The 56,365-nt window shown below is 70.2% G+C and carries 56 protein-coding genes (2 of these 56 cut by a window edge); 17 read left to right on the plus strand and 39 right to left on the minus strand.

The genetic code is table 11. From position 1 onward, the window contains the following. On the minus strand, window positions 1–163 hold the 5' portion of the coding sequence (locus MA875_RS05520; RefSeq protein WP_248240854.1) for a histidinol-phosphate transaminase. Its footprint begins 932 nt before the window's first position; 163 of the gene's 1,095 nt are visible here — the first part of the coding sequence; the start codon lies at window positions 161–163; the stop codon falls past the left edge of the window. A 29-nt stretch (window positions 164–192) separates the two neighbouring features. Further along, complete coding sequence (locus tag MA875_RS05525; protein ID WP_248240855.1) at window positions 193–558, minus strand: LysM peptidoglycan-binding domain-containing protein; 366 nt, start codon at window positions 556–558, stop codon at window positions 193–195. 299 nt (window positions 559–857) lie between these two features. Between MA875_RS05525 and lexA the strand changes: the two genes are divergently transcribed. Then, window positions 858–1,532, plus strand: a complete 675-nt coding sequence (gene lexA / locus MA875_RS05530) for a transcriptional repressor LexA (protein WP_248240857.1) — start codon at window positions 858–860, stop codon at window positions 1,530–1,532. Between the two features lie 67 nt (window positions 1,533–1,599). Further along, entirely contained in the window at window positions 1,600–3,579 is a 1,980-nt protein-coding gene (locus MA875_RS05535) for a dipeptidyl-peptidase 5 (protein ID WP_248240860.1), read from the plus strand. Window positions 3,580–3,606: 27 nt separating this feature from the next. Here MA875_RS05535 and hflX read toward each other — a convergent pair whose 3' ends face one another. After that, a complete protein-coding gene (gene hflX, locus MA875_RS05540) occupies window positions 3,607–5,142 on the minus strand; it encodes a GTPase HflX (RefSeq protein ID WP_248240861.1) in 1,536 nt (511 codons plus the stop codon). 121 nt (window positions 5,143–5,263) lie between these two features. Between hflX and MA875_RS05545 the strand changes: the two genes are divergently transcribed. Beyond that, window positions 5,264–5,905, plus strand: coding sequence for a class I SAM-dependent methyltransferase (locus MA875_RS05545; protein ID WP_248240862.1), 642 nt, complete (start codon window positions 5,264–5,266; stop codon window positions 5,903–5,905). Between the two features lie 100 nt (window positions 5,906–6,005). Here MA875_RS05545 and dapF read toward each other — a convergent pair whose 3' ends face one another. From dapF to thyX, 16 genes are all read right to left on the minus strand, one after another. Then, window positions 6,006–6,857 (minus strand): diaminopimelate epimerase, encoded by an 852-nt coding sequence (gene dapF / locus MA875_RS05550; protein ID WP_248240864.1) that lies wholly within the window; start codon window positions 6,855–6,857, stop codon window positions 6,006–6,008. A gap of 43 nt (window positions 6,858–6,900) precedes the next feature. After that, window positions 6,901–7,326 carry a GNAT family acetyltransferase gene (locus tag MA875_RS05555; protein ID WP_248240866.1) on the minus strand — a complete coding sequence of 142 codons (426 nt, stop codon included), beginning with the start codon at window positions 7,324–7,326 and terminating at the stop codon, window positions 6,901–6,903. Next, window positions 7,323–8,282, minus strand: a complete 960-nt coding sequence (gene miaA, locus MA875_RS05560) for a tRNA (adenosine(37)-N6)-dimethylallyltransferase MiaA (protein ID WP_248240868.1) — start codon at window positions 8,280–8,282, stop codon at window positions 7,323–7,325. Before miaA ends, MA875_RS05555 begins: the two co-directional genes overlap by 4 nt. Further along, complete coding sequence (gene miaB, locus MA875_RS05565) at window positions 8,279–9,835, minus strand: tRNA (N6-isopentenyl adenosine(37)-C2)-methylthiotransferase MiaB (protein WP_248240870.1); 1,557 nt, start codon at window positions 9,833–9,835, stop codon at window positions 8,279–8,281. The genes miaA and miaB overlap by 4 nt, the downstream gene beginning before the upstream one ends. A 57-nt stretch (window positions 9,836–9,892) precedes the next feature. Further along, window positions 9,893–10,570 carry a regulatory protein RecX gene (locus MA875_RS05570; RefSeq protein ID WP_248240872.1) on the minus strand — a complete coding sequence of 226 codons (678 nt, stop codon included), beginning with the start codon at window positions 10,568–10,570 and terminating at the stop codon, window positions 9,893–9,895. Beyond that, on the minus strand, window positions 10,570–11,616 hold the full coding sequence (gene recA / locus MA875_RS05575; protein WP_248240874.1) for a recombinase RecA: 1,047 nt from the start codon (window positions 11,614–11,616) through the stop codon (window positions 10,570–10,572). The genes MA875_RS05570 and recA overlap by 1 nt, the downstream gene beginning before the upstream one ends. A 229-nt stretch (window positions 11,617–11,845) precedes the next feature. Beyond that, window positions 11,846–12,070 (minus strand): DUF3046 domain-containing protein, encoded by a 225-nt coding sequence (locus tag MA875_RS05580; protein ID WP_248240876.1) that lies wholly within the window; start codon window positions 12,068–12,070, stop codon window positions 11,846–11,848. A gap of 13 nt (window positions 12,071–12,083) precedes the next feature. Next, window positions 12,084–12,392, minus strand: a complete 309-nt coding sequence (locus MA875_RS05585) for a helix-turn-helix domain-containing protein (RefSeq protein ID WP_248240878.1) — start codon at window positions 12,390–12,392, stop codon at window positions 12,084–12,086. Between the two features lie 150 nt (window positions 12,393–12,542). Beyond that, window positions 12,543–13,055 carry a CinA family protein gene (locus MA875_RS05590; protein WP_248240879.1) on the minus strand — a complete coding sequence of 171 codons (513 nt, stop codon included), beginning with the start codon at window positions 13,053–13,055 and terminating at the stop codon, window positions 12,543–12,545. Continuing rightward, window positions 13,052–13,624, minus strand: coding sequence for a CDP-diacylglycerol--glycerol-3-phosphate 3-phosphatidyltransferase (gene pgsA / locus MA875_RS05595; protein ID WP_248240883.1), 573 nt, complete (start codon window positions 13,622–13,624; stop codon window positions 13,052–13,054). The genes MA875_RS05590 and pgsA overlap by 4 nt, the downstream gene beginning before the upstream one ends. Then, window positions 13,624–16,266, minus strand: a complete 2,643-nt coding sequence (locus MA875_RS05600; RefSeq protein WP_248240885.1) for an FtsK/SpoIIIE family DNA translocase — start codon at window positions 16,264–16,266, stop codon at window positions 13,624–13,626. The genes pgsA and MA875_RS05600 overlap by 1 nt, the downstream gene beginning before the upstream one ends. A gap of 76 nt (window positions 16,267–16,342) precedes the next feature. Then, window positions 16,343–16,837 carry a GNAT family N-acetyltransferase gene (locus MA875_RS05605; RefSeq protein ID WP_248240886.1) on the minus strand — a complete coding sequence of 165 codons (495 nt, stop codon included), beginning with the start codon at window positions 16,835–16,837 and terminating at the stop codon, window positions 16,343–16,345. 39 nt (window positions 16,838–16,876) lie between these two features. Then, entirely contained in the window at window positions 16,877–18,553 is a 1,677-nt protein-coding gene (locus MA875_RS05610) for a ribonuclease J (RefSeq protein WP_248240888.1), read from the minus strand. A 59-nt stretch (window positions 18,554–18,612) separates the two neighbouring features. Then, window positions 18,613–19,590, minus strand: coding sequence for a 4-hydroxy-tetrahydrodipicolinate synthase (gene dapA, locus MA875_RS05615; RefSeq protein WP_248240890.1), 978 nt, complete (start codon window positions 19,588–19,590; stop codon window positions 18,613–18,615). A 198-nt stretch (window positions 19,591–19,788) separates the two neighbouring features. After that, a complete protein-coding gene (locus MA875_RS05620) occupies window positions 19,789–20,550 on the minus strand; it encodes an SDR family NAD(P)-dependent oxidoreductase (protein WP_248240892.1) in 762 nt (253 codons plus the stop codon). Window position 20,551: 1 nt separating this feature from the next. After that, a complete protein-coding gene (thyX, locus tag MA875_RS05625; RefSeq protein WP_248240894.1) occupies window positions 20,552–21,295 on the minus strand; it encodes an FAD-dependent thymidylate synthase in 744 nt (247 codons plus the stop codon). A 75-nt stretch (window positions 21,296–21,370) separates the two neighbouring features. Between thyX and MA875_RS05630 the strand changes: the two genes are divergently transcribed. The 4 genes from MA875_RS05630 (at window position 21,371) to MA875_RS05645 (ending at window position 23,782) form a co-directional block, all read left to right on the plus strand. Next, complete coding sequence (locus tag MA875_RS05630; protein ID WP_248240896.1) at window positions 21,371–21,835, plus strand: TlpA family protein disulfide reductase; 465 nt, start codon at window positions 21,371–21,373, stop codon at window positions 21,833–21,835. Next, complete coding sequence (locus MA875_RS05635; RefSeq protein WP_248240898.1) at window positions 21,828–22,322, plus strand: DUF4395 domain-containing protein; 495 nt, start codon at window positions 21,828–21,830, stop codon at window positions 22,320–22,322. The genes MA875_RS05630 and MA875_RS05635 overlap by 8 nt, the downstream gene beginning before the upstream one ends. Window positions 22,323–22,413: 91 nt before the next feature. Continuing rightward, entirely contained in the window at window positions 22,414–22,839 is a 426-nt protein-coding gene (locus tag MA875_RS05640) for an OsmC family peroxiredoxin (protein WP_124292906.1), read from the plus strand. After that, on the plus strand, window positions 22,832–23,782 hold the full coding sequence (locus MA875_RS05645) for a TIGR01777 family oxidoreductase (RefSeq protein ID WP_248240900.1): 951 nt from the start codon (window positions 22,832–22,834) through the stop codon (window positions 23,780–23,782). The genes MA875_RS05640 and MA875_RS05645 overlap by 8 nt, the downstream gene beginning before the upstream one ends. A gap of 36 nt (window positions 23,783–23,818) precedes the next feature. On the opposite strand, the gene MA875_RS05650 is transcribed toward MA875_RS05645, so the two are convergent. Together MA875_RS05650 and dapB are read right to left on the minus strand one after the other, a co-directional pair. Then, on the minus strand, window positions 23,819–24,271 hold the full coding sequence (locus MA875_RS05650) for a tetratricopeptide repeat protein (RefSeq protein ID WP_248240903.1): 453 nt from the start codon (window positions 24,269–24,271) through the stop codon (window positions 23,819–23,821). Beyond that, window positions 24,268–25,080, minus strand: coding sequence for a 4-hydroxy-tetrahydrodipicolinate reductase (gene dapB / locus MA875_RS05655; RefSeq protein WP_248240904.1), 813 nt, complete (start codon window positions 25,078–25,080; stop codon window positions 24,268–24,270). The genes MA875_RS05650 and dapB overlap by 4 nt, the downstream gene beginning before the upstream one ends. A gap of 37 nt (window positions 25,081–25,117) precedes the next feature. On the opposite strand from dapB, the gene MA875_RS05660 reads away from it, so the two are divergent. Further along, a complete protein-coding gene (locus MA875_RS05660; protein ID WP_248240907.1) occupies window positions 25,118–25,633 on the plus strand; it encodes a GNAT family N-acetyltransferase in 516 nt (171 codons plus the stop codon). On the opposite strand, the gene MA875_RS05665 is transcribed toward MA875_RS05660, so the two are convergent. The 3 genes from MA875_RS05665 to MA875_RS05675 form a co-directional block, all read right to left on the minus strand. Next, window positions 25,621–26,223, minus strand: a complete 603-nt coding sequence (locus MA875_RS05665; RefSeq protein ID WP_179559518.1) for a histidine phosphatase family protein — start codon at window positions 26,221–26,223, stop codon at window positions 25,621–25,623. The two genes, MA875_RS05660 and MA875_RS05665, sit on opposite strands and share 13 nt — an antisense overlap. Window positions 26,224–26,335: 112 nt before the next feature. Next, entirely contained in the window at window positions 26,336–27,376 is a 1,041-nt protein-coding gene (locus tag MA875_RS05670) for an aldo/keto reductase (RefSeq protein WP_248240909.1), read from the minus strand. Between the two features lie 197 nt (window positions 27,377–27,573). After that, entirely contained in the window at window positions 27,574–29,835 is a 2,262-nt protein-coding gene (locus tag MA875_RS05675) for a polyribonucleotide nucleotidyltransferase (RefSeq protein ID WP_248240912.1), read from the minus strand. A 332-nt stretch (window positions 29,836–30,167) separates the two neighbouring features. Here MA875_RS05675 and MA875_RS05680 point away from each other — a divergent pair, with 332 nt between their 5' ends. Then, on the plus strand, window positions 30,168–30,362 hold the full coding sequence (locus tag MA875_RS05680; RefSeq protein ID WP_248240915.1) for a hypothetical protein: 195 nt from the start codon (window positions 30,168–30,170) through the stop codon (window positions 30,360–30,362). 62 nt (window positions 30,363–30,424) lie between these two features. Here MA875_RS05680 and MA875_RS05685 read toward each other — a convergent pair whose 3' ends face one another. Further along, entirely contained in the window at window positions 30,425–31,867 is a 1,443-nt protein-coding gene (locus tag MA875_RS05685; protein WP_248240916.1) for a cation:dicarboxylate symporter family transporter, read from the minus strand. 168 nt (window positions 31,868–32,035) lie between these two features. Here MA875_RS05685 and MA875_RS05690 point away from each other — a divergent pair, with 168 nt between their 5' ends. Continuing rightward, on the plus strand, window positions 32,036–33,295 hold the full coding sequence (locus tag MA875_RS05690) for a sensor histidine kinase (RefSeq protein ID WP_248240919.1): 1,260 nt from the start codon (window positions 32,036–32,038) through the stop codon (window positions 33,293–33,295). Continuing rightward, entirely contained in the window at window positions 33,292–33,972 is a 681-nt protein-coding gene (locus MA875_RS05695; protein WP_248240921.1) for a response regulator, read from the plus strand. Before MA875_RS05690 ends, MA875_RS05695 begins: the two co-directional genes overlap by 4 nt. On the opposite strand, the gene MA875_RS05700 is transcribed toward MA875_RS05695, so the two are convergent. Then, on the minus strand, window positions 33,973–35,970 hold the full coding sequence (locus tag MA875_RS05700; RefSeq protein WP_248240923.1) for a glycosyltransferase: 1,998 nt from the start codon (window positions 35,968–35,970) through the stop codon (window positions 33,973–33,975). 141 nt (window positions 35,971–36,111) lie between these two features. Here MA875_RS05700 and MA875_RS05705 point away from each other — a divergent pair, with 141 nt between their 5' ends. Continuing rightward, window positions 36,112–36,729, plus strand: coding sequence for a DedA family protein (locus tag MA875_RS05705; RefSeq protein WP_248240925.1), 618 nt, complete (start codon window positions 36,112–36,114; stop codon window positions 36,727–36,729). Window positions 36,730–36,738: 9 nt separating this feature from the next. Here the strand turns inward: MA875_RS05705 and MA875_RS05710 are convergent, their stop codons facing one another. The 3 genes from MA875_RS05710 to MA875_RS05720 are packed head-to-tail and all read right to left on the minus strand — an operon-like array spanning window position 36,739 to window position 39,348. Next, entirely contained in the window at window positions 36,739–37,515 is a 777-nt protein-coding gene (locus MA875_RS05710; RefSeq protein ID WP_248240928.1) for a fructosamine kinase family protein, read from the minus strand. Continuing rightward, complete coding sequence (locus tag MA875_RS05715) at window positions 37,512–38,156, minus strand: CE1759 family FMN reductase (protein WP_248240930.1); 645 nt, start codon at window positions 38,154–38,156, stop codon at window positions 37,512–37,514. The genes MA875_RS05710 and MA875_RS05715 overlap by 4 nt, the downstream gene beginning before the upstream one ends. A 1-nt stretch (window position 38,157) precedes the next feature. Further along, window positions 38,158–39,348: an LLM class flavin-dependent oxidoreductase gene (locus MA875_RS05720; protein WP_248241351.1), complete on the minus strand. Its 1,191-nt coding sequence runs from the start codon at window positions 39,346–39,348 to the stop codon at window positions 38,158–38,160. Window positions 39,349–39,571: 223 nt separating this feature from the next. Between MA875_RS05720 and MA875_RS05725 the strand changes: the two genes are divergently transcribed. Both MA875_RS05725 and MA875_RS05730 read left to right on the plus strand, forming a co-directional pair. Next, window positions 39,572–40,759: an acyltransferase family protein gene (locus MA875_RS05725; RefSeq protein ID WP_248240932.1), complete on the plus strand. Its 1,188-nt coding sequence runs from the start codon at window positions 39,572–39,574 to the stop codon at window positions 40,757–40,759. 140 nt (window positions 40,760–40,899) lie between these two features. Then, the gene (locus MA875_RS05730; RefSeq protein ID WP_248240933.1) at window positions 40,900–41,916 is read left to right on the plus strand and encodes an isopenicillin N synthase family dioxygenase; all 1,017 of its coding nucleotides are present in this window, start codon (window positions 40,900–40,902) and stop codon (window positions 41,914–41,916) included. A gap of 223 nt (window positions 41,917–42,139) precedes the next feature. Here the strand turns inward: MA875_RS05730 and rpsO are convergent, their stop codons facing one another. After that, window positions 42,140–42,409: a 30S ribosomal protein S15 gene (gene rpsO / locus MA875_RS05735; RefSeq protein WP_005048780.1), complete on the minus strand. Its 270-nt coding sequence runs from the start codon at window positions 42,407–42,409 to the stop codon at window positions 42,140–42,142. Between the two features lie 228 nt (window positions 42,410–42,637). Here rpsO and MA875_RS05740 point away from each other — a divergent pair, with 228 nt between their 5' ends. Continuing rightward, window positions 42,638–43,576, plus strand: a complete 939-nt coding sequence (locus MA875_RS05740; protein ID WP_248241353.1) for a DMT family transporter — start codon at window positions 42,638–42,640, stop codon at window positions 43,574–43,576. Here MA875_RS05740 and MA875_RS05745 read toward each other — a convergent pair. Beyond that, on the minus strand, window positions 43,560–43,928 hold the full coding sequence (locus MA875_RS05745) for an FKBP-type peptidyl-prolyl cis-trans isomerase (RefSeq protein WP_248240936.1): 369 nt from the start codon (window positions 43,926–43,928) through the stop codon (window positions 43,560–43,562). The two genes, MA875_RS05740 and MA875_RS05745, sit on opposite strands and share 17 nt — an antisense overlap. A gap of 183 nt (window positions 43,929–44,111) precedes the next feature. Next, the gene (locus tag MA875_RS05750) at window positions 44,112–45,347 is read right to left on the minus strand and encodes a PrsW family intramembrane metalloprotease (protein ID WP_248240937.1); all 1,236 of its coding nucleotides are present in this window, start codon (window positions 45,345–45,347) and stop codon (window positions 44,112–44,114) included. 68 nt (window positions 45,348–45,415) lie between these two features. On the opposite strand from MA875_RS05750, the gene MA875_RS05755 reads away from it, so the two are divergent. Beyond that, the gene (locus MA875_RS05755) at window positions 45,416–46,282 is read left to right on the plus strand and encodes a fumarylacetoacetate hydrolase family protein (RefSeq protein WP_248240939.1); all 867 of its coding nucleotides are present in this window, start codon (window positions 45,416–45,418) and stop codon (window positions 46,280–46,282) included. A gap of 50 nt (window positions 46,283–46,332) precedes the next feature. On the opposite strand, the gene MA875_RS05760 is transcribed toward MA875_RS05755, so the two are convergent. The 5 genes from MA875_RS05760 to MA875_RS05780 form a co-directional block, all read right to left on the minus strand. Continuing rightward, on the minus strand, window positions 46,333–46,755 hold the full coding sequence (locus MA875_RS05760; RefSeq protein WP_248240942.1) for a DUF4190 domain-containing protein: 423 nt from the start codon (window positions 46,753–46,755) through the stop codon (window positions 46,333–46,335). A 98-nt stretch (window positions 46,756–46,853) separates the two neighbouring features. Next, window positions 46,854–48,326, minus strand: coding sequence for an aspartate ammonia-lyase (locus tag MA875_RS05765; protein ID WP_248240944.1), 1,473 nt, complete (start codon window positions 48,324–48,326; stop codon window positions 46,854–46,856). 118 nt (window positions 48,327–48,444) lie between these two features. Next, the gene (locus MA875_RS05770; protein ID WP_248240945.1) at window positions 48,445–49,353 is read right to left on the minus strand and encodes a phosphodiesterase; all 909 of its coding nucleotides are present in this window, start codon (window positions 49,351–49,353) and stop codon (window positions 48,445–48,447) included. 44 nt (window positions 49,354–49,397) lie between these two features. Next, complete coding sequence (locus MA875_RS05775; protein WP_248240947.1) at window positions 49,398–49,730, minus strand: peptidase; 333 nt, start codon at window positions 49,728–49,730, stop codon at window positions 49,398–49,400. Further along, window positions 49,727–51,001: an inorganic phosphate transporter gene (locus MA875_RS05780; protein ID WP_248240950.1), complete on the minus strand. Its 1,275-nt coding sequence runs from the start codon at window positions 50,999–51,001 to the stop codon at window positions 49,727–49,729. The genes MA875_RS05775 and MA875_RS05780 overlap by 4 nt, the downstream gene beginning before the upstream one ends. Window positions 51,002–51,156: 155 nt before the next feature. On the opposite strand from MA875_RS05780, the gene MA875_RS05785 reads away from it, so the two are divergent. Next, window positions 51,157–53,265 (plus strand): S9 family peptidase, encoded by a 2,109-nt coding sequence (locus MA875_RS05785; RefSeq protein WP_248240952.1) that lies wholly within the window; start codon window positions 51,157–51,159, stop codon window positions 53,263–53,265. A 159-nt stretch (window positions 53,266–53,424) separates the two neighbouring features. On the opposite strand, the gene MA875_RS05790 is transcribed toward MA875_RS05785, so the two are convergent. Both MA875_RS05790 and MA875_RS05795 read right to left on the minus strand, forming a co-directional pair. Then, on the minus strand, window positions 53,425–54,453 hold the full coding sequence (locus tag MA875_RS05790) for an ATP-dependent 6-phosphofructokinase (protein WP_141937916.1): 1,029 nt from the start codon (window positions 54,451–54,453) through the stop codon (window positions 53,425–53,427). A gap of 104 nt (window positions 54,454–54,557) precedes the next feature. Continuing rightward, on the minus strand, window positions 54,558–56,365 hold the 3' portion of the coding sequence (locus tag MA875_RS05795) for a DEAD/DEAH box helicase (protein ID WP_248240954.1). Its footprint extends 376 nt past the window's final position; 1,808 of the gene's 2,184 nt are visible here — the last part of the coding sequence; its start codon lies beyond the right edge, outside the window; it ends in the stop codon at window positions 54,558–54,560.

Here is a 56,365-nt window from a genome sequence, read left to right on the forward strand (position 1 = left end):
CCGCGTCGAGGATGTCGTCGGCGACCTCAGCCGGGACAGGATGGGTGTTCTCGTTGACGTTCAGCGCAACCGGCAGGGGAGCTTGCGGCGCACCGTAGGGTATCTGACCCCTCAGGTCGTCGCGGATGGGTAGGTCATCGAGCGTCGCACTCACCCTTCCCATCGTACGGCGCCCGACCCGCCGGGCCGCGGTCAGTCCGCGTACTCCGCGGGCACGGCCAGCTCCTGGCCTGCGGAAACCAGACCTGCGTCGAGACCGTTCAGACGGCTGAAGGCTGCGACCACATCACGGGGATCGGCCGAGGGCGCCACCCGCTCCGCGATCGCCCACAGGGAGTCACCCGCCTGCACCGTGACGGTCTCGAAGGTCGTCGCGGTCGCGCCGTCCTCACGAGAGGCCAGCGCCGACCCGCCGCTGATCATCGCCACACTCAGGGCGACGACCGCGGGCAGCGCGGCGAGCGCTGCAAGGACGCGGCGCCCGCGTGGCGTCAGCCGCAAGCGGGTCTCCCGCGACGCTCCCGCGATGCTGCTCGTCGAAATCGTGATGGCGCTCATTGGTGTGCTCCCGTCCCGGCTGAACCGGTCTCGTCTCGGGTTCGAAGTTCGCATCCGCCCGTCGGCCGGGACCGGCGGATGCGAACCTCTCTTCCGAAGTTATCTTCGATGTGGAATGCTGTCAAGCAGGTCGGGAGTCGTCGGATGATCGAACGCGACACGCGTGCGATCTCCGGTGGACACCCGTCGCAACCGGATACGGTTTCGACGAGGACACCTCATCACCGACCTCCGACATTCGAAGAAGCGACGACCAGACCACGGGGGCCCGGGAGGATTCCGGGGAGACAGGAGCAGACATGAGCGAGCCGAACGCCAAGCCGCAGACCCGGCGACGCAAGAGCCTGAGCGACAAGCAGATGGCGATCCTCGAGGTGATCCAGCGCTCGATCGCACGACACGGCTACCCGCCGAGCATGCGCGAGATCGGCGACGCCGTCGGGCTGAAGTCGCTGTCCAGCGTCACCCATCAGCTCAACCAACTTGAGCTCAGCGGGTACCTCCGCCGTGACCCCGGCAAGACCCGGGCCATGGAGGTCCTCATCGATCTGCCGGGCACCGCCGCCGAGAATCCGGCCGATCGCGCTCCCGCCGTCGGCGATGCCGCTCTCGTGCCGCTGGTGGGACGCATCGCCGCCGGCGTGCCGATCACAGCCGATCAGCAGGTGGAAGAGGTCTTCCCGCTCCCCCGCCAACTCGTCGGCAAGGGCGAGCTGTTCATGCTGAAGGTCGCCGGCGACTCCATGATCGACGCGGCGATCTGCGACGGGGACTGGGTGGTCGTGCGGTCGCAGGGAACGGCCGAGAACGGCGAGATCGTCGCGGCCATGCTCGACGGCGAAGCGACGGTCAAGACGTTCCGGCAACGGGACGGCCACACGTGGCTGCTCCCCCGCAACACCGCCTTCGAGCCCATTCTCGGAGACGAGGCCGTGATTCTGGGGAAGGTGGTCGCGATCCTCCGCGCCGTCTGAGCGCCCGGGCGGTATCGCACAGGCGCCCCGGGATCCGGTGACGGGCCGCGGGCCCTAGCGTGGGTGCATGGTCGAGCTCTCTCCCCGTCGTTCCGCACCTCCCGCGCCGCTCACGCTCCCCTTCGGCTCGTGGCCCTCGCGGATCACCGCAGAGGCGGTCGCCGCTGCGTCGCCTCGCCTCGACGGCGCCCGCTTCGTGGGTGACGACATCTGGTGGGCGGAGACGGTCCCGGAAGAGCAGGGCCGTACCACCGTGCGGCGGACACCGCGGGAGCGCGCGACCGGCTCGGCGCCGCACCTGCTCCTCCCCACGCCCTGGAATGCTCGGTCGCGGGTCCACGAATACGGCGGCGGGGCGTGGGGCGCCACGGTCTCGGGCGGGCTGGTCTTCGTGGAGAAGTCCGACCAGCGGGTGTGGTTCCTCCGCCCGGGCTCGGACCCCGTGCCGTTGACACCGGCCACCGCCGAACAGTCCCTCGGCGGACTTCGGGTTTCGCAGGGGCGCCTCCTCGCGGTCCGCGAGCTCGCGGGCGAGGTCACCGTCCACGACATCGTGGAGATACCCCTCGACGGGTCAGCGGCTGAGGACGCCGGGGCGCTCACCCCCCTCACCGCGGGGAGCGACTTCGTCGCGCAACCCGCGCTCTCGCCCGACGGCTCGATGCTCGCGTGGCTCGCCTGGGATCACCCGCACATGCCCTGGGACCGAGCCGAGATCCGGGTGCGCCGCCTCGACGACGAGAACGCCTCGGGCCGTCGCGTCGCCGGCGGCACCTCCGCCGCACTGCAACCGGAGTGGACCGCCGACGGCGATCTGCTCTACCTCGACGACGTGGGCGGATTCTGGAACCTGTATCGCCTGGATCCCGAGGGCGGCGGTGTCGAGGCGATCGCGCCCGAGGACCGCGACACCGGCGGCCCGCTGTGGGTGCTCGGGTCGCGGTGGTTCGCGCCGGTCTCGAACGGCGTCGTGGCCGTGCGCACCCACGGCCGCGACGAGCTTGTGCACCTCTCACCCGCCGGCGAGGTCACCCGCCTCCCGATTCCCGCCGTGGGAAACGTCCTGGTGGAGGATGCACGAGGAAGCGAGGTCCTGGTGTCAGGGAGCCCCGCCGACGCCCCGGCCGGCCTGTGGCACATCGATGTGAGCGATCCCGCGCATCCCGACATCCGTCTCGTCACGGGAGGACGGTGGGAGGACGATGAACTGTCGCCCTGGCTGCCCCGACCGCGGTCCTTCTCCATCGACGGACGCCATGGCGTGGTCCACGCTGTCGACTTCCCGCCGACCCATCCTCAGGTGACGGGCCCCTCCGATGCCCTCCCGCCCTACGTCGTCCTCGTGCACGGCGGACCGACCGCCCACGCACCCGGTGTCGTGAGCCCGAAGACGCTCTTCCTCACCTCGCGCGGTGTGGGGGTGGTGGAGGTGAACTACGGCGGCTCGAGCGGTTTCGGGCGGGACTATCGCGAGAGGCTCCGCGGCCAGTGGGGCATCGTCGACGTCGACGACGTGGTGGATGTCGCCCGCGCCCTCGCCGCGGACGGTGTCGCCGATCCCGCACGGATCGCGATCGCCGGCGGCTCGGCGGGCGGCTGGACGGTTCTGGGTGCCCTGGTCGCGTCCGACGCGTTCCAGGCCGGCATCTCCCGGTACGGCGTCGCCGATGCTCGTCTGCTCGCCGCCGAGACGCACGACTTCGAAGCGCGCTATCTCGACGGTCTGATCGGACCGCTGCCCGACAGTGAAGCGGTCTATCTCGAGCGCTCCCCGCTGTCCCACGCCGATCGCATCCAGGCTCCGGTCCTGCTCCTCCAGGGTGCGGATGATGCGGTCGTCCCGCCCTCGCAGTCGGAGGCGATCCGCGACGCGCTGCGCGCCGGCGGTGTGCCGCACGCGTACGTGGTTTACCCGGGAGAGGGTCATGGGTTTCGTCGGAGCGAGACCGTCATCGACGTGGTGCGGACGGAACTTGCTTTCCTCGGAGCCGCCTTCGGGTTCACCCCTGCCGACGTTCCTCCGCTCGCGCTCGAGACGACCGGCTGAGCCGGTCGCCTCGAGGCACAGGTCTGGTCAGACCCGGTAAGGCGCGAGCTCTGCGGCCAAACGCTCGCCCACGTGGGCGTGAAGGTAAGTCCCGTCGGCCCGGTGCTCCTCGGTGAGGATGAGACCGGAATCGTGCGCAGCCGACACGAGGTCACCGCGATCGTAGGGAACCACCGCGTGCACCTCGACCGCGGGCAGCGGCAGGGCATTCTCGATCGCCGCCCGCAGCTGGTCGATGCCCTCACCGGTACGGGAGGACACGAAATACGCGTCGGGTGCGAGGCCCCGCAGCACCAGCCGGGTGTCGTCGTCGACGAGATCGGCCTTGTTGAACACGACGATCTCGCGGGTGTCGCGCGCACCGACGTCGCCGATGACGTCGCGAACGGTCTGCAGCTGCGCACCGGGATCGGGGTGGGCACCGTCGACGACGTGAACGATCACGTCGGCGTCGCCGACCTCCTCGAGGGTGGAGCGGAATGCCTCGACGAGCTGGTGCGGGAGATTGCGCACGAATCCGACGGTGTCAGACAGGGTGTACACGCGACCGTCGGATGTCTCGGAACGGCGCACCGTCGCATCCAGTGTCGCGAACAGCGCATTCTCGACCAGAACTCCGGCACGCGTCAGCCGATTGAGCAGGCTCGACTTGCCGGCGTTGGTGTACCCGGCGATGGCGACCGACGGAATCGTGTTGCGCTTGCGCTCGGCGCGCTTGGCGTCGCGCGCCGGCGCGAACTGACGGATCTGGCGGCGAAGGTGCGCCATCCGTGTGCGGATCCGTCGTCGGTCGAGCTCGATCTTGGTCTCACCCGGACCACGCGATCCCATTCCGGCGCCTGCGGCGCCCACCTGGCCACCCGCCTGCCGGCTCATGGACTCGCCCCATCCGCGCAGTCGCGGGAGCAGGTACTCCAGCTGAGCGAGCTCGACCTGGGCCTTGCCCTCCCGGCTCTTGGCGTGCTGGCTGAAGATGTCGAGGATGACGGCCGTCCGGTCGATGACCTTCACCTTGACGACGTCTTCGAGCGCGCGCCGCTGGCTGGGCGCGAGCTCGGTGTCGGCGACGACCGTGTCGGCGCCGGCTGCCGCGACGATGTCGCGGAGCTCCTCGGCCTTCCCCCGGCCGACGTAGGTCGCGGGGTCGGGATGGGGGCGGCGCTGCAAGACGCCGTCGAGGACGACGGCACCCGCCGTCTCGGCGAGGGCGGCGAGCTCGCGCAGGGAATTCTCCGCCTCCTCCTGCTCGCCCTGAGAATGCACACCCACCAGGACGACGTTCTCCAGTCGCAGCTGACGGTACTCGACCTCGGTGACGTCCTCGAGCTCGGTGGACAGTCCGGGTACGCGGCGCAGTGCAGCGCGCTCCTCACGATCCCACTGGTCGCCGTCCGAGTCGCCGGAGATGACGGTCGCGGCATCCTGGAGCGCCTGGGCGGGTGCGAGCGAACGCGTTGCGGCGTCGGGGAACGTCGTGGTGCGAGCGCCGTTGCGCCCCTGCGCGCGGGCGAGGACGCGGTCGACCGGGTCGACGACGTCGTCGGTCGGGATCTGATCTGTCATGTGTTCCTTCCGGATGATCCGCGAGGAGGGGCAGGCGTCGGGCGGGACATCCGTCTGCGGAAAGGGATTCGTCGACTCTAGCGTCCCGCGCGGGAGGGCACCTCCGCTACGCTCGACAGCCATGGGGAGCGACCACTACTTCAGCGCGTCGCCCGCCAGTCCCGAGAATCTGCGCCGAATCCGTGTGGTGCTCGCCGGTCAGGAGGTGGAGGTCACCACCGCCGGCGGGGTGTTCAGCCCCGACCGTCTGGATGGCGGGACCGCCGTCCTGTTGGCGAACACACCGCCCTCACCGCCGGGCGGCAATCTGCTCGATCTCGGATGCGGGTGGGGCCCCATCGCGTTGTCTCTCGCCATGACCTCACCGCGCGCGACCGTGTGGGCGGTCGATGTCAACGAACGCGCCCTGGACCTCGTGCGTCGAAACGCCGAGTCCCTCGGCCTCCCCAACGTCAACGCCGCGACGCCCGATGATGTTCCCGATGACATCGGATTCCGCACCATCCGGTCGAATCCGCCCATTCGCGTCGGCAAATCCGAACTCCACGGCCTGCTGGAGCGGTGGATCCCCCGACTGGACGAACGCTCCGACGCGTGGCTGGTGGTGCAGCGCAACCTCGGCTCGGACTCCCTCCAGCGCTGGCTGGCGGCGACACTCGATCCGGGGTTCTCGGTGCATCGCGCGGCCACCGGACGCGGCTTCCGCGTGATTCGGGTGCGCCGCCACGGAACCCCGCCGACCGGACCGATCGCGCTGCCCTGACCAGATCGTCGCAGGGTCGATCGTCGCAGGGTCGGTCGTCGCAGGGTCGGTCGTCGCAGGGGCGATCGTCGCAGGGTCGGTCGTCTCAGGGCCGGTCGTCTCAGGCGAGGGTGATCTCGCCGGAGAAGACCAGCACCGCCGGGCCCGACAGCAGGACGCGCCCCTCGACCATCCGCACCACCAGGGTGCCGCCGGGAACCTGGACGCTCCAGTGGTCGGGGGCGCCCCGGCCCGCCCAGTGCCGCACGGCGAGCGCAGCCGCAGCGACACCGGTCCCGCAGCTCAGGGTCTCCCCCACTCCTCGCTCGGACACCCGCATCCGGATCATCCCCACTCCGTTGCGCACCAGCGGATCGGCGGGGACGACGAACTCGACGTTGGCGCCTGCCGGCGGGTCGGGATGGAGCATGGGGCGCGCGAGGAGATCGAGCCGCTCGAGTTCGGTCTCGGACTGCAGCGCGACCACGACGTGCGGATTGCCGACATCGATACCCAGCCCCGGGCGCGGGATGTCGAGTCCGCGCGCCCGCACGAGAGTCTCCTCCGGTGCCACCGACCACTCACCCAGGTCGACCTCGTACCCGAGGTCGCTGCGGGTCAGGGTCTTCGTCCCCGCCCGCGTGCCGATCTCGACCGGGCTGTCGAACCGGGCGAGCCGTGCGTCTTCGAGGTAGCGCGCGAACACGCGGATGCCGTTGCCGCACATCTCCGCCGCCGAACCGTCGGCGTTGCGGTAATCCATGAACCACTCCGCGTCGGCGGTCCCGGCCCCCTCGGGAAGGGACGCGCTGCGCACGACCCGGAGGATGCCGTCCGCGCCGATCCCGAAGCGGCGATCGCACAGCACCGCCACCTGGTCGTCCGAGAGCTCGAGCCGGCCGTCGGGATCTTCGACGATGACAAAGTCGTTTCCCGTGCCGTGGCCCTTCGTGAACGGCACTGCGTGAGGCATGGCACCAGCCTACGGGCCGCGGGAGGACGACTCGCTGTGCGGCTCAGTCCTCGATGAGACGCTTCCCCGTCGCCCAGGTGTCGAAATGCTCGAAGCCGAGGGCCTCGTAGAACCCCTGGGCTACACCGTTCTCCGGACGCACCATGAGCTGCACCTTCGGGCAGCCGAGCTCGAGGAGCAACTCCTCGGCCCGCTCGACCAGGCTGCGTGCGATGCCCTCGCCTCGATGATGCGGATCGCTGGCGAGGTAGTACAGCCAGCCGCGGTGGCCGTCGTAGCCGGCCATGACGGTGCCGACGATGTGGTCGTCGTCGCCCACCGCCACGAGGAAGAGCTCAGGCTGCACCTTCAGCTTGCGGCTGATGTCCTGATACGGGTTGTTCCAGGGTCGCGTCAGACCCGTGGTCTGCCACAGGAGGACAACCGCGTCGGTGTCGCCGGGGGCGAAAGACCGGATCTGCAGGCTCATGCCACCGAGCCTGCCAGACTCTGCGCCGCCGTCGCGCCATCCATCCACGTCACACTCTCGTAGCGGCGGAACCACGACACCTGCCGGCGCGCGTAGCGCCGCGTGAGCGCCTGCGTCTGCGAGATCGCCTCCTCGCGTCCGATTTCACCGCGCACCTGCGCGAGCGCCTGGGCGTAGCCGATCGCCCGCGACGCGGTGGGGCCTTCCTCGAGCCCCGCGCGGCGCAGTTCCTCGACTTCGTCCAGAATCCCGTCCTGCCACATGCGCTCGACCCTCTCGTCGAGGGCATTCACGAGCTCCGCGCGGTCGCGGTGAAGGCCGAGGAGGTGTGTCCGCGGGTACCAGAGGACCTGAGCCGCGGGGAGGGCTCCGCCGTGCGTGGTGTCTCCCTGTGCGAGCACCTCGAGGGCACGCACGATCCGGCGTGTGTTCCGGGGATCGATGCGCGCGGCGGCAGCCGGGTCGGCGCTGCGGAGCCTTTCGTAGAGCTTCTGCGGCCCGAGCTGATCGAGCTCCCTCTCAAGCGCCTGCCGCAACGCCTGGTCGCGCGGTGGGAACCGGAAATCGAAGAGCACGGCGGAGACGTACAGGCCCGAACCGCCGACGAGGACCGCATCGGTTCCCCTCTCGTGCAGACCGTCGATGATCTCGCGCGCGGCGGACTGATACCAGGCCACCGCAGCGTCCTCGGTGACCTCGAGCACGTCGAGCAGGTGATGGGGGATGCCGCGACGATCCCGCTCGGGGAGCTTCGCGGTTCCGATGTCCATCCCGCGGTACAGCTGCATGGCGTCCGCGCCGACGATCTCGGCGTCGCGCCCTCGGGCGCGCAGCGCCTCCACGAGATCGAGGGCGAACGCCGACTTGCCGGTTCCCGTCGCGCCGACCACGCCCCACAGGCGCGGACCGTTCTCGGCTGTGCGGTCGGAGGTCGGGAAACCGGATGCGGTGCTCACACGCCGACGCGGAGAGTGGGGAGCCCGAGCGACACCGCCCGCGGCGCTCCGGTTCCGGTGTCGGCGCCCGGTGCCGGGACGGCGCAGGAGGCCGCCTGAGCCCGGTCCCAGGCGTCGCCCGCCCGCGTGCGCCTGATCCGAAGCGGGGCACCCGCGCGATCGTCGGCGAGGAGATGGAAGGGGGCGGCATGCGTGATGGTCGTCGTCACGACATCGCCCGGCCGCGGGAGCGGCGAGTCAGCCGGGACCTCGAAGTGCACGAGCCGGTTGTCCTCGGCGCGCCCGGTCAGCCGGTGGGTGGCAGCATCCTTCTTGCCCTCCCCTGTGGAGACGAGCACGTGGACCTCGCGACCGAGCTGCCTCCGGTTCTCCTCCAGGCTGATCCGCTCCTGCAGGGCGACGAGCTGCTCGTAGCGCTCCTGCACAACCGACTTCGGCACCTGGTCGGGCATCGTCGCCGCCGGGGTCCCCTCGCGAATGGAGTACTGGAAGGTGAAGGCGCTCGCGAACCTCGACTGCTCGACGACGCGGAGGGTTTCTGCGAAGTCTTCGTCGCTCTCACCGGGGAACCCGACGATGATGTCGGTGGTGATGGCCGCGTGCGGGATGCGGTCGCGCACCCGATCGAGGATGCCCAGGAACCGTTCGCTGCGATAGGAGCGGCGCATCGCCTTGAGGATCCGATCGCTCCCCGATTGCAGCGGCATGTGCAGCTGCGGCATGACCGCGGGCGTCTCGGCCATCGCGTCGATGACATCGTCGGTGAAGGCGGCGGGATGGGGGCTGGTGAAGCGGATGCGCTCGAGACCGTCGATGGCGCCCGCGGCCCGGAGGAGCTTGCCGAAAGCCTGCCGGTCGCCGAACTCGACGCCGTAGCTGTTGACGTTCTGCCCGAGCAGGGTCACCTCGATGGCGCCGTCCTCGACGAGCATCCGGATCTCACTGAGGATGTCGCCGGGTCGACGATCCTTCTCCTTGCCGCGCAGGTGCGGGACGATGCAGAAGGTGCAGGTGTTGTTGCATCCGACCGAGATCGACACCCAGCCGCTGTGGACGTGGTCGCGCTTGGTCGGGAGTGTCGAGGGGAACACCTCGAGCGACTCGAGGATCTCGAGCTCGGCCTCGTCGTTGTGACGTGCGCGTTCCAGCAGGCTCGGCAGCGACCCCATGTTGTGGGTACCGAAGACGACATCCACCCACGGGGCCTTGTCGAGGACGGTCTGCTTGTCCATCTGCGCGAGGCAGCCTCCGACGGCGATCTGCATCCCGACGCGCGCGTCCTTGCGGGACTTCAGGTGCCCGAGCGTGCCGTAGAGCTTGCCGGCCGCGTTGTCACGCACGGCACAGGTGTTGATCACGATCACGTCGGCTTCCTCGCCGGCCTGGGCGCGACGGTACCCGGCGCTCTCGAGCGACCCGGAGAGGCGCTCGGAGTCATGCACGTTCATCTGGCAGCCGAAGGTGCGCACCTCGTAGGTGCGTGCGCTGCCGTCGGGAGCCACGGCGGCGGGCGAAGGAGCGACCAGGGTCGGCGCAGAGGAGGGAATAGACATCGTGGGAGCAATTCTACGAGTCGGGATTCTCCGCTCCCGCACGCACGGGCCGGGCGCTCACTCCGTCGAGCGCGCCTCTTGGAGGGCGGTGCGCGCGGCGGAGAGCGCCGATGAGCCCCCGAAGCCTCGGCGGGCGAGTTGACCCGCCAGACGCCGCAACGCCACGTCGGGGTCGAGTCGGGCGAGACTCGGGGCCTTGCCGCGTGCGAAGGCCAGGGCCCGCTCGTCATCGTCATCCGGGAGCTCGGCCAGCGCCGCGTCGGCGGCTTCGCGGTCGACCCCGCGCTGCGCGAGGCGTCGCGCGATGGCCTGCCGGCCTTCACTCCTGCGATTCGCCCCGCTCCACACGAGCTGCTCGGCGAGGCGACCGTCGTCGAGGTACCCGCGCTCGCAGAAGGCGGAGACGAGTTCCGTCGCTGCGTCGCGATCCATCCCGCGTGTCCGCAGGAAGTCCTCCGCCTCGCGCACGGAGAGCCCGCGGGCCCCCAGCCGCCTCAGGAGCATCCGCTCGAGCGCTGCGGGATCGACAGGCGGATCGGCGTCGACCGACCTCTCCTCGGTCTCGAGGGACCTCTCGACGGTGTCGACCGACCGCCCCCGCGACCGGCGGGCGACCGGCCCGCCGCCGGACGCCGGCCTCGCCGCAGCCGCCGGTCGATCCGCGGCCGAACCCGCAAAGAGCGGGATGACGGGGGCGAGGTCGTCCTCGCCCCCGCTCTCGACGAAGCGGACCATCAGGCCGGGCGACGCGCCGCAAGCTCATCGGCGACGGCGCCACCCCGAGGCTGGCCGATGCCGAGCTTGTCCTTGATCTTGGACTCGATGTCCGCGGCGATGTCGTCGTTCTTCAGGAGGAAGTTGCGGGCGTTCTCCTTGCCCTGCCCCAGCTGCTCGCCGTCATAGGTGTACCAGGCACCCGACTTCTTCACGATGCCGTGCTCGACACCGAAATCGATCAGGCTCCCCTCGCGGGAGATGCCGACCCCGTAGAGGATGTCGAACTCGGCCTGCTTGAACGGCGGCGCCATCTTGTTCTTGACCACCTTGACGCGCGTGCGGTTGCCCACCGCTTCCGTGCCGTCCTTCAGCGTCTCGATTCGACGGATGTCCAGACGCACCGATGCATAGAACTTCAGCGCCTTTCCACCGGCGGTGGTTTCGGGCGACCCGAAGAAGACGCCGATCTTCTCGCGCAGCTGGTTGATGAAGATCATGGTGGTGTTGGTCTGGTTGAGGCCACCGGTCAGCTTTCGCAGCGCCTGCGACATCAGCCGCGCCTGCAGGCCGACATGGGAGTCGCCCATCTCGCCCTCGATCTCGGCCTTGGGAACGAGAGCGGCGACGGAGTCGATCACCACGAGGTCGATGGCCCCGGAGCGGACGAGCATGTCGGCGATCTCGAGTGCCTGCTCACCGGTGTCGGGCTGCGACACCAGCAGCGAATCGATGTCGACACCGAGCTTCTTGGCGTAGTCGGGGTCGAGGGCGTGCTCGGCGTCGATGAACGCGGCGATGCCGCCCGCGCGCTGCACGTTCGCGATCGCGTGCAGGGTGAGCGTGGTCTTACCGGAGGACTCCGGACCGTAGATCTCGATGATGCGGCCGCGCGGAAGTCCGCCGATGCCGAGGGCCACGTCCAAGGCGATGGAACCGGTGGGGACGACCTCGACGGGAGCCCGCTCGTCACCGCCCAGGCGCATCACCGAGCCCTTTCCGAACTGCCGGTCGATCTGAGCGAGAGCCGTCTCGAGGGCTTTCTCGCGGTCGGCGGGTGATGGCATGGCGTGCTCCTTCTGCTCGCGTTCCGTCGCCTGTAGGCTGCCGCGCTCTGCACCGGATGGGGCGGATGCTGCGGCAAGGCGGAGGTGTCGTTCGACGCGATTCACGGTAGGCGGGGCCTCCGACATCGTCCGTCGACCCGCACCGATCCGTGGATAACCACCGTGCGACACCTGCTGTGCAGGAGCCTACGCCGACCTCGAACGCATCTTCGACGACACGCCGCGATCGTCAGCGTTGCCGAGGGTCCAGGCGTCCGACGCCGTACCAGCGCTCCGGCGGCACGTCCGCCGCCGCGCACAGCGCCCGCCACACCTCCCGGGGGGCGGCCCCGGCCGCCAACGCCTCGTCCGCGGTCCGTCCTCCGAGCTCGGGCAGCACGAGGTCGACGGTCAGGGCCGGACCTCGAGATCCGAACTCCGCTTCGACGGCACGCTGAAACTCGCTGCGGCGCATGGGGGGCGGCGCGTCAGCGCAGCGAGAGCTCGGCGTCGACGGAGGCGACCAGCTCGTCGGGAACCACGTCGGGGAAGGTCTGGAGACCCTCGAGAACGGCGATGCGGTCGCCCACCTCGCGCATGATGGTGGAGATCGGCACGTCCAGCGCCTCGGCGACCGAGGCGAGGATCTCGCTGGACGCTTCCTTCTGGCCCCGCTCGACCTCGCTGAGGTAACCGAGAGCGACGCTTGCGCGGCTTGCGACCTGGCGGAGGGTGCGGCCCTTCTGCTGGCGGAGGTCACGCAGGACTTCGCCGATCTCGTGACGTACCAGGATCATGTGGGTCCCCTCCTTACCGTTGATTCCGCCGCTGTCCGGGTGAACAACGGTACAACACCGATGCAGTCACACTAATCCCGTGCGCTGGGTGATGGGTGGGAATCACCGAATGTAACCGAGCGGAAACACGACATGTTCCCGATCCGCCGATCACGTTCGCGCCCGCACCTCGTCGAGGGCCCGGCGGACCGCCTCCGCGCGGATCTCGGCTCGGGTGCCGGTGAGCTCGAGCGGCACCACCACCGAGGTCTCGGGCGTGCGGATCCCGATGAACACCGTCCCCACGGGCTGGCCGTCCTGGGGGTCGGGACCTGCCACGCCGGTCGTCGAGACGCCGACGTCCGCGCCCAGTCGATCGCGCACGCCGACCGCCATCTGGCGCGCGACCTCCGGGTCCACGGCTCCGCGGGTGTCGAGCAGCGTGTCGTCCACACCGAGCAGATGGTGCTTCAGATCCGTGGCGTACGCGGTCACTCCCCCGCGCACGAGCGATGACGCCCCCGGCACCGAGACCAGGGCGGCGACGACCAGCCCGCCGGTGAGCGATTCCGCCACGGCGATGGTCCAGCCGCGACGGGCGAGGGAATGCAGCAGAGCGGATGCCGCGGCATCCCCTTCTCCGCCCTCGCCACCCGTCTGGGGACCGGGGCCGGCGTCGGTCATGAGCCGCCCCTGGCGCGCCGGGCGCCCCGCGCCTCGCTGATGACGTAATCGATGCCGCTGGCGATGGTGAGGATGACCGCGATCGTCATGGTGGCGCCGTTGACCCACCAGATCCACTCGCCGACCAGGAGCGCGAGCGGGAGGAGTGCCAGGGACAGCGCGACCGACTGGGCGACGGTCTTCAGCTTGCCCATCCACGCCGCGGCGAGCACGTGATCGCTGACGACGACGAACCGGTAGACGGTGATCCCGATCTCGCGGATGAGCACCACGACCGTGATCCACCACGGCAGCTCGCCGAGAATCGACAGACCGACGAAGGCGAAACCGGTGAGGACCTTGTCGGCGATCGGGTCCAGGAGCTTCCCGAGGTCGGTGACGATGTCGTGCCGCCGCGCGATCCATCCGTCGACGCCGTCGGTGGCGATGGCGACGATGAACAGCACCGCGGCCCACCACCGCAGCGGCCCGTCGGCGCCGGCGTCGATGAGCAGCATCGCCAGGAAGACCGGTGCGACGAGGATCCGCACGACGGTGATGATGTTCGGCAGCTGCCGCGGCACCGCCATCAGTCGCGCCCCGTGAGATCCCAGGCGTCCTCGCCGGCGTCGGCGTCGACGACCGGCAGGCCCTCGAACTGGGCGTCGACCGGATCGACGTCGTCTTCGGGCACGTCCTCGCCGCGGAGCCGCGCGAGGACTCCGGGCAGCTGCTCGGCGGTGACGAGCACGTCGCGGGCCTTCGACCCCTCGGACGGACCGACGATCTCGCGCGACTCGAGCAGGTCCATCAACCGGCCCGCCTTGGCGAAGCCGACGCGGAGCTTGCGCTGCAGCATCGAGGTCGAGCCGAACTGCGTCGAGACGACGAGCTCCGCGGCGGCGAGCAGAAGCTCCAGGTCGTCGCCGATGTCGGCGTCGATCTCCTTCTTCTCCGCGGGCGCGGCCACGTCCGGGCGGTACTCCGGCCGCGCCTGCTGGGTGACGTGCTTGACGACCTTCTCGATCTCGGATTCGCTGACCCATGCGCCCTGCACGCGGAGCGCCTTGGACGTGCCCATCGGCAGGAAGAGACCGTCGCCCTGCCCGATGAGCCGGTCCGCCCCGGGCTGGTCGAGGATGACGCGCGAGTCGGTGACGCTCGTGACGGCGAAGGCCAGGCGGGAGGGCACGTTGGCCTTGATCAGACCCGTCACCACGTCGACCGAGGGCCGCTGGGTCGCGAGCACCAGGTGGATGCCACTGGCCCGGGCCAACTGGGTGATGCGGACGATGGAGTCCTCGACGTCGCGGGGGGCGACCATCATCAGATCGGCCAGCTCGTCGACGACGACGAGCAGGTAGGGGTAGGGCTTGAGGACGCGCTCGCTGCCGGCCGGCAGCTGCACCTCTCCGGCGCGCACCGCACGGTTGAAGTCGTCGATATGACGGAACCCGAACGACGCCAGGTCGTCGTAGCGCATGTCCATCTCCTTCACCACCCACTGCAGCGCCTCGGCCGCCTTCTTGGGGTTGGTGATGATGGGGGTGATGAGGTGCGGCACCCCCGCGTAGGAGGTCAGCTCGACCCGCTTGGGGTCGATCAGCACCATCCGCACATCGGCGGGCTTGGCGCGCATGAGCAGGCTCGTGATCATCGAGTTCACGAAGCTCGATTTGCCCGACCCTGTGGAACCCGCCACGAGGAGGTGGGGCATCTTGGCGAGGTTCGCCACCACGTACCCGCCGCCCACGTCCTTCCCGACCCCGATCGTCATGGGGTGGGTCGACTGGGTGGCAGCGCCCGAGCGGAGCACGTCGCCGAGCGTGACGATCTCGCGGTCGGTGTTGGGGATCTCCACGCCGATGGCGCTCTTGCCCGGGATCGGGGCGAGGATGCGCACCTCGTTGGAGGCGACGGCGTAGGCGATGTTGTTGGTGAGCGCGGTGATGCGTTCGACCTTGACCCCGGGGCCGAGGGCGATCTCGTACTGCGTGACCGTCGGTCCGCGCGAGAAGCCGGTGACGCGCGCGTCGACCGCGAACTGCTCGAGCACACCGGTGATCGCAGCGACGACCGCGTCGTTCGCGGCCGAGCGCTCACGGTGGGGGGTGCCGGCGGCGAGAGCCGCGACGGAGGGGAGGCGGTAGGGGGCGTCCGACGAAGTCAGTCCCCCCTCGGTGCCGAGCCCCGAGAGCCCGGGAAGGTCCTCGCCGTCGTCCTGCGCGCCGTCCTCGCGGAGCGCGGTGGGCTCCGCGCTCCGCGACGCGGGCAGGGGCGGGCGCGCGGGGATGATCTCGGTGACGGCGTCGGGGGCAGGGGCCACGGGCGTGATCGCCTGCTCGAATCCGCCCTCGGCGGCGCCAGGGGTGAGGAGGGCGGTGAGATCGTCGGACGACAGCTCGCTCTCGACGTCCTTCTCGCGACCGGTGCGGTTGCGACGCCACCACGGCAGGGAGTCGGCACGCTCGTCGTCGCCGTCGCCGCCGCCGTCGGGATCGGATGCCGCCGGCCCGCGCTCGACAGCGGGCTCGGCGCCGAACATCCAGGCGTAGAGCTCGCCCAGTCGCCGTCCGATCCGGTTCGGCGGGGTCTTGGTCAGGATGAGGATGCTGAGGATCACCAGCATCCCCAGCGCGATGCACCCGCCGACGTCGGTCAGCAGCAGAGCGAGCGGCTCGCCCACCATCCACCCGAGGACACCACCGGCCTCGCTGAGGGCCGGGAGCCCTTCGCGGGGCTCGGGACGACCGCCGAGGACGTGGCAGAAGCCCGCCACGGCGAGGATGAACAGGGCGAATCCGATTCCGATGCGCCCGTTGTCGTGCACCGAGGGCGGGTGTCGGAACAGCCAGCCGGCGAGCAGGATCAGGAAGACCGGGAGGATGAACGCCTCACGGCCGATCAAGCCGCCGGCGGTGTACGCGCTGATGGTCCGCGCGACCTCGGAACCGATGAAGAACCACTCCACGACCGCGCCGGCCACCGCCAGCAGCACGAGGAGGAACGGGAAGCCGTCTCGGCGCTGATCCTTCTCGAGGGATTCGAGGCCGAAGGCCCGGAAGAGGCCTCCGACGCCGTGGGCGAGGCCCAGCCAGGCGCGGACGACCACGGGCGGGCGTTCGGCGTCGTCGACGTAGGCCCGGGGGGCGGGCGCGGCTTTGCGAGCGCGCGACGGGGCCCCCTTCGCGGGCGCTCGACCGCTTTTGGTCGGGCTGGTACTCCTGGCCATGCTTCGAGCGTAGGCGTCGCCACCCGCCTTCGCCCGGAGCGACCCCCCGAACGCCGGGCTTCGGGCGGGGGGCGGCTCAGCGCAGCCGCTTGACCATCGTGTCGCGCCCCATCCCCGACTGCGTCACCGCGAACCCTTCGGAGCGATAGAGCGTCACGGCGTAGTTGCCCCGCTCCACGCTCAGACTGAGGCGTGACAGACCGCGGCTGCGGGCGCGGTCGGCCAGGCTCCGCATGAGCTCACGACCGACACCCTGCGCCCGCCACAGGGGCTTGACTCCGATGATCAGCTCGGGCACCCCGGTGCCGACGTAGCCGAAGCCCGGGTCACTGCGCGGGAACACCCGGTACCACGCGGCACCGATGGCCTCGTCGTGATCGGCGAGCGCCACGAAGCCCTCGTCGCCCGGTCGCATCCATCCGGACACGTACCGGCTGTACTCCTCGCTCGCGAGGATCTGGTGGCGGGGACGGGATCCCCCCTGCCGCCAGTTCGCCGCCTCCACCACCATGTCGGCGAGGAATCCCCCGTCCGCCTGCACGGCGGGACGGATGCGGAAAGCGGCGGGCATGCGGCGATTGTAGGGCGCGAGGCCGGCTGTCGCCGAGGGTCAGGCCTCGATGACGAGGGGCACGATCATCGGCCGACGACGAAGCGACTGGTTGACCCATCGGCCGATGGTGCGTCGCACCACCTGGGACAGCGCGTGGGTGTCGCGCACCCCGGACTGCGCCGCCTCCGTCAGGGCCGCGGCGATCTTGGGCTTGACCCCCTCGAAGACCTTGTCGTCCTCGGCGAATCCGCGCGCATGGATCTCGGGACCGCTGATGATCTTCCCGGTTGCGGCGTCGACGACGACGATGACCGAGATGAAGCCCTCTTCACCGAGGATCCGACGGTCCTTGAGGTCGGCTTCGGTGATCTCGCCGACCGTCGAGCCGTCGACGTAGACGAAGCCGAGGTCGAGCTGTCCGACCACCTCGGCGACCCCGTCTCGGAGGTCGACGACGGTGCCGTTCTCGCCGATGATCGTCCGCTTCGGCGCGATGCCGGTGTCCTGGGCCAGGCGCGCGTTGGCCATCAGGTGCCGGTACTCGCCGTGCACGGGGAGGACGTTGCGGGGCTTGAGGATGTTGTAGCAGTACAGCAGCTCCCCGGCGGCGGCATGGCCCGAGACGTGCACCTGGGCGTTGCCCTTGTGCACCACGTTCGCACCGAGCTTGGTCAGTCCGTCGATCACGCGATAGACGGCGTTCTCGTTGCCCGGGATGAGGCTCGAGGCGAGGATCACGGTGTCGCCCGGCCCCGGCTCGATCTCATGGTCGAGGTTGGCCATGCGGCTGAGCACGGCCATCGGCTCGCCCTGCGAACCCGTCGACATGTAGACGATCTTGTCGTCGGGCAGATCGCGGGCCTTCTTGTAGTCGATCAGCACACCCTCGGGCACGGTGAGGTATCCGAGGTCGGACGCGATGGTCATGTTGCGCAGCATGCTCCGCCCGAGGAGGGCCACCCGGCGGCCGTGGGCCGCTGCGGCGTCCAGGACCTGCTGGACGCGGTGGACGTGGCTGGAGAAGCTCGCCACGATCACCCGGCGCGGCGCTCGGGCGATCACCTGGTCGAGCACCGGACCGATGGAGCGCTCGAGCGGCGTGAACCCCGGGACATCCGCGTTGGTGGAGTCGACCAGGAAGAGGTCGACGCCCTCCTCTCCCAGACGTGCGAAGGCGCGCAGGTCGGTGAGGCGTCCGTCCAGCGGCAGCTGGTCCATCTTGAAGTCGCCGGTGGCGAGCACCGTTCCGGCGGGGGTGCGGATGGCCACGGCGAGCGCATCGGGGATCGAGTGGTTGACCGCGACGAACTCGAGGTCGAACGGACCCACCTTCTCCCGACGCCCCTCGGCGACGGTGAGGCTGTAGGGCTTGATGCGGTGCTCCTTGAGCTTCGCCTCGACGAGGGCGAGGGTCAGCGACGACCCGATCAGGGGGATGTCGCTCTTCAGGCGCAGCAGGTAGGGCACGGCGCCGATGTGGTCCTCATGCCCGTGGGTGAGGACGACGCCGACGATGTCGTCGAGACGCTGCCTGATCGGCTCGAAGTCGGGGAGGATCAGGTCGACGCCCGGCTGGTGCTCCTCGGGGAAGAGGACGCCGCAGTCGACGACGAGGAGCTTGCCGTCGAACTCGAACACCGTCATGTTCCGGCCGACCTCGCCGAGACCGCCGAGGGGCGTGACACGGAGGGTTCCTGCCGACAGGGCGGGGGGATCGAAGGGGGTGGTGGGCATCTCTCGCCTTCCTGCCGCACGGTGCGCGGCGGTCGCGGGCTCGTCGAGAGCCGCGGGGGTTATCGCGTGGTACCCGACACCTTCGGCAGGGCGCCGCCGGCGGCGGCGTTGCGGTCGGGTCGGAAGTTGGAGAAGTCGGCGCCGGGAACCTCGGTGACGAGAGCCAGCTCGTCCTCGATCCGCGCGGCCTCCCACTCTTCGGGACCGACGAGCGGCAGGCGGACGCGCGGACTTCCGATGCGTCCGAGCCCGTGGAGGATGTACTTCGCCGCGACCGTGCCCGGCACGTGGGTCATCACCGCGCGGACCAGGGGCTCGAGTTTCTTGTGCGCCGCGGTCGCCGCGCCGAGGTCACCGCTGTTGACCGCGTCGACGATCACGCGGTACGGCTGGGCGGCGATGTTCGCCGTGACCCCGATGAGCCCGGTCGCGCCGATCGACAGGTGCGGGAGCACGTTGGCATCGTCACCGGAGAAGTACATCAGGTCGGTCTGGTTCAGCACCCGGCTGACCTCGCTGAAGTCGCCCTTGGCGTCCTTGATGGCGAGGATGTTCGGGTGCTTGGCCAGTCGCAGGATGGTCTCGTAGCGGATCGGCACGCCGGTGCGACCGGGGATGTCGTAGAGGATGACGGGAAGATCGGTGGCGTCGGCGACGAGACGGAAGTGCGTCAGGATCCCGGCCTGCGTCGGCTTGTTGTAGTAGGGCGTCACGATCATGATGCCGTCCGCCCCGGCGCGCTCGCTGGCCTTGTACAGCTCGATCGCGTGAGCGGTCTCGTTGGAGCCGCCCCCGGTGATGATGCGGGCGCGGCCCGCCGCGACATCCTTCCCCACCTCCACCAGCCGGATCTTCTCGGCGTCGGTGAGGGTGCTGGTCTCCCCCGTCGTTCCGGTGACGACGATGCCGTCGGCTCCGGCGGTGATGCACGAGTCGATGTGCTTCTCCACGGCGGGCCAGTCGACCTCGCCGTCGGCGGTCATCGGCGTGACCAGCGCGACGAGCACCTGTCCGAAAGGATTGCCCGTGTGCGTCATGCCCCCCAGGCTATCGCCCGCGGCTGTGCGGATTCAGCGGTCGGCGCCGAGGTCGCTGCGCTTCGCCCGTCGCGATGCGCGGCGGCGTCGCGCACATCAGGTCGGGCGAACCGGATGCCGGTGTGTTCGTCTGGCGCGATCGGCGGCCGGCCCGGGCGAGATGTGACAGGCGGAGGGCTGCAGCGCGAAGCGGCGAGGTCAGCGGCCGCGGGACGCCGCCGCAGCGACCAGTCCGTCGGGGAGCACCCGCGACAGCGCGACGAGCGCCTTGTACCGCAGCGACGGGACCGAGACGGCCCGCCCGCGGGCGACATCGCGCAGCGACTCCCGCACGACGTCGGGCGCGTGCAGCCACAGCGGGCCGGGCACGCCCTCCTTCCCCGGGGGCAGGCCCATCCGCTCGTGGAAGTTCGTGTGCACGAACCCGGGGCAGACCGCGGTGACGGTGACTCCGCGCGCGCGGTAGGCGACGTTCGCCCAGCGGCTGAAGCTGATCAGCCACCCCTTCGCCGCACCGTAGGTGCCCCGCGGCACGAATCCGGCGACCGAGGCGATGTTCACGATGCGCCCGCTCCCGCGCTCGAGCATGCCGGGGAGGACGGCGTGCATGAGCCTCATCGCGACCTCGACGTGGAGAGCCAGATGGCGCGCCTCGTCGTCGGGGTCGTTCTCCTCGAAGGCGAGCGGAAGTCCGAAGCCCGCGTTGTTGACGAGGAGATCGATCGGATGCCGCGGATCGGCCGCCCGCACCTCGACACGCTCCCGGTCGGCGGCGACGAGCAGATCCGCGGGGAGCACCTCGACGTCGGCGCCCGAGGCTCGGGCCTGATCGGCCACGTGCTCCAGCGCCGCGGGATCGCGCGCCACGAGGACCAGATCCATCCCCCGGGCGGCGAGCTGACGGGCGTACTCGGCGCCCAGACCCGAGCTCGCGCCCGTGATCAGTGCGGTCCGCGCCATGTCAGGGAGCCACCCGGCCGCCGGCGGTGAACGCCGCGTGGGTGAGGGGCATGAGCTCGGCCCAGAACGTCTCCATCTTCTCGGCGCACATCTCGATCTCGCGCTGCGGGAAGGAGGGGAAGTGGCTCCCCTCGGCCTTGGTCCGAAGCGACAGGAAGTTCATCAGCGACCGGGCGTTCATCGTGACGTACATCGAGGAGTAGATGTTCAGGGGAAGCACGATGCGGGCGACCTCCCGCGCGACGCCGGCCGCCAGCATCCGCTGATAGGTCTCGAACGCATCGACCGCGACCCGGCGCACCCCCTCATCGACGATCGCGTGCTGCTCGGGCGTGCCGGGGAGGAACTCGTAGGCGCCGGGCTTCCCGACCTGCACGAGGTTGCGGTCCTCGGCCGGGACGTAGAACACCGGACGCAGCTCCCGGTAGCGACCCGATTCCTCGTTGTAGGAGGCGATGCGATGCCGCATGAACTCGCGGAAGACGAAGATCGGCGCCTGGACGTAGAAGGTCATCGAATTGTGCTCGAAGGGCGACCCGTGACGATCGCGCATCAGGTAGTTGATCAGGCCCCGGTCTCTCGCGGTCGCTTCGGTGCCGGCGGCGGCGTCCTCCAGGGTCTGCTCCCCCTGCGTCGACACGCGCGCCGCGAAGAGCACATCGGCGTCGGAGGCGCTGGATCGGACGAGCTCGACCGTCACGTCGCTGCGGAACTCGATCTCAGGGCTGGCTTCGGCTTCGGTCACGGGGAAACCCTATCGCCGCGTCATATGTCGGCGCGGAAACGCCCACCGTCCCGAGGTCGATTAGCCTGGTCTGCTGTGGATCTTCTTCCCGCGGTGCTCACCCTCACGGCGCTGCTCGTCCTGACCGTCGGCATCGGTCTCGTCCTGCGCCGCCGGGAAGGTCGCCCCCGCCATCACGTCGCCCACGAGATCGTCGACCCGCGGCGCCTGGGGGCCGACGGCCTCGGCGAGCAGGCGACACTGCTGCAGTTCAGCACCGAGATGTGCTCTCGCTGCCCGAACGTGCACCGCATGCTGGCCGCCGTCGCCGACCAGCACGACGGCGTTAGGCACCTGGACGTCGACCTCACCCACCGCCCCGACATCGCTCAGCACTTCCACGTGCTGCAGACCCCGACCACGCTGATCCTCGACCGGACGGGCGCCATCCAATCCCGGATCGGCGGGGTACCCGGTCGCGAGGTGATCGAACTCGAACTGGCCCGCTTGGGAGAGGATGCCGGTGGCCGGGCGCGCACCGAGGTGACCGCGGATGTCTGAGGGACGCCCCGCCCGCGGCATCGACGCCCGGGGGCCCCGGTTCGCAGCGGGCATCACGGCCGCGCTGCTCGCGGTCGCTGTCGTGCTCTCCCTCCTCACCGTCGATTCCGTCGGCGCACCCTCCCGCTTCACCGACCCGGGTTTCCTCCTGACCGCGGTGATCGCCCTCCTTTTCCTCTGGGGCGTCGTCTCGCCGCGGACCGCGCCGTGGGGCGTGCTGTACCGGCGGGTCGTCCAGCCCCGCCTCGCCCCGGCGACCGAGTTCGAAGATCCGCGGCCGCCGCGCTTCGCGCAGGGCGTGGGCCTGCTGGTGACGGGCGTGGGCGTGGCTCTGCACATCGCGGGCGTACCGTGGGCGCTTCCGGTCGCCGCGGCGATGGCCTTCGTCGCTGCGTTCCTCAATGCCGTCTTCGGGCTGTGCCTCGGGTGCCAGCTGTACCTGCTGCTTCAGCGCGGCGGGCTGATCGGTCGCCGACGCGCCGCCTGACAAACCTCACGCAACCGGTCGCCCACCCCGCTCGCCGCCGTTAGGCTGACCGCGGGACCAGGGGTCCCGACCGTCGACCGAGGAGGTTCCCATGACCATCACGAGCGAAGCCAGCACCGCCTGGAAGGGCGGACTCGCCGACGGATCCGGGGCGGTGACCCTGGTGTCGTCGAACACCGGGACGTTCGACGTCAACTGGCGTGCCCGCAGCGAAGGATCGACGTCGACGACGACGCCCGAGGAGCTCATCGCCGCCGCGCACTCGTCGTGCTTCAGCATGGCCCTCTCGCACGCGCTGGGCGAGAACGGCACCCCGCCGGAGTCGATCGACACCACCGCGTCGGTGACCTTCAAGCCCGGCACCGGTATCACCGGAAGCCACCTGAACGTCAATGCCGTGGTGCCGGGCCTGTCGGCGGAGGACTTCGAGCGCATCGCCCAGGAAGCCAAGGTCGGCTGCCCCGTCTCGCAGGCGCTCGCCGGGATCGAGATCACCCTCGAGGCCACGCTTGCCTGAGACCGCTGACGTCGGCGCGGGCGGCGGAGAGAACTCCGCCGCCCTGCGCCATGTCGTCATCTCCGGCGCCTCGGGCCTCATCGGCCGGGCCCTGACCGAGCGACTGCGCGCGGAAGGCGTGCGCGTGACCCACCTCGTCCGACGCGCACCCGCGGGCCCGGACGAGGTCGAGTGGCTCACCTCCCCCGCGGCCCTGGACCCCGGAGTGCTCGAGGGCGCCGACGCGGTGGTGGGACTGAACGGCGCGAGCATCGCGCGCTTCCCGTGGACCTCGTCGTACCGCAGCACGCTGCTGTGGTCTCGGGTCACCCCCACCCGCGCGCTGGCCCGTGCCCTGCGCGAGCTCGGCGAGGGCGCACCGGCGTTCCTCTCCGCCTCGGCATCCGGCTACTACGGCAGCCGACCCGGCGAGCGCATCACCGAGGCCACGGGCCGCGGCGAGAGCTTCCTCGCGGACATCTGCGGCGAATGGGAGGGCGCCGCGCGCTCTGCCGGCGAACACACCCGGCTGGTGCTGCTGCGCACCACGGCCATCGTCGATCGCGGGGCGTTCCTGAAGCCCCTCATCCCCCTGACCAAGCTCGGCCTGAGCGGCCCGATCGGTCGCGGCACACAGGTGTGGCCGTGGATCTCCCTGACGGACGAGATCGAGGCCATCCGCTTCCTCCTCGAGGCCGACATCGACGGCCCCGTCAACCTCGCCGGCCCGACGCGGGCGACCGCCAACGACATCGGATTCGCCCTCGCGAGGCGCCTCAACCGCCCCTTCGTCCTCCGCGCGCCGGAGTGGGGTCTGAAGCTGCTGCTCGGGAAGGATGCCACCGAGGCCCTCCTCACCAACGACCAGGACATCGTCCCCGAGGTCCTGCAGCGGGCCGGGTACACCTTCCGTCATCCGACGGTCGAGCAGGCGATCGACGCCGCGGTCTCCGCGGCGGACTGACCCGTCCACGGTGACGAGGGCGAGAAGACCAGCGCGTCAGCCGTTCGCGCGGGCGTCCCGCTCCCGTCGGATGGCCTCCCGCACCGCCTGACGTGCCCGGCGTCGATCCCCGGCGGCGTCGTAGGCCAGACCCAGGCGGTACCACGCCTGCCAGTCGGTCGGATCCTCCGCCACCGCGTCGCGGTAGGTCGGGAAGACCGCCTCGCCATCCTCGCGGACGGGGCGACCGCTCGGCCTGACCGTGACGGATCCGGACGGCAGGCCTCCCTCGGCGTCCAGACGCCGGCCCAGTCTCTCCGCGCCGATGCCGAACGAGAGTTCCCGCCAGAGCGCCCAGGCGGCGATGACCGGCAGGATGATCAGGCCCACGCCGAGCGCGACGCCCGCGGGGTCGGCGCTCGTCAGCAGCAACCAGGCGCGCTGGGCGACCAGCGCGATGTAGAGCGCCAGGAGCACCGCCATCACGGCGACGCCGATCCGGGTGGTCATGCGCCGGTGACGCGCGCGACCTGACCCGGCACGCCGCGCTCCTCGATGTCGTGCGCCGCGTGCGCCCGCGGCACCCGGATGCCGATGTCGACGAAGCTGTCCAGACCCACCAGGACGCCCTTGGCCTCACGGGCGGCCCGGAGGGCGAGACGGATGCCCGGGGCGTAGGCCGCGGCCGGGTCGACGGTGTCATGGGTGAGGGTCACCGACTCGCCCGGGCCGGAGAGGATGACCTCCTGCCGGGCGATCACCCCGGGCCGACGCAGGGAGTGGATGGGGACGCTCGCGACCTGCTGGCCGCGGGCGCGCTGGTCGACGTGGGGCGATTCCACGGGACCCACCTCGGTGCGGGCGGCGGCGATCAGCTCGGCGGTGCGCACCGCGGTGCCGCTGGGTGAATCCACCTTCGTCTCCCGGTGCGACTCGACGATCTCGATCGAGGGGAAGAAGGGCGCTGCGGCGGCGGCCAGGGCCGAGCCGAGGACCGACCCGAGCGAGAAATTGGGGATGAAGACCGCGCCGGTGCCCGCCTGATCGACGAGGGGACGGATGAGCGCGATCCGCTCCGCCGACCACCCCGACGTGCCCACCAGGACGTTCATGCCGCGCTCGATCGCCGCACGGACGACGTCGATCGAGACCGCCGGGGTGGAGGCGTCGACGACGAGCTCCGCGCCGTCGAGCTCGGCGAGGTCCGAGCGCGAGGTCAGCCGTCCGACGATCTCGAGGTCGGGGTCCGCCTCGACGACCGATTCGATGATGGAGCCGAGCTTGCCGGTGTGTCCCACGATGGCCACGCGCGTTGTCATGTCTCAAGCCTAGGTGCGCCGGTCGTAGGCTCGGAGGATGGTCGAGCTCACCGCGACATTCGTCGACGACCCGGTCGCACGGTCCCTGCTGACCGACTACTTCCGCACCCGCGCCGACACCTTTCCCGGCAACACCTACACGACGGTCTTTCCGGCGCGCGAGGTGTTCGAGCCGCCGCGCGGCGTGTTCGTGGTGCTCACCGACGACGCGGGCGCTCCCGTCGGCTGCGGGGGCGTCCGCGAGATCGCCGCCGGCGCGCTCGGCCCGCGCTTCGAGATCAAGCACCTCTACATGGCGCCCGAGACGCGGGGGCGCGGCTGGGGACGGATGCTGCTGGCCGACCTCGAACGACGCGCAGCGGAGGTCGGCGCGCGCGAAGTCGTCCTCGACACCCATCACACCCTGGAGCCGGCCGCGCGCCTCTACCGCGCGGCGGGATACGCGCCCATCGAGCCCTACAACGACAATCCCAATGCGACGGTGTGGCTCGGTAAGGCGCTCGACGCCGGATCGCCCGGGCGATCGGCATCTCCCTCCGCTCAGACCGGATAGACCTCGGGCAGGCCGGTGCGCAGTTCGAAGGGCAGGTGCGCCATGTCGTTGTGGGAGAGCACGGTCCAGGGCCTGCCCTGCTTCTGCGCCAGGACCGTCAGTCCGCAGTGCGCCTGATTCAGCGTCATCCAGCGCCATTCGGGGGTCTGGAGCACCTCGCGGACGAACCAGGCGATGACGGCGTTGTGGGTGATGAGGAGCTCGTGCACCTCACCGCTCTTGCGCGCCAGGAATTCGCTGACCGCATCGGCCATCTGTGCCCTGCCCGCGTCGACCTCGGCCTCCGTCACTCCCCCGAAGAACGGTTCGTACACGGCGGGTGTGTCCTCGCACAGCCCGGTCGGAACGCAGTCGAACAGAAGCGCGGACGGTTCGGGCGAGAGCGAGGGCATACGCTCAGAGACCGCGCGCGCGGTCTGCGCGGCGCGCTCGAGCGGCGAGTGCCAGACCGCATCGAACGGAACGCCCGACAGCCGGTCGGCCAGGAGCGCGGCCTGACGCCGCCCCCGGGGCGAGAGGGGCCCGTCGACGAGGCCGTGCTCGGCGTCGAGATGCTCGCCGTGGCGCACGAGGTAGAGGTAGTGCGTCACGCTCGCTCACTTCGTCGGGGCCGGGCGCCGGACGGCGCTCTCCCAGCCTACGTCAGCGGGCCACGTCCCGACCCATCGGCCCCGCGCGTCACGACATCGCAGAGCGATCGCGTCACTCCGCGGCGCGCGCGATCTCGGCGAGCTGGGCACGACTGAGATGCACGCCCACACCCTGGACGAGTTCCTCGACGTGCTCGGGTGCGTAGGCGTTGACGATGGGCGCGGTGACGAGGCGCTGCGCCAGCAGCCACGCCACGGCCACCGCGGCGTCGGGGAGACCGAGGTCCGCCCCCACCTCGTCCAGCGCGCGCAGCACCCGTGTGCCCCGGCGGTTCAGACTGGCCGCCAGCTGCGCGCCGCGGGCGGAGAGCCCCCCACGGGTGCGGCTGCGGTAGCGACCGGCGAGGAAGCCGTGTTCCAAAGCGTGCGACGCGGTCACCGACATCCCCTGGGCGCTGGAGACCAGGCGGAGATCGGCGTCGAACTCGTGACGCCGCAGGATGTTGAACGGGACGTCGAGCACGCTGATGCGGGGGTACCCCGCCGAGGAGAGGATGCGCGCCTCCACCAGCTGGGCGGCGGTGTAGCCGACCCCGCCGAGAGCGCGGATCTTTCCGGCCTCGACCAGCCACTCGGCCGTGGCCAGGGTGTCTTCCAGAGCCGTGAGGCTGTCGGCGGTGGCGTCGAGCGTCAGCACATCGATCCGGTCGGTGCGCAGGCGACTGAGAGAGGCCTCCACGCTCCGGACCAGGTCGACCGGTCCGAGGCCGGGGTTGTCGGGGTGTCCCCCGACCCGCACCATGAGCACGACGTCGTCGCGCAGACCGCGCGAGTGCACCCACTGTCCGAGGATGTGCTCGCTGCGCCCGCTCGAATAGGTGTCGGCGGTGTGCACCGCGTTCCCGCCGAGTTCGGCGTAGGCGTCGAGGATGGCGTGGCTGGACTCGAGGTCGACGTTCCACCCGAATTCCGCCGCGCCGAGGATCACGGGGAAGATCGCCGCGCCGGCATCGCCGAGGGGAACGCGGACTCCGGCACCGACGCCCGGACCCTGCACCGGGATCGGCGCGGACGGGTGGGGTGCGGCGGCCGGGAGGTCTTTCCGGCGCTGCCGTCTGGACGACGCGGCCAGCTCGGTGCCCCGGTTCGTCATACGCACCCCCTCACGACGTCCTGTCGCGGTACGCGCCCCCCGACGCGTACTTCGAGGGTAGGGGCTCCTTCCGACTCGGCCCGCCATTGCGGTGTCCTGTCGGAGAACATCCCATAACGGTTTCGTCACGAAAGGGCCGGATGACGCGGATGCCCGCCCCTCACGAGGAGGGACGGGCATCCGTCAGGGCGTGTCGCTCAGGCGTCGGCGGCGACCGGAGCAGACTCGGCGGCCGCCTCGGTCTCCTCCAGCACGGGCTCGAGCGAGAGCTTGCCGCGATCATCGACCTTGGTGATGCGCACCAGGAGCTTCTGGCCGACGCCCAGGACGTCCTCCACGTTCTCGACGCGCTTGCCGCCGGCGAGCTTGCGGACCTCGCTGACGTGCAGCAGTCCGTCCTTGCCCGGGAGGAGGGAGATGAACGCGCCGAAGGTCGCGATCTTCACCACGGTGCCCAGGAACTGGTCGCCGATCTCGGGGTTGGTCGGGTTCGCGATCGCGTTGACCTGCGCCCGCGCAGCCTCGGCCGACGGACCGTCGACGGCGCCGATGTAGACGGTGCCGTCCTCCTCGATGGAGATGTCGGCGCCGGTCTCGTCCTGGATGGCGTTGATCGTCTTGCCCTTGGGGCCGATCAGCTCACCGATCTTGTCGACGGGGATCTGCACGCTGATCACGCGCGGCGCCGTAGGCGCCATCTCGTCGGGCGCGTCGATCGCCTGGTTCAGCACGTCGAGGATCGTCAGTCGCGCGTCGCGCGCCTGCTGCAGCGCAGCCGACAGCACCGACGACGGGATGCCGTCGAGCTTGGTGTCCAGCTGGATCGCGGTGACGAATTCACGGGTGCCGGCGACCTTGAAGTCCATGTCGCCCAGCGCGTCTTCGGCGCCGAGGATGTCGGTCAGCGCCGCGTAGCGGGTCTGACCGTCGACGACGTCGGAGACGAGACCCATCGCGATGCCCGCGACGGGCGCGCGCAGCGGCACGCCGGCGTTCAGGAGCGACAGGGTCGACGCGCACACCGAGCCCATCGAGGTCGAGCCGTTCGAGCTCAGCGCCTCGGAGACCTGGCGGATGGCGTAGGGGAACTCCTCGCGCGCCGGCAGCACCGGAACGAGCGCGCGCTCGGCGAGGAAGCCGTGCCCGATCTCGCGACGCTTGGGCGATCCGACGCGACCGGTCTCACCGGTCGAGTAGGGCGGGAAGTTGTAGTGGTGCATGTACCGCTTGTGCGTGACAGGCGACAGCGAGTCGATCTGCTGCTCCATCTTCAGCATGTTCAGCGTCGTGACACCCAGGATCTGGGTCTCACCACGCTGGAACACCGCCGAACCGTGCACGCGCGGGATGACCTGCACCTCGGCGTCCAGCGGCCGGATGTCGGCGAGGCCCCGTCCGTCGATGCGGACACCGTCGGTGAGGATGCGACTGCGCACGATGAGCTTCGTGACCGACTTGTAGGCGGCCGAGAACTCGATCGTGGCGACGGCCGGCAGCTCGCCCGCCTCGACCGCGGCGATGAGCTCACCGCGGACGCGCTCCTTGAGAGCGTCGTCGGCGCTCTGGCGCTCCTGCTTGTCGGCGACCTGGTAGATGCCCTTGAGCTCGTCGTAGGCGCGCGCGGCGACGAAGTCGTAGGTCTCCTGCGAGTAGGGCAGGAACACCGGGTAGGACTGGATCTCCTTGGCCGCCGTGCTCGCCAGCGCGGTCTGTGCGGCCACGAGCTCCTTGATGAAGGGCTTGGCGGCCTCCAGGCCCTGCGCGACGATCTCCTCGCTCGGCTTGGTGGCGCCGCCCTGGATGAGGTTCCAGGAGTGCTCGGTGGCCTCGGCCTCGACCATCATGATCGCGACGTCGCCGTCATCGAGCACGCGACCGGCGACGACGAGGTCGAAGACGGCCTGCTCCAGGACGCTGGTGTTCGGGAACGCCACCCACTGGTCGGGGTGCTCGCCCTGACCGGGGACGAGCGCGAGACGCACACCGGCGATCGGACCCGAGAAGGGCAGCCCGGAGATCTGCGTCGATGCCGAGGCGGCGTTGATCGCGAGGGCGTCGTAGAACTCGCCGGGTGCGATGGAGAGCACCGTGACGACGATCTGCACCTCGTTGCGCAGGCCCTCGACGAAGGAGGGGCGCAGCGGGCGGTCGATGAGGCGGCACACGAGGATCGCCTCGGTGGAGGGACGACCCTCGCGGCGGAAGAACGAGCCGGGGATCTTGCCGGCGGCGTAGGAACGCTCTTCGACGTCGACGGTCAGCGGGAAGAAGTCGAACCCTTCCCGGGGGTGCTTTCCGGCGCTGGTGGCCGAGAGGAGCATCGTCTCCTCGTCGAGGTACGCGGCGACCGCGCCCTGCGCCTGCTGCGCGAGTCGACCGGTCTCGAAGCGGACGGTGCGGGTGCCGAAGCGGCCGTTGTCGAGAACGGCTTCAGCGGCGGTGATTTCAGGACCTTCCAAGAGGTCTCTCCTTCTTTGTTTATGCTCGCGCACGCCTATCGGGCGCGAGGATGTGCGAAGGAGCAGGAACAGGCAGATCTCAGCGCGCGGCATGGCCGCGATACTCGCCAGCGCTGGTCACCAGAAGAAGAGCACCCGGCGCGATGATCGTCATCGAGCGACGGGGATTCCACCTCAGGGGACCAGCTTCCTGCCGGCCTGCTCCGGTGTGCTGTGCAGCACGGTGCTCGTATGGAATTGAGCGGTCACCCGCGGGCGACCCTCCCGATCCTATCAGCGTCGGGCTGCGAGCACCCCTGGCGCTCCCGACGGATGGTGCCTACGATGCGGGCATGACGAGTGAGGGCACCGGCGACTTCCGCGAGATCCGTTCCGACGACGAGCGTCCCGTCCCCGTCGACGACGACGCCGATCTCGAGCTTCCGCCCCCGACGATAGATCCGCTCGAGCGCGTCGAGGACGATGTGGACGAGGTCACATCCGAGGAGCGCGAGGCCGCGATCGAAACCGGTCACCTCGAGCCCTGATCATCCGACACGCGCGACGCCCCACCGCGGTGTGCGGTGGGGCGTCGACTGTTGCGGGGCGCTCAGCGGCCGACGAGGGCGCGGCGCTCGTTCTCCCGGGCGGCTGCGTGATCGATGGCGGCGTCCTCCAGTTCCGCCACGCCGACCGCGTCGGGGGCGTCGGAGAGTCCGTCGTGATCGTGCCCGGCGAGGGTGGCCTCGTCGAAGGGCACCTCGCCCGCGAGCACCCGGCGCGCGCGGGAGGCGTCGAACTCCTTGGTCCACGCCCCGATCAGCAGGGTGGCCACGGCGTTGCCGGTGAAGTTCGTCACCGCGCGGCCTTCGGACATGAAGCGGTCGATGCCCACGATGACGCCGACGCCGTTGACGAGGTCGGGACGGTACGCCTGGAGTCCTGCGGCGAGTGTCGCGAGCCCCGCACCGGTCACCCCCGCGGCGCCCTTGGACGCGATGATCATGAAGACCAGGAGGCCGATCTGCTCTCCGATGGACATCGGGGCGCCCATGCCCGTCGCGATGAACAGCGAGGCCATCGTCAGGTAGATCGCGGTGCCGTCGAGGTTGAAGGAGTAGCCGGTGGGCACGGTGATGCCGACGACGGGCTTGGAGACCCCGAGGTGCTCCATCTTGGCGATCAGTCGCGGCAGCGCCGACTCCGAGGAGGACGTGCCGACGATCAGCAGGTATTCGCGGCCCAGGTACTTCATGAGGCTGAACAGATTGACCCGGGTCACCGCCCACAGCAGCGTTCCGAGGATGACGATGATGAAGATCGCGCAGGTGATGTAGAAGGCGATCATCAGCGTGCCCAGGGCGATGATGGCCCGCACTCCGGTGGCTCCCACGACCGCGGCGATCGCGCCGAAGGCGCCGAGCGGAGCGAGCCACAGGATCATGCCGAGAATGCGGAACACCAGCGCCTGGAGGTTCTTCACCGCGTTCATGATGGGCGCCGCCTTCTCGCCCATCTGCTGCAGGGCGAAGCCGACGAGCAGGGCGATGAACAGCACCTGGAGCACGTTCTCACCGGTGAAGGCCGAGAAGAAGGTCGTCGGGATGATGCCGAGGATGAACTCCTCGGTCGTCTTCGCCTCGGCGGTGGACTCGTAGCTGGCTCCCGCCATGTCCAGTCCCGTACCGGGGTGGATGAGGTTGCCGACCACGAGGCCGATCGCGAGGGCGAGGGTGGACATCACCATGAAGTACACCAGCGCCAGCCCGCCGATCTTGCCGACCGTCGCGGCCTTGGCGATCGAGCCGACACCCACCACGATCGTGCAGAAGATGATGGGGGCGATCATCATCTTGATGAGCGACACGAATGCCGCGCCGAGCGGCTTGAGCGCCATGCCGAACTCCGGCCAGACGAGCCCGACGATCGCCCCCAGCACGACGGCGGCGATGACGGAGACGTACAGCCACGTGTGCTTGTCCCAGGCCTGCTTGCCCCGCCGGGCCGAGAACCGGGGAAGAGTGAAAGTGGTCGTGCGTGGTGAGAGAGCCATCATCGCCTCCAGGGAACGGTCGTTGTCCTCATCGGCGCGGAACGTCCGCGTCCTGAGTCAGAGTGCTCCGACGGGGGCCGAGGGTCGATTTGTGGTCGTATTGGTCGCCGCGCGTGCGTCACGATCGACGGCAGGATGGCAGGCACACGGCGATCGATGAGGAGTGCCATGGCACGACGGCCAGCCCCGGCGAGCGCGGCATCGCGCGTCTTCGCGGCGGTCGCGGCATCCGTCGTGGCGATCGTCGTGATCCTCGTCGGGGTCCTGGTGCTTGACGCGCAGGGCTCGGAGAGATCCGAGGCCGAAGAGGTGACCCGCACCGTGGCGGCGGCGCTCGCCGCCCTCCCCGAGGTCGAGGCTGCCGTCGAGGAGCCCGATGCCAGCGCTGTGCTCCAGCCGATCGCGGAGCGGATCATGCGGGAGTCGGATCTGGACTTCGTCGTGATCATGACGCCGGAGGGAACCCGCCTCACGCACCCCGATCCGGCGGAGATCGGCCGGGCCTACCTCGGCACCGTCCCGGCGGAGCCCGCGACTCTGACCGAGGAGTTCGTGGGCACCCTCGGACCCTCGGTGCGGACGATCTCGCCGATCAGCTCCGAGGGGCGCCTCGTGGGGTGGGTGTCCGTGGGGGTCACGCTCGGAAGCATCTGGGCTGAGATGCTCGCCCGCCTGCCGTTCGTGCTCGGCATCGCCCTGCTGCTGCTGGCGGCCGGCCTCATGGGCGCCGTCGTCGCCCGGCGACAGCTGCGCCGCATGGCCGGCGACCTCCCCGCGGGCACGATCCGCGACGCGGTGGCCTCATACGAGTCGGTGCGCACCCTCGGCGAAGCGCTGCGCGCCCAGACCCACGAGCACGGGAATCGGATGCACACCGCCGTGTCGCTGCTCGAACTCGGCCGCACCGAGGAGGCTGTGGAGATCCTCACCGAGACCTCGCGCCAGAGCCAGTCGCTCGTCGACCAGGTCGCCGCCCGCCGGGACGGCGACCCCACCGTCGGTGCCCTGCTGCTGGGCAAGGCCGCCCAGGCTCGCGAGCGCACCGTGGCCTGGGACGCCCGGATCTCCCCCGACGCACCGCGCACCACCCTGACCCCGATCGACGCCGTCTCGGTGGTGGGAAACCTCATCGACAACGCCGTCGACGCCGCGGCCACCGGGCCGGCACCTCGCTGGGTGCGGGTGGAATTCGACCCGGTTCCCGACGGAGCGCTGCGCATCCGCGTCGCCGACAGCGGCACCGGGATCGATCCCGCCGATCGCGAGCGGATCTTCGCCCACGGCTTCTCCACCAAGCCCGCCGGCGCCGAGGGCCGGGGAGTGGGCCTCGCCCTGGTACGCGCCATCGTCGACGGCGCGGGTGGCAGCATCCGGATCACCGACCATCCGACCACGTTCGAGGTCGTCCTGCCGGGACGCACGCGATGATCGGCGTGCTGCTGGTGGACGATGACCCCCTCACCATCGAGGTGCATCGTCGTCACCTGGAGCGGATCGACGGATTCGAGGTCGTCGGGGAGTGCCACGACGCCAGATCGGCGGTGGGCGCGATCCTCGAGGCCGCCCCGGGCGCGATCGACCTCGTGCTCCTGGACGTCACGATGCCCGACGGCACCGGGGTCGACGTCCTGCGGCACATCCGAGCGCGCGGCGACGCGGTCGATGTGATCGCGGTCACCGGCGTCCGCGACGCCGACGTCGTGCGGCAGATGGTGGCCCTGGGTGTGACGCAGTATCTCGTGAAGCCGTTCACGTTCGCGACGTTCTCCGACCGGCTCCGGCAGTACGTCGACTTCCGGCGCAGGGCATCGGATGCCGCGGGACCGGCGACCCAGGAGGAGATCGACGCGCTGCTGGGGGCCCTCCGTCCCCCGACGGCGACCGCGCTCCCCAAGGGCCTGTCGGCGGAGAGCCTCGACCGGATCGCGCAGGCCGTGCGTGTCGGCGGTCCACTCTCGGCGGTGGAGGCCGCCGAGCAGACGGGTCTGTCGCGGGTGTCGGCACGTCGGTATCTCGAGCACCTCGTCGACGCCGGACGCGTCGACCGGATCCCCCGCTACCACGGGCGAGGACGGCCCGAGTCGGAGTACCGCTGGCGCAGCTGACTAGGGCGAGTCGATCAGACGCGCCGGGGCCGCGCCCCCACCTCCGACGAGCACATAGTCGGCGTGCTTGGCGCTCACGCCGTCGCCGGCGGTCCTCCCCCGCAGGCGCCGCCAGATCCACGGCAGCGCGTCGCGGCGCAGCCAGCTCCCGACGGCAGGTGGGTCGTCATCGGCGTGGAGCGCGGCATCGAGTCTGCCGAGGGCTTCGGCGTCGGGCACCCCGAGCGTCTCGGCGGCCCGATAGGCGAGGAACCGGTGCCCGCTCGAGCGCAGGTGCACCCTGTCGTCGGCCCAGAAGGAGACATCCCCGATCGCGGGGTGGGCGTCGAGGTCGAGGAGCATGGCTCCCGTCTCCCCCGCCACCTGCCGCATCTCCTCGGCGTAGCGGGCGAACCGACGGGAGAACACGCGCGCCCCGGGCCGACGGGGCAGGAACGGAGTGACGAGCAGCACGTCGATCCCCGCATCCCGCAGGCGCCGCACCGCGGCGGCGACCTCGTCGGCGAGGACCGCGGGGTCGGAACGACCCCCGACGAGGTCGTTCGCGCCGATGAGGATCGAGACGAGCTCGGGTTTCAGCGCCAGCGCCTGGGGCACCTGCACCGACGTCAGATCGCGGACGCGGCGGCTGCGGACAGCAAGATTGGCGTACTGGAGGGGCTCGGACGCGCCCGCCGACCGTGAGCGGGCCAGGAGCTCCGCCAGGCGATCGGCCCACCCCCGGAACTGTCCCGACGGCATGCGCGAGACGTCGCACAGCCCCTCGGTGAGCGAGTCTCCGAGGGCGACGAAGCGGCGCCATCCCGGGCTGGCGACGAGCGGCGCAGGGGAGGTGTCGGGGCGTCCGAGGCCGCGGACGACCTGGGCGGCATCGATCGGATGGAGCCTTCGCGCCTCGTCGTAGTGATCCACCAGCTGCGCGCAGAGCGCCTCCCAACTGCGGGTGCGGACGGCCTCCCCCGCGGCGGCGGCGAACGCCGCGCGCTTGGCGCCGTCGCCGACGAGGTCCGCCACGCGGGTGCGGAGGTCGTCGAGATCGCCGGGGCGGTAGAGCCAGCCGTCGACGCTCGAACGCACGAGATCCACCGGCCCGCCGGTGCCCGTGGCGACGACGGGGACGCCGCTGGCGAGGGCCTCCTGGATCGTCTGACCGAACGTCTCGCTCTCCCCCGGGTGGACGAACACGTCGAAGCTCGCCAGCGCCCGCGCGAGCTCGACACCGCGCAGGTGCCCGGTGAAGACCGCCTCGGGCAGCGACTTCTGCAGCGCCTCACGCGACGGTCCGTCGCCGACGATCACCACGGAGGTTCCCGGGAGATCGTGGAGCACCCGCAGATCGGCCACCTGCTTCTCGGGGGCGAGGCGACCGACGTAGCCGACGATGGTGCGTCCCGGAGCGACCTCGGCCCGCCAGCTCTCGCTCCGCCGCGACGGGTGGAAGAGGTCGGTGTCCACCCCACGACCCCATCGGCGCACCCGGTCCACGCCCAGCTCGGCCAGCTGCGTCATCGAGGCGGTGGAGGGGGCGAGGGTCAGCGTGACCCTCCGGTGCAGCCGCGTGACGTGGGAGCGGACGAGGGCGGTGGCCCGCGGCATCCCGTACTTCTCGGTGTAGGCGACCACATCGGTCTGGTAGATCGCGACGGTGGGCACGCCCACCGCCTCGGCGGCGACCACCCCCTGCCAGCCCAGCACGAAGGGGGACGCCAGGTGGACGACGTCGGGCCGGAAGGTGCGCAAGATGCCCGCGAGACGCGCGACACGGGCGAAGACGACGCGCACCTCGGGGTAGGACGGCAGCGGCACCGAGCGCAGCAGCCGCGCATCGGCGCCCCACAGGCCCGCGACGACCATCTCATCGGAGGCTCCCCCGGCGCTCGGGGCGATGACGAGCGTCTCGTGCCCGGCCGCGGACAGGTGGTGGAGGATCTGCAGCACAGATCCGGTGACCCCGTTCATGTGGGGAAGGAAGGACTCGGCGATGACCGCGACTCTCACGCGTCCACCATCGCGCGCGCCGGTGCCCGAACGGATGCCGCGGCGCACCCCGTCGCCGAGAATTCACCGTCCGCACCGACGCCCGTCACCGGTCGTCCCCCGTTCGGTCGCCGTTCACCGGCCGCTGGTACCCACGGAGGTGTGATCGACGATCTGCTGGCCGGTGTCTCGGACAGCCCCTGGGCGCTCGTAGTGATGGCGGCCCTCGTGCTGGGCGATGCCTTCCTCGTCGTCGTCCCCGGCGAGGTCGCCGTCACCGCCCTGGGCGCCCTCGCCGTCACGCACGGCGCGCCGCCGCTCCTCGCGGTCATCGCCGTGGCGACGATCGCCGCCCTCGCCGGCGACACCCTCTGCTACCTCATCGGGCGCACGATCGGCGTGGAGCGCTGGCGGTGGATGCGCGGACGGCGGGTCCGCGCCGCCCTCGGGCTCGTCGGCGACCGGCTGCGGCGACGCACGGCGGTCGTCCTCTTCAGTGCGCGCTTCGTGCCCTTCGCGCGTCTGGCGGTGAACCTGACCGCCGGGGCGTCACGGGTGCCGGCGCCGCGCTACCTTCTCGTGGCGGGCCTGGCAGCCCTCGGATGGGCGGTGTACCAGGCGCTCGTGGGGGCGATCGTGGCGGCCGTCGTTCCCGGGGGGCCGGTGGTGGCGGTCGTGGTCTCGATCGCGGCAGCCCTGCTCCTGGGTCTCCTCATCGATCGGCTGCTCGCCCGTCGCACTTTCCCCCCGGCCGACGAAGCGACTCCTCCGGCCTCTTGAGCGAAGGGGTCACGCGAGCGCGAGCGTCTGCCGCGCGGCATCCGTCAGCGCACGGCCGTAGTGGCGGCCGTGCCCGGCGGCGTGGACGGCCAGCGGATGGAGCTGGTGAAGCGGCAGGCGGCTCCGCCACCCGGCGGCGAGGGGATGGCGCTCCTCGTAGCCGGCGACGATGTCGTCGAGGAACGGGCACCCGAAGAGGTCGAGCATCGCCAGGTCGGTCTCGCGATGACCGCCGTGGGCTGCGGGATCGATGAGGACGACGCCGTCGGGCGTCCACAGGACGTTCCCGTGCCAGAGGTCGCCGTGGAGCCGTGCCGGCGCGTCTCCGTCGTCGAACGCCCCGGCGGCGATCGCCTCGCACGCGTCGCGGACGACGGCCGCCTCCACGGGTGCGAGGAATCCCGCCGCCAGCGCGGGCGGCAGGAAGGGGAGCACCCGGTCGCGCGCGTAGAACACCCCCCACGTCTCCTCGGCCGCGGCCGGTTGCGCCCTCGCCCCGATGAAGAGCGCGGAGACGCCGGGCGGCGGAGCGCCGAATGCGGGTGCGCCGGCATCGTGGGTGACAGCGAGTGCCGCACCGAAGGTCCGCGCCGCGGCGGGGTCGGGAGCGACCGTGGGAAGGTGCTCGAGATCGATGGCCTCCGCCTCCACGCGCACGACGCGCGCGGTGCGCGCCCCGCCGGCGTCGGCGAGCCAGGACAGGCCCGCCGCCTCCGCGGCGAAGAATCCCTCGGGAGCCCCGGCACGCTCCTTGCGGAAGACCCCGCTCTCGCCCCGGGGACTCACTCGCCCGGATGCCCGCCGAGGAGATGGTCGAAGGAGCGCCCCTCACCGAGGTAGCTGGCCGGATCGAAGGGATCGGGAGCGGATGCCGCGGGCCGACCGGCGACCGCAGCGGCGAACTCCTCCGCGGCCCGGTCGATCCGCTCGGCGAGGGACGAGACCTGGTCCCCCGCCCCTCCCCAGTCGCTGGACGCCGCGAACACCCCGGTGGAGACCGGCGCGGCGTGGAGGTAGGCGAAGAGGGGACGCAGGGCGTAGTCGATCGCGAGCGAGTGGCGCGCCGTGCCGGCGTTGGCTCCGAGGAGAACCGGCATGCCGATCAGCGCATCGGGGTCGAGCACGTCGATGAAGGACTTGAACAGGCCCGAATAGCTGGCGGAGAAGATCGGTGTCACGACGATCAGACCGTCGGCCGACACCACCGCGTCGATCGCCGTCTCCAGGCTCGGCGCGGCGAAGCCGGTGAGGAGGTTGTCGGTGATGGCGCGGGCGTGATCCCGGAGCTCCACCACGTCGGTGACCGTCTCGTCGCCCCGGGAACCGAGTTCCCGCGCGACCGCCGCGGCGAGGCGGTCGGCCAGGAGGCGGGTGGAGGAGGGGCTGGACAGTCCCGCCGAGACGACGGCGATGCGACGAGCGGTCATCTCACTCGCCCTTTCGGAAGGATGCTCCGGCAGCGGCGGGCTGACGGTAGGGGCTCGGCCCTCCGGCGAGGTTGTCGCCGCGGTTGGGGTGCGGAACCGCTTCGGGCGCCTGACCCTCGCCGTACTTTGCGGCGACCCGGCCGGCATGGGTGGGCGCATCGGGGACGTGCGCGGGACGGCCGACGGCGAGCTCCCGCCGAAGGGCCGGTGCCACCTCGCCGCCGAGGATGTCGAGCTGCTCGAGCACCGTCTTCAACGGCAACCCGGCGTGGTCGATGAGGAAGAGCTGCCGCTGGTAGTCACCGTAGTGCTCGCGCATCCCGGCGTACCGGTCGATGATCTGCTGGGGCGAGCCGACCGTCAGCGGTGTCATCTCAGTGAAGTCCTCCAGGCTCGGACCGTGACCGTACACCGGCGCGTTGTCGAAGTAGGGGCGGAACTCGCGAACGGCGTCCTGCGAGTTCTTGGCGAGGAACACCTGGCCGCCCAGGCCAACGATCGCCTGCTCCGCAGTGCCGTGTCCGTAGTGCGCGAAGCGCTGGCGGTACAGCGAGATCAGTCGCTGGTAGTGCTCCTTCGGCCAGAAGATGTTGTTGGCGAAGAATCCGTCGCCGTAGTACGCCGCCTGCTCGGCGATCTCCGGGGTGCGGATGGAACCGTGCCAAACGAAGGGCGGCACGCCGTGAAGCGGTCTCGGCGTCGAGGTGAAGCCCTGCAGCGGGGTGCGGAACCGACCCTCCCAATCGACCACGTCCTCACGCCACAGCCGGTGCAGGAGCGCGTAGTTCTCGATCGCGAGCGGCAGACCCTGGCGGATGTCCTTCCCGAACCACGGATAGACCGGACCGGTGTTCCCGCGCCCGAGGGTCAGATCGACCCGCCCCTGGGCGAGGTGCTGCAGCATCGCGTAGTCCTCGGCGATCTTCACGGGGTCGTTGGTCGTGATGAGCGTCGTCGCCGTGGAGAGGATCAGACGCTCGGTCTGCGCGGCGATGAAGGCGAGGGTCGTCGTCGGCGAGGAGGACCAGAACGGCGGGTTGTGGTGCTCGCCCAGCGCGAAGACGTCCAGGCCCACCTCCTCGGCATGGCGGGCAATCGTGAGGGTCGCCTTGATCCGCTCGGACTCGCTCGGGGTGCGCCCGGTCGTGGGGTCCTCGGTGATATCGCTCACCGTGAAGATGCCGAACTGCATTCCCGGCCAGGTCGGGGTGGTCACGTGTCGTCTCCGCTCTCTCGCCGTGCGCGGGGCATCCGCCCTTCGACGAGTACATGCAAATGAATGTATCTCGTACAACGCGAACGCCCCCAGGCTATTCCCGACGCCCCGGGCGCCACCCGTGCCGCGCGGGACCCACCCGTTCCCGACCGACGAGCCTCCCCGGCGGCTAGTCTGATCTCGACCCGGGGAGGTGTCCATGTCCGGCAACAGTGCGCCACCCACGGCAGCCACCCCGACGACCGGTACGACCCGCACGAAACGACGGACGCCGTTCTTCGACAACGCCCGCTTCGTCTGCATCGTCCTCGTGGTCCTGGGCCACGCCATCCAGCGACTCACCTACGACTCCGACATCGCCCTGTCGCTGTACCTGCTCATCTACGCCTTCCATATGCCGGCGTTCGCGCTCATCTCGGGCTATTTCTCGAAGTCCGACGTCCCGGGGAAACGCCAGATGGCGCGGGTTCTGACCGACATCGTCGTCCCCTACGTCATCTTCGAGGGCCTCTGGGTCCTCACGAAGTGGATCGTCGAGGGTCAGGCCGACCCGAACCTCACCCGGCCGTCGTGGACGCTGTGGTTCCTGCTGGCGCTCGGCATCTTCCGTCTCGTGCTCCCCTACCTCGCCCTGCTGAGATGGCCGCTGGCGTGGACCATCCTGATCTCGATCGGCGCGGGCTATCTGCCGAACATCGACTCCACGTTCTCGCTGTCCCGCACGCTCGGGCTCCTGCCGTTCTTCACCCTCGGATGGTGGCTGCGCGAGCGCCGGGTCATCGAGCGGCTGCACCTGCTGGATCGTCGACCGTGGTGGAGCTTCCCTGCCGCGATCGCGACCTTCGCCCTCGCCGGATGGGCCGCCTGGTTCTTCGTCGACGAGTGGAAGCAGATGAACCTCGCGACCTGGTTCTTCTACGACGACTCCTACGCCGACCTCGGCGGAACCGCGTGGTGGGCGGGCGGCGTGCGCGTCGCGCTCATGCTCGTCGCCCTCCTCCTCTCGACCGCCCTGTTCGTCCTGGTCCCCCGCGGACAGAAGTGGTGGACCCACTTCGGCCAGTACACGATGTACGTGTACCTGCTGCACTCCTTCGTCCTCTACCCGTTCCGGGAGTCGGGAGTGCTTCGCGGCCTCGAGCCGACGTGGCTGTGGCTGCCTGTGGTGTGCGTGCTGTCGATCGGCATCGCGCTGGGTCTTGCCACGAAACCCGTGCGTCGGATCTTCCGCCCGCTCATCGAACCGCGTCCGGGCTGGCTGTTCGCCGACCCTTCGCTGGCGACCTCGGAGGGTCGCCGCTCGGATCCTACGGGGTCGCGCCGACCCCCCGAGCCGCCGAGGGCGCGGCCCGTCGCGCCGCCGCACGAGGCCCGCGGTCCCCTCTGATCCGCCGCTTCGTCGGCGTGGCGGTCTCGACGCGACGGTGTCGGTGTGACGGTGTCGGTGTGACGGCGTCGGCGTAACACTGTGCCGGAGGGCGCGTAACACGGCCTGAGGCGTCCGTCTCCTCGACATAGCCTGTCGCCATGACCGACCTGTCGCTGCCGATCCTCGACCTCTCCCGCCTCGACGCCGGGCCTGCCGAAGCCGCCGCTTTCCGCGATCAGCTCCGCGAGGCCACACACCGGGTCGGCTTCTTCTACCTCACCGGCACGGGCGTGAGCCCCGAGCTCGAGAATCGCCTGCACACTGCCGCGCGGGCGTTCTTCGACCTCCCCGAAGCGGACAAGCTCGCGATCGAGAACCTCAACAGCCCGCACTTCCGCGGCTACACCCGGATCGGCGGCGAGCGCACGCAGGGGAAGGTCGACTGGCGCGAGCAGATCGACATCGGCCCCGAGCGCGAACCCGTCACCGACCCGGATGCCGCGGACTTCCACCGGCTCACGGGTCCGAACCTCTGGCCGGCCGCGCAGCCCGAGCTGCGCGAGGTCGTCACCGAGTGGCATGACAGGCTGACCGAGATCTCCCGCGTCCTGCTGCAGCAGTGGGCCCTGGCGCTCGGCGCCGAGAGCGATCACTTCGAGCGTCACTTCGGCGAGCCCGCGAGCCTCATCAAGATCGTCCGCTACCCGGGGACGACCGAGCCCGAGCCGCAGCAGGGGGTCGGCGCGCACAAGGACTCCGGCGTGCTCACCCTGCTGTGGGTCGAGCCGGGGAAGGGTGGGCTCCAGGTCGAGCGCGAGGGTCGGTGGGTGGATGCTCCGGCCGTGCCGGGCGCCTTCGTGGTGAACATCGGCGAGATGATGGAGTACGCGACCCAGGGGTACCTCGTCGCCACGAATCACCGGGTGATCTCGCCGCGCTACCCCGATGACCGCATCTCGGTGCCGTTCTTCTTCAACCCCGCCCTGGACGCCGCGCTGCCGTTGGTCGAGCTCCCGGCGGAGCTGGCCGCGGAAGCTCGGGGCGTCACCGAGGACCCGTCGAACCCCATCCATTCACTGTTCGGCGAGAACGCCCTGAAGTCGCGGCTGCGGGCGCACCCCGATGTCGCGGAGCGGTGGCACGCCGACCTCCTGGCCGCGCGCACCTCCTCCTGACCCCCCGCCTCGCCGAGGTCGACCCCTCACAACATCCGCGAGAGTGCATCTGCGCGCCGAGAATCCGGGGTCACCCCGCATCCTCGGCGCGCAGTCGCACTCTCGGTGACGCGATCGTTCGTGAGCGCGTGACGTGGCCGGTCACCCGAAGACGAAGAGAGCCGCCCGACACCTCGGGCGGCTCTCACAAGAACGTTTTGCGCGATTGAACGCTCGGTCGCGATTAGCGGCGGAGCCCCAGGCGCTCGATCAGCGACCGGTAACGGTTGATGTCGATGTCCTGGAGGTAGCCGAGCAGACGGCGGCGCTGACCGACGAGCAGGAACAGCCCACGACGCGAGTGGTGGTCGTGCTTGTGCTCCTTGAGGTGCTCGGTGAGGTCCTTGATGCGCTGCGTCAGCATCGCGACCTGCACCTCGGGGGATCCGGTGTCACCGGGGTGCGTCGCGTACTCTTCGATGATCGCCTTCTTGACGTCTGCTTCGAGTGCCATAGATGGGATCCCCTTTCTCCTCATTGCGCGGTGCCCGACGCCCGATGCGTGAGCTCTCTTCATCCGCGGCCGATCCAACGGCAACTGCACGAGTCTACCAGCCCTCTCCCGAGACGACGACGCGGAGCCGGACGGTCGGATACCGGCGGAAAACGGACGAGGCGCTCGCCCACGCTCCGCCGGCGGTCGGCGCGACCGTAGTCTCACGACGTGACCACCGGAGACCTGATGACAGCGCCCTCGAGGACCCGCAGACCCGAGGCGTCCATCGTCGCGCAGTTCTGCCTCGCCGGTGTGGTCTGGGGCTCGAGCTTCCTCTTCATGAAGATCGCGCTCGAGGGTGTCGGCCCCGGCCAGGTCGCGTGGACCCGGTTGATCCTCGGCGCACTCGCGCTGGGCGTCATCGTCGCGATCCGTCGTGAGCGGATGCCGCGAAGCCTCCGCGTATGGGGACACATGACCGTGCTGGCGCTGTCCTTCTGCGTCATCCCGTTCCTGTTGTTCTCCTGGGCGCAGCAGCACGTCACCTCGGGGCTCGCGAGCATCTACAACGCCACGACGCCCATCATGACGGCGATCATGGCGGGGCTGCTGCTTCGGGTCGAGCGGCTGAGCCGCGAGCAGATCGCGGGCATCGCCCTGGGTATCACCGGTGTGCTGGTCATCATCGGCCCCTGGCAGGGACTCGATCTTTCGCAGAGCCTCGTCGCGCAGCTCGCGATCCTCGGAGCGACCGCCTGCTACGGCTTCAGCCTCGCCTACATGCGACGCTTCGTCGCGCACACAGGGATGTCGGCGTTGACGTTCTCGTTCCTGAACATCGGCATCGCCGCGCTCATCATGCTGGCGCTGACGCCCGTGATCGCGTGGGCGCCGGTGCAGCTGACCCCCGTGATCATCCTCAGCCTGATCCTGCTCGGCGCCCTGGGCACCGGGCTGGCCTACGTGTGGAATCAGAACGTCGTGCGGGCATGGGGCCCGACCGGCGCATCCACGGTGACCTACCTCACCCCGGTGATCGGCGTCGTCCTTGGCATCCTGGTGCTCGGAGAGCGTCTGAGCTGGAACGAGCCGGTGGGCGCGCTCGTCGTCTTCGCCGGGATCGTCCTGGCTCAGGGGCGCCTGCGCCGGTGGCGTGTGCGCGGAGGCGTCAGCCGACGGCGATGAGGTCGATCACGAAGATGAGCGTCTTGCCACCGAGGAAATGACCGCCGCCTTCGCCGTAGGCGAGGTGCGGGGGGATCACCAGTTCGCGTCGGCCGCCGACCCGCATGCCGGGGATGCCGTCCTGCCATCCCTGGATGAGGCCGCGAAGGGGGAACTGGATGCTCTCGCCGCGATTCCACGACGAGTCGAACTCCTCACCCGAGTCGAACTCCACACCGACGTAGTGGACGGTCACCTGGTCGCCTGGGCGGGCCTCCGCCCCCTCCCCCACGATCAGGTCGCGGATCTCCAGCTCACGGGGAGCGGGGCCTGCGGGAGCGTCGATCTCGGGCTTGGTGCGGTCATCCGTCATGGCTCCATCCAAGCCCAGGCGCCGCTCCCGGTCAACGCGACCGGCGCGACGAACGGGGTCTTGACAGCCGCAGGCGCGGCTCGGCATCCTGATGTCAGGCCGACTCAGCGCCCGGTAGACACGCAGGCATCGCCGCGGCACCGGGCGCTGAGTTCTGTCCGTCCAGGCGCTCCTCCCCCGGGGTCAGGGCGCGAACAGCGCAGCGCGCGCGGCGGTGACCCGCGCCAGGAGGACATGCTCATCCTCGGCGGCACGCGGATCGCGGCCGGTGATCGACCGCTGCCGAGCGGCTGCGAGCGCGGTGGCGTCGTGGATGAATCCCTTCATCGTCGCCGTGCGGTCGCCGCGCAGCCCCGCCGCCCACGCCAGTGCCGCGCGACGGCCCGACCCGGTCGCCAGCATGTCGACTTCCTGCGTCGTAAACCAACCCGCGGTGGCGTAATCCGACAGCCGTTCCCCGGTGAGGCGGGCCTCCTCACGGCGGAGCCCCAGTATCCCCAGGATGAACAGGATGAACAGCGGCACCTGGAGGGTCAGGTAGAGGCCGAAGAAGTCGCCGAACACCGCCGAGCCGTTCCAGAACGCGTGGAGGAGGATCGCGCCGGCGAGCCCGATGAGGAAGGGCCCCATCGCGTCGCGCACCCGACCGCTCCTGCGCGCGGCGAGCCCCAGTGCGAAGCCGATCACACTGGTGAACATCACGTGCGCGAACGGAGAGAGGATGCCGCGGAGGAAGAAGATCTGCGAGACGTCGGCGACTCCCCCCTCGATGAACCCGATGCCGAAGTACTGGATGTTCTCGGTGAACGCGAATCCCGCTCCCACGAGCGCGCCGTAGACAATGCCGTCGATAGGACCGTCGAAGGCCCGGCGGGCGGTGAGGAAGATCAGCAGGACGCCGAGGCCTTTGGCGACCTCCTCCACCACGGGAGCCTGAACGACCGCCGACAGCGCGTCGCCGAGCGGTGTGGAGCCGAACCCGAACACGAAGCCCAGCAGCAGGTCGACCCCCAGCGCGATTCCGACCGACGCGATCGCGCCCCAGGCCACGGCCAGCACCATGAGACCGCGGGGCTCGGGCTCCCACCGATCGATGAGCCTGATGGCCAGGAGGACGCCGACGAGGGGGATCAGGGCCGCCACACCGCCGATGATGGATGCGGCGGGCCCCAGCGCATTCAGGAAGTAGCCGACGAGCGCGATGAGGATGAGTACCAGCAGCGCGGCGATCCACAGGGGTGCCGAGCGGCCAGCGCGCGGCAGCGCGACACCGGCTGTGGGGATCGGAACGGGTTCTGGCGACACCCGCGCCTGCGGGATCGAGGCCCCGTGCGCGACCGGTGGCTGGGCGAAGACCGTGGGAAATGCCGGGGGAACGAGCGAGGGGGCCCCGCCCCCGAGACCGGCCGAGTTCGTCATGGCGAACAGCCTATGCGGGCGCGCGCCGCACCGCGGGGAGCGCGTCCCATTGCGTATACCGTGGAGGGATGCGCTTCGCCCACGTGACCGCTTCGGACCACGCGCGGCCCCGCCTCGTGCTCGTCCCCGGCGACGATGAGGCCGTCTTCGTCGACGAGCTCTTCCCCGGAGCGCCCGCCACCCTGCAGGCGCTGGTCGAGGGCGGGGACGATCTGCTGGCGAAGGTCGCGGATGCCGCTGCCGATGCGCCGCGGCATCCTCTCTCACCCTTCGGATTCGCCTCGGCCGTCCTGGGCCCGCCGGCCATCCTCGCCGTGGGCCTGAACTACGCCGCGCACTCGGGGGAGCTGGGGCTGAAGACCGATGCGACGCCGACCGTGTTCGTGCTGTGGCCGAACTCGCTCACCGGTCACGACGCGACGACGTCGTGGCCGCGGAGTCTGAGCGAATCGGTGGACTACGAAGCCGAGCTCGGAGTGATCATCGGCCGCCCGGCGAAGGATGTCGCGATCGACGACGCGCTCGCGCACGTGTGGGGCTACACCGTGGTCAACGACATCACCGCGCGCGACATCCAGTTCTCCGAGGCGCAGTGGTCGCGTTGCAAGTCGTTCGACGGTTTCACCCCGACCGGCCCCTTCGTCGTCACCGCCGATGAGGTGCCCGACCCCCAGGACCTCCACATCTGGACCGTGCTCGACGGTCGCACCCTGCAGGATGCCTCGACCGGCCAGATGGTCCGGTCGGTGGCCACACTCATCGCGTCGCTCTCGCAGTCGGCCACCCTGCTGCCGGGAACCTTGATCTCCACCGGCAGTCCCGGGGGTGCGGGATACTCCCGCGACCCGCAGGTGTTCCTCCGCGACCGCTCGACGGTGACGGTCGGCATCGACGGGATCGGCGAACTCACCACCCATTGCCGCATTCTCGACTGACCACGAGGCAGGGCGGGCCGCTAACGGCTCACCGCCCTACCTCTCCTAACTCAGGGCGTGGTCGTGACGACCTCACTGCATGGCACTTGTACGCCCCACACGTTGACGATCGCGTCCGGATTTGCGACACAGGTACTGGCCGCGCTCAGTGACGGGATGACCAGCGCGAAGACGATGATGAGCGTCACGATGATCGAAAGCGCGCTAATGACTATGGCGGCGACAGCCCAGCCGTTGCCGCGACCCGCCTTCCTGCTCTGAACGAGCGCCACGATGCCGAGAATGAGTGGGATGAGAGCGAGCCAGCTGAGAACGATCGACAGCACGAACGCGACGATGCCGAGGGTCTTGCCGGGGACCGGCGCTCCCGGGGCGGGCGGGGAGTTGTACGCGGGCGGAGGCGCCGAGCTGTAGGCGGGCGGGTTCTGCGGAGCGCTCGGCGGAACGGCGCTCGGGTTCTGCGGATCGGTCACGGTGGCTCCTTGATGACGGGAAAACGGTTCAGGTTGCGAACGAACGCTATCGGTCCGCGCCGGACAGCGCCAGCCTGACGCGCCGCGCTGGAGCGCGGTCAGTCCGCCCGTTCCGAGACGAGGTTCTCCGCCGGCTGGACGAGCGGGATCGCCGCGGTGGTCGCCTCCAAGCCCGACAGTCTCGCGGGAGAGAGCTGCTTGGTGACCTCCTCGCGCGACATGAGCCCCGCCTCCACGACGAGGTCGGCGATGTTGTGCCCGGTCAGCAGCGCGGTCTTGGCCAGCGCCGCTGCCGCCGCGTACCCGATGAACGGGGTGAGGGCCGTCACGACTCCGACGGAGGTGCCGACCATGGCGCCCAATCGCTCGCGGTTCGCGGTGATGCCGTCGACGCAGTTCACCCGGAGCGTGTGCATGCCGCGGCGCATCCAGGTGATCGACTGGAAGATGGAGTGCGCGATCACCGGCTCGAAGGCGTTCAGCTGCAGCTGCCCCGCCTCCACCGCCATCGTCACGGTGAGGTCGGCGCCGGCGACGGCGAAGGCCACCTGGTTCACCACCTCGGGGATGACGGGGTTGACCTTCCCCGGCATGATGCTCGACCCCGCCTGCCGCGGCGGGAGGTTGATCTCGCCGAATCCCGCCTGCGGGCCGGAGGAGAGGAGCCGGAGGTCGTTGCAGATCTTGGACAACTTGATCGCATTGCGCTTCAGCGACGCCGAGAACGACATGAATGCGCCGGTGTCGCTCGTGGACTCGACGAGGTCGGTCGCGAGCTCGAGGTCGAGGCCGGTGATCGCGCGCAGATGCGAGAGCACCGCCCTGCTGTAGCCGGGAGGGGCGGTGATGCCCGTACCGATGGCGGTCGCGCCCATGTTGATCTCGTACAGGAGATAGGCGTTCTCGGTCAGGCGGTTGTAGTCCTCGCCGAGCGTGGTGGCGAAACCGTGGAACTCCTGTCCGAGGGTCATCGGCACCGCATCCTGGAGCTGCGTGCGGCCGACCTTGAGGACGTCGTGGAACTCGCGCGCCTTCGCGAGGAACGCGTGGCGGAGCAGGTCGAGCTCGTCCAGGAGCGTCTTCAGGTCCAGGCTCAGGCCGACCTTCACCGCGGTCGGATACACGTCGTTCGTGGACTGGCTGCGGTTGGTGTCATCGATCGGCGACAGGAAGGAGTAGTCGCCCTTCTGCCGCCCCGCGAGTTCGAGGGCGATGTTGGTGATGACCTCGTTGGCGTTCATGTTCGTCGAGGTCCCCGCGCCGCCCTGGACCACTCCGACGACGAACTGGTCGTGATACTCGCCGTCGATGACCAGCTGTGCGGCGCGGTCGATGAGGTCGGCCTTCGCCGGGTCGAGGACGCCGATGTCGCGGTTGGCCCGCGCCGAGGCCTGCTTGACCATCGCCAGGGCCCGCACAAGGTCGCGGTACACCGAGATCGGCCGCTTGCTGACGGGGAAGTTCTCCAGCGCCCGGGCGGTGTGGATGCCCCAGTAGGCGTCGGCGGGGATCTCGAGGGATCCCAGCGAATCGGATTCTGTGCGGGTGCGCGTCGTTGCGTCCGGGGCCATCGAAAGTCCTTTTGGGTCGCGGCGGTCGGTGATCCCCCGAGCCTAGTCACGACTCCTCATCGCGCCGGTGGCCCCGGCGTACAGCCGAGACGTGCCCACTGTCCGCGGCGTCCCTCCCTCAACGCCGTTTGCGCGAGAAGACCTCGAGCCGCTCCTCGGGGCTCAGGCGCGACATCCGCTCCGCCCACTCCGGCGAGAAGTAGTCGCCGGTCGGCGCGTCGACGACGGGCACCACGTCGTGCGTGATGGTCGTCGGGTAGACCCGGACGACGTGGAACGACTGCCCGGCGTCGAAACCGTTCACCTCCAGCGCGGGCAGACCGAGATTCATGCCGTAGCAGGTCGACGACGCCACCGAGACGGGGATCCCCGCGAACGTCGCACTCGTGGAGTAGTGCAGGTGCCCGGCGAGGATGGCGCGGACGTCGGTCCCCGCCAGCACCCGGGCGAGACGGGATTGATCCCGCAGCTCGAGGATGTCGAACAGGGGCAGCGGCGACGGGATCGGCGGGTGATGCATCGCGAGGATCGTCCCGAGCGGCGCAGGCTCGGCGAGCACCTCCGAGAGCCAGGTCAGCTGCGCGTCATCCAAGTCGCCGTGATGCCAGCCGGGGACGGTGGTGTCGATCCCGATGACGCGCAGACCCCGCAGATCCCACACCCCGTCGATGGGAGCGTCGGTGGGCGTCTCGCCGAGCAGGTGGTGACGCATCGCGGGACGTTCGTCGTGATTGCCCGCCACCCAGATCACGGGCGCGTCGAGCGCCTCGGCGACCGGTTCGACCAGTTGCCGGAGGCGCCGATACGCATCCGGCTCGCCCAGGTCGGTCAGGTCGCCGGTGATCACGAGGGCGTCGGGCCGGGGACGCATGCGCTCGATCAGCCGGAGCGTGACCGCCAGGTGCTCCTCGGTGTCGATACCCGGACCGTGAAGCGCTCCCCCCGCCAGCAGGTGGGTGTCGCTTAGGTGCAGCAGCACCCGATCGGGCGGGGGGTACTGTCCGAATCGGAAGGGTGCCGCGTCCATGCCCCGAGCCTAACCAGGCCCACCCCCGCCGTTCCGGCCGGACCTCAGTGATTGAACACGATGAGCAGGATGCCGCTGATCACCGCCGCCGCGCAGACCCCGAAGCATCCGTAGGCCGCGTACAGGGCGAGACGCTTCTGCGCAAGGGTGAGCGGGTTCTTGCGCGCCGCCTTCGCGGCCGCCTTCTCGGCCCGACGGCGCTCCTTCGGAGTGATCACGGTGATCGCGTCGGTGAAGTCCGCGGGTGCGACCACCGGGACGCGGCCCGCACGCACCAGCATCCGGAGCCCGAGGGCGTAGAAGAGCACCACGGTGACGGCGGCGGTCAGCGCCGCCAGGAAGACCTGGACGAAGGCGAACCAGTCGATCGCGATCACGAAGCATCCCTTCCGGACGGACCGTCCTGGGCCGGGTCGTCCGGGCCCCCGGACCCCTCGCTGCCCGCGCTCCGCGTCGCGGCGGCGACGTGCTCGCGCTGCCGGCGCGTGGGCGGTGGAGTCTCGGTCACGTCGACGGCGTGGACGGAATCGGCCACCTCGCTCATCGCATTGTCGGCACCGACGGCGTTCCGCCGCGAGAGGAGGTAGATCCCGCCGACGACGACGGCCGCGAGGACCGCGTCGATCAGCACCCCCCACGTCCCGAGCCAGACCACCACGAGCGCGGCGAGGGCTCCGACGCCCCCGGCGGCCGGAAGGGTGAGGACCCACCCGATCATGATCCGCCCCACGGTGCGCCAGCGGACGATCGAGCCGCGCCGGCCCAAACCCGAGCCGATGACCGAACCCGACGCCACCTGGGTGGTCGACAGCGCGAACCCGAGCGCGCTCGAGGCCAGGATCGTCGAGGCCGTCGACGCCTCAGCCGAGAACCCCTGCGCCGGCTTGACGTCGGTGAGTCCCTTGCCGAGGGTGCGGATGATCCGCCACCCGCCCATGTACGTGCCGAGCGCGATGGTCACCGCGCAGGCGACGATGACCCACAGCTGCGGATCGGCGCCGGTCTGCCAGCCCACCGTGATGAGAGCCAGCGTGATGACGCCCATCGTCTTCTGCGCATCGTTCGTGCCGTGCGCCAGCGCCACGAGCGACGAGGTGAAGATCTGCCCCCAACGGAAGCCGTCCCTCCCGTCGGGCCGGCTGTCGTAGCGCCGCGTGACGGCGTAGGCGACCTTCGTCGCGGCGAAGGCGATGAGCCCGGCCGTCAGGGGGGCGATGACCGCCGGCAGGATGACCTTGGACAGCACGACACCGAAATCGATGGCGAGCACCCCGACCCCCACCAGCGTGGCGCCGATGAGTCCCCCGAACAGTGCGTGCGAGGAACTGGACGGGAGCCCCAGGAGCCAGGTGAGCATGTTCCAGGTGATCGCGCCGATGAGGCCGGCGAAGATGATCGCGGGGAAGACGTCGGCGGAGATCTGATCCTCCCGGATCATTCCCCCCGAGATGGTCTTGGCCACCTCGGTGGAAAGGAACGCGCCGACGAGGTTCAGCACCGCAGCGAGCAGCACGGCGACCCGCGGCCGCAGGGCACCGGTGGCGATGGGGGTCGCCATCGCGTTCGCGGTGTCGTGGAAGCCGTTGGTGAAGTCGAAGAAGAGCGCGAGTGCGATGACCAGGATGATGACGAGAGCTGCGGTGTCCACCGGATGCTTTCGAGGAAGGGGCGACGACCCCGACGAGGGGTGAACGAAGAGTTCACCGGGAATTCAACAACCGGTAACCGGCCATTCGGAATCCTCCCACCCGGCCGCACACGGGTCAATTCCAGGTCGTCGGAGGCGCAGTAGCGTTGATGCTCGTGACCACCTCTGCTGCCTCCGCTCCGATCCCCGACCGACGCCCCGTCGAGCGCGCGCACCACGGCGATGTGGTGAACGACCCCTACGAGTGGCTGCGGGCGAAGGAGGACCCGGCCGTCATCGCCCACTTAGAGGCAGAGAACGCCTATACCGCCGCCCGCACGGCGCACCTGTCGGGTCTGCGGGAGCGGGTGTTCGAGGAGATAAAGTCCCGCACCCTGGAGACCGACCTCTCCGTCCCCAGCCGTCAGGGCGACTGGTGGTACTACGGCCGCACCGTGGCAGGGAAGCAGTACGGCATCCAGTGCCGCGCTCCCCTGGCGGCTCCGGATGACTGGACCCCGCCGGTGCTCTCACCGGATGCCGAGGTGCCCGGCGAGCAGATCCTCCTCGACAGCAACGTCGAGGCGGAGGGCCAGGAGTTCTTCTCCCTCGGCAGCTTCGACGTCTCGACCGACGGCACGCGCATGCTCTTCGGCGTCGATGTCGCGGGCGACGAGCGCTACACCATCCGCGTCCGCGACCTCGTGACGGGCAGCCAGCTTCCCGACGAGATCCCCGACACCTTCGCGGGAGCGAGCTTCTCGCCCGACGGAAGGTTCATCGTCTACACCACGGTCGATGACGCCTGGCGCCCCGACACCGTGTGGCTCCATGAGATCGGCACACCTGTCGAGGACGACACGAAGCTGTTCTACGAGCCCGACGAGCGGTACTGGGTGGGCGCGGGATTCACACGCAGCGAGCGCTACCTCATCATCAGCCTCGGCTCATCCATCACCTCCGAGGAGTGGCTCGTCGACGCCGCCGACCTGCGCTCCGAGCCCAGAGTGGTGTGGCCGCGTCGCGAGGGCGTGGAGTACGACATCTCGCACGCGGTCGTGGACGGCGAGGACGTGCTGTACATCCTCCACAACGACGGCGCGCTCGACTTCGAGCTGGTGCGCGTCGCGGCCGCCGACCCGCAGGGAGCGCGCCTCAGCGTCATCCCCCACCGTCCCGGCATCCGTCTGCTCGGATTGTCCACCTTCCGCGACTGGGGCGTGATCGGCTATCGCCGCGAGGGCCTGGCGCGGCTCGGGATGCTCGACTACGGCACCTCGACGGTGTCGGAGATCGCCTTCGAGGAGCCCCTCTACGCCGTCGGCACCGGAGGGAACCCCGAATGGGCGCCGCCCCTTCTGCGGCTGTCCTACGGCTCGTTCGTCACCCCCGGCACGGTCTTCGACTACGAGGTCGCCACCGGCGAGCTGATCCTCCGCAAGCGCCAGCCGGTTCTCGGGGGCTACGATCCCGCCGAGTACGGCCAGGCGCGGGTGTGGGCCGCGGCCGACGACGGCACGAGCGTGCCGGTGTCTCTGGTGTGGAAGCGGTCGTTCAGCGAGCCCGGCGAGGCGCCGCGACCCGTGCATCTCTACGGCTACGGCTCCTACGAGCACTCCATCGAGCCGGGCTTCTCGGTGCCGCGGCTGTCGGAGCTCGACCGCGGCGTCATCTTCGCCGTCGCCCACGTGCGCGGGGGCGGGGAGATGGGCCGGCAGTGGTACGAGGACGGCAAGCTCCTGGCCAAGCGCAACACCTTCACCGACTTCGTGGCCGCCGCGCGGCACCTCATCGACAGCGGATACACGACTGCCGACCGGATGGTGGCAGAGGGCGGGAGCGCGGGCGGGCTCCTCATGGGTGCCGTGGCCAACCTCGCTCCGGAGAGCTTCGCCGGGATCCTCGCCGACGTGCCGTTCGTCGACGCGCTCACGACGATCCTCGACCCGTCGCTGCCGCTGACCGTCATCGAGTGGGACGAGTGGGGCGATCCCCTGCACGACGCGGACGTCTACGCCTACATGAAGTCGTACACGCCCTACGAGAACGTGCGGGAGGGAGTTCGGTATCCCCGGATCCTCGCCGTGACCTCGCTCAACGACACGCGTGTGCTGTACGTCGAACCGGCGAAGTGGGTCGCGCGGCTGCGCGAGGTCGGGGCCGACGCGCTGCTGAAGTGCGAGATGGTCGCCGGGCACGGGGGCGTGTCGGGCCGCTACAACGCCTGGCGCGAGCGCGCCTTCGAGCTCGCGTGGCTGCTGGACGTGCTCGGCGTCGCGGACTGAGCCGGCGCGCGACCCGGCGCGCGCACCGCGCGTAACCGCGGGCGGCGGGGGTCGACACGCCGGGTCGGCGCGCCGGGTGTCGGCGTGTCGGGCCTGACCCCCACGGTTGCGCACGGGCCGGCGCGGCGCGAAGCGCCGGCGCGGTGCGCGCCGACGACGTCAGCCGAAGAGGGCGGCGGCCTCGTCGTAGCGGTACCGCGGCACGGTGTTGAGCTCTCCCAGCGCCTCGGCGAAGGGCACCCGCACGATGTCGGTGCCGCGGAGGGCGACCATCTTGCCCCACTCCGCGTCCATCACCGCGTCGGCGGTGTGAAGCCCCAGGCGCGTGGCGAGTACCCGGTCGAATCCCGAGGGCGATCCGCCCCGCTGGATGTGGCCCAGCACCGTGGCGCGGGTCTCGATCCCGGTGATGCGCTCGATCTCAGGCGCCAGCACCTCGCTGATGCCGCCCAGTCGCGGACGGTTGAAGGCGTCGAGCCCCTTGTCGCTGAAGGCCTCGTCCATGCCCTTGAGCTTGAAGCCCTCCGACACGACGACCAGCGGCGCCCGGCCGCGGTCGTGCGCCTTGGTGACCAGCTCGCAGATGTCGTCGATCGTCAGCGGCACTTCGGGGATGAGGATCGCGTGCGCGCCGGCGGCGATACCGGCGTGCAGGGCGATCCATCCGACGTGACGCCCCATGACCTCGGCCACCATGCAGCGCTGATGCGAGTCGCCGGTGGTGCGCAGGCGGTCCATCGCCTCCGAGGCGATGTTGACGGCGGTGTCGAACCCGAACGAGTAGTCGGTGGCGCGCAGGTCGTTGTCGATCGTCTTCGGGACGCCGATGACGTTGATGCCGTCCTTCGACAGTCGATCAGCGGCGGCGAGCGTCCCCTCGCCGCCGATCGCGATGATGCCGTCGATGCGGTGGCCGTAGAGGGTCTTGGCGATGTTCTCCGCTCCCCCGCGCGAGCCCTCGTACGGGTTCGTGCGGCTCGTGCCGAGGATCGTGCCGCCGACCTTGGACAGGCCCTTCACCTCATGCCGGGTGAGGGGGAAGAAGTCCGCGTCCACCACGCCGCGCCAGCCGTCGCGGATGCCGACGAACTCCAGGTCGTAGTTCGTCGTGCCCTTCAGCACGACGCCGCGGATGACGGCGTTCAGGCCGGGGCAGTCGCCGCCGCTGGTCAGGATGCCGATCTTCATGTGTGTCCTTGGTGCTCTCGGGGTGGGGCTATCGGCGACGCTGCCTCACCCCGAGAGTACTGCCGGATGCCACGGGCACACCAACCCGGTGCACCAGGCTCCGCTCAGACCTCGCCCAGCGCCCGCCGGGTCAGGTGCATCAGCGCCGACAGCTGCACCGAGTCGCTGGACTCGGGGTCGACGGCGATGCCGTCGAGGGCGCGCTGCGCGAGCCCTTGCTTGGAGTCGATCAGCTCGGCGATCTTGGTGTCGATCGTGTGCGCGGCGATGATGCGCCACGCCGTGACCGGCTCCGCCTGGCCGATGCGGTGCACGCGGTCGATGGCCTGGGTCTGCTCGGCGGCGGTCCACGACAGCTCCGCCAGCACGACGTTGGAGGCCGCCTGCATGTTGACGCCGACTCCGGCGGCCGTCAGCGAACACACCGCGACCCCGACCTCCGGGTCGTTGTTGAACGCGTCGATCGCCTCCTGACGTGCCGTTGAGGTCTGGTCGCCGCGCAGCGACACCGACCGCACCCCGGACGCACGGAAGTGCGCCTCGGCGGCGTCCATGACGTCGATGTGCTTTGCGAAGAAGACCACCTTGCCGACCGACCGCTGCAGCTGCACCGCGTAGTCGGCGGCGAGATGGGCCTTGGCCTGACCGATGCGACGCACCATGGTGAAGACGTTCTCGGAGCCGGTGCCCTGCGCCTTGGACTCGTCGAGCTCGTTCTGGGCGACCAGACGCACGATGTCGTCGTCGAGCTCACCGGGCAGGTGCAGCGTGCCCTGGCCCTGGCGCGCGGTCCCCCGCGCCTCGATGATGCGGCGGTAGCGCGCGGCGAGGCGTTCGCCGAGCTCGCGCTCGGCCTGGCGGATGGATCGACCGAATTCGTCGTCGAGCTCGACCGGGAGGTCGGCGATGAGCTTGTCGGGGAGGTCCTCCGCGACATCCGTCTTCAGACGCCTGACGATCCCCATGGAGATGACCGCCTCGCGGGCCGCGGGGTAGAACGCCTTGTCGGCCGGGGTGAGCCCGGACTCGTCGAGCTTCGCCATCAGCTCGGGGCCGGGCTTCTCGCCGGTGGTCCACCCGAGGAAACGCCAGATGGCGTCGAAGTCCTCGACGTCGTTGATCAGCGGCGTTCCGGTGAGGGCCAGCATGAGGGGGTCGCGCACCTGCTCGCGGATGCGTCCCGCCAGGGCGAGGACGTTCTGCGAGCGGAGCGACGTGAGGTTCTTGATGAAGTGCGCCTCGTCGACGACCATGCCCTTCAGCCCGATGGAGCTCAGCCACGACAGGTGCCGGTCGAGGATCTCGTAGTTGACGATGAACACGTCGGCGAAGGCGTCCATGGTCTCGCCGTCGCCGTGGATCACCGTGGCGCGGCGCTGCGGCGTCCAGCGCGCGACCTCGCGCGCCCAGTTCATCTTCACCACGTTCGGGACGACCGCCAGCAGCGGATAGGCGTCGGCGACCGAGGCGGCGAGCACCGACTCGGCGGTCTTGCCCAGGCCCGGCTCGTCGGCCAGGAGGAACGACCGGTGTCCCTGACGCACCGCCTCGAGGAAGCGCGACTGGTGGGGCATCACCTCCAGCCCCTTGGGCGAGAGACGGTCGAACTCGGGGACGGGGGGAAGATCCATGGATGCCGCGCCGCCGCCGGCGCCGGTCTCGAAGGCCTTGTACAGGGGGCCCATGAGCTCCCATCCGTCCAGGCGTCGCCGGATGTTCTCCTTCGGCGCCAGGCGCGAGAGGTCGGGCGCGAGGAAGGGATTCGCCATCTGGCGGGCCTCGACGGTGGGGGGCACGACCTGTCGCTCGGCGAGCGCGGCGGGCACGACCTGGGTCGGCGCCGGCGCGCTGTCGGTGATGATCAATTCGTCCGGGGGCAGCTCCGCGCCGGATTCGAGCAGCCAGTCGCGCC

This window comes from Microbacterium kunmingense (assembly GCF_023155745.1).
In the GTDB taxonomy this organism is placed as follows: domain Bacteria; phylum Actinomycetota; class Actinomycetes; order Actinomycetales; family Microbacteriaceae; genus Microbacterium; species Microbacterium kunmingense.

Bases quoted from the DNA above. Each gene is read 5' to 3' on its own strand.
- MA875_RS05750 (WP_248240937.1), bottom strand. From the start codon at position 45,347: ATGACGAACTCGGCCGGTCTCGGGGGCGGGGCCCCCTCGCTCGTTCCC.
- dapF (WP_248240864.1), bottom strand. From the start codon at position 6,857: ATGCCTCACGCAGTGCCGTTCACGAAGGGCCACGGCACGGGAAACGAC.
- MA875_RS05535 (WP_248240860.1), top strand. From the start codon at position 1,600: ATGGTCGAGCTCTCTCCCCGTCGTTCCGCACCTCCCGCGCCGCTCACG.
- dapA (WP_248240890.1), bottom strand. From the start codon at position 19,590: ATGACGCACACGGGCAATCCTTTCGGACAGGTGCTCGTCGCGCTGGTC.
- pgsA (WP_248240883.1), bottom strand. From the start codon at position 13,624: ATGGCGGTGCCGCGGCAGCTGCCGAACATCATCACCGTCGTGCGGATC.
- miaB (WP_248240870.1), bottom strand. From the start codon at position 9,835: ATGTCTATTCCCTCCTCTGCGCCGACCCTGGTCGCTCCTTCGCCCGCC.
- hflX (WP_248240861.1), bottom strand. From the start codon at position 5,142: ATGACAGATCAGATCCCGACCGACGACGTCGTCGACCCGGTCGACCGC.
- MA875_RS05555 (WP_248240866.1), bottom strand. From the start codon at position 7,326: ATGAGCCTGCAGATCCGGTCTTTCGCCCCCGGCGACACCGACGCGGTT.
- MA875_RS05685 (WP_248240916.1), bottom strand. From the start codon at position 31,867: ATGGCTCTCTCACCACGCACGACCACTTTCACTCTTCCCCGGTTCTCG.
- dapB (WP_248240904.1), bottom strand. From the start codon at position 25,080: ATGACAACGCGCGTGGCCATCGTGGGACACACCGGCAAGCTCGGCTCC.
- MA875_RS05635 (WP_248240898.1), top strand. From the start codon at position 21,828: ATGTCTGAGGGACGCCCCGCCCGCGGCATCGACGCCCGGGGGCCCCGG.
- rpsO (WP_005048780.1), bottom strand. From the start codon at position 42,409: ATGGCACTCGAAGCAGACGTCAAGAAGGCGATCATCGAAGAGTACGCG.
- MA875_RS05660 (WP_248240907.1), top strand. From the start codon at position 25,118: ATGGTCGAGCTCACCGCGACATTCGTCGACGACCCGGTCGCACGGTCC.
- MA875_RS05745 (WP_248240936.1), bottom strand. From the start codon at position 43,928: ATGACGGATGACCGCACCAAGCCCGAGATCGACGCTCCCGCAGGCCCC.
- MA875_RS05545 (WP_248240862.1), top strand. From the start codon at position 5,264: ATGGGGAGCGACCACTACTTCAGCGCGTCGCCCGCCAGTCCCGAGAAT.
- MA875_RS05525 (WP_248240855.1), bottom strand. From the start codon at position 558: ATGAGCGCCATCACGATTTCGACGAGCAGCATCGCGGGAGCGTCGCGG.
- MA875_RS05790 (WP_141937916.1), bottom strand. From the start codon at position 54,453: ATGAAGATCGGCATCCTGACCAGCGGCGGCGACTGCCCCGGCCTGAAC.
- MA875_RS05765 (WP_248240944.1), bottom strand. From the start codon at position 48,326: ATGGCCCCGGACGCAACGACGCGCACCCGCACAGAATCCGATTCGCTG.
- MA875_RS05740 (WP_248241353.1), top strand. From the start codon at position 42,638: ATGACAGCGCCCTCGAGGACCCGCAGACCCGAGGCGTCCATCGTCGCG.
- MA875_RS05590 (WP_248240879.1), bottom strand. From the start codon at position 13,055: ATGACCGACGCCGGCCCCGGTCCCCAGACGGGTGGCGAGGGCGGAGAA.
- MA875_RS05695 (WP_248240921.1), top strand. From the start codon at position 33,292: ATGATCGGCGTGCTGCTGGTGGACGATGACCCCCTCACCATCGAGGTG.
- recA (WP_248240874.1), bottom strand. From the start codon at position 11,616: ATGCCATCACCCGCCGACCGCGAGAAAGCCCTCGAGACGGCTCTCGCT.
- MA875_RS05670 (WP_248240909.1), bottom strand. From the start codon at position 27,376: ATGACGAACCGGGGCACCGAGCTGGCCGCGTCGTCCAGACGGCAGCGC.
- MA875_RS05690 (WP_248240919.1), top strand. From the start codon at position 32,036: ATGGCACGACGGCCAGCCCCGGCGAGCGCGGCATCGCGCGTCTTCGCG.
- MA875_RS05600 (WP_248240885.1), bottom strand. From the start codon at position 16,266: ATGGCCAGGAGTACCAGCCCGACCAAAAGCGGTCGAGCGCCCGCGAAG.
- MA875_RS05640 (WP_124292906.1), top strand. From the start codon at position 22,414: ATGACCATCACGAGCGAAGCCAGCACCGCCTGGAAGGGCGGACTCGCC.
- lexA (WP_248240857.1), top strand. From the start codon at position 858: ATGAGCGAGCCGAACGCCAAGCCGCAGACCCGGCGACGCAAGAGCCTG.
- MA875_RS05725 (WP_248240932.1), top strand. From the start codon at position 39,572: ATGTCCGGCAACAGTGCGCCACCCACGGCAGCCACCCCGACGACCGGT.
- MA875_RS05770 (WP_248240945.1), bottom strand. From the start codon at position 49,353: ATGGACGCGGCACCCTTCCGATTCGGACAGTACCCCCCGCCCGATCGG.
- MA875_RS05585 (WP_248240878.1), bottom strand. From the start codon at position 12,392: ATGATCCTGGTACGTCACGAGATCGGCGAAGTCCTGCGTGACCTCCGC.
- MA875_RS05580 (WP_248240876.1), bottom strand. From the start codon at position 12,070: ATGCGCCGCAGCGAGTTTCAGCGTGCCGTCGAAGCGGAGTTCGGATCT.
- MA875_RS05620 (WP_248240892.1), bottom strand. From the start codon at position 20,550: ATGGCGCGGACCGCACTGATCACGGGCGCGAGCTCGGGTCTGGGCGCC.
- MA875_RS05605 (WP_248240886.1), bottom strand. From the start codon at position 16,837: ATGCCCGCCGCTTTCCGCATCCGTCCCGCCGTGCAGGCGGACGGGGGA.
- MA875_RS05730 (WP_248240933.1), top strand. From the start codon at position 40,900: ATGACCGACCTGTCGCTGCCGATCCTCGACCTCTCCCGCCTCGACGCC.
- MA875_RS05680 (WP_248240915.1), top strand. From the start codon at position 30,168: ATGACGAGTGAGGGCACCGGCGACTTCCGCGAGATCCGTTCCGACGAC.
- MA875_RS05720 (WP_248241351.1), bottom strand. From the start codon at position 39,348: ATGCAGTTCGGCATCTTCACGGTGAGCGATATCACCGAGGACCCCACG.
- MA875_RS05570 (WP_248240872.1), bottom strand. From the start codon at position 10,570: ATGGTCCGCTTCGTCGAGAGCGGGGGCGAGGACGACCTCGCCCCCGTC.
- MA875_RS05715 (WP_248240930.1), bottom strand. From the start codon at position 38,156: ATGACCGCTCGTCGCATCGCCGTCGTCTCGGCGGGACTGTCCAGCCCC.
- MA875_RS05610 (WP_248240888.1), bottom strand. From the start codon at position 18,553: ATGCCCACCACCCCCTTCGATCCCCCCGCCCTGTCGGCAGGAACCCTC.
- MA875_RS05650 (WP_248240903.1), bottom strand. From the start codon at position 24,271: ATGACCACCCGGATCGGCGTCGCCGTGATGGCGGTGCTCCTGGCGCTC.
- MA875_RS05755 (WP_248240939.1), top strand. From the start codon at position 45,416: ATGCGCTTCGCCCACGTGACCGCTTCGGACCACGCGCGGCCCCGCCTC.